This window comes from Pseudomonas sp. NPDC090208 (genome assembly GCF_044746785.1).
GTDB lineage: Bacteria > Pseudomonadota > Gammaproteobacteria > Pseudomonadales > Pseudomonadaceae > Aquipseudomonas.
Genome location: NZ_JBIVCU010000017.1, coordinates 56,740 through 113,611 on the forward strand (window position 1 = coordinate 56,740; position 56,872 = coordinate 113,611).

The window sequence follows — 56,872 nt, forward strand, 5'->3', positions numbered from 1 at the left end:
GATCCTGCGGAGTCATCATCTTGCGTTCACTTCTGATGCTGGCCAGCGCCGTGCTGGCCCTGCCACTGCATGCTGCACAATTGACCGTCGACCTTGGCGGCGGCTCGCGAACCTGGGACAGCGAGCAACTGCTCCACCATCCCGAGGCGCGGGAGATCGATATTCCTGACGACGTTTCCTACAAGCGCAGCATGCACTATCGCGCCGTGCCCATGAGTGTCTTGCTGCCGGGCGTCAGCGCCGATGCCCACCTGCAAGCCGTCGCCACCGATGGTTTTGCCGCCGAAATGCCCGCAGGCCCGTTGCTGCAGAAAACCGGCTCGCAAGCCTGGTTGGCGATCGAAGACCCGGCGCACCCGTGGCCGGGGCTGGCGAAGGACAAACCGAGCGCCGGGCCGTTCTATCTGGTCTGGACTCAACCGCAGGCAAGCAAGATCAGCCCCGAGCAATGGCCTTACGCGGTCGGCAGCATTCGCCTGCTGGCCTCGGTGGCCGAGCGTTTCCCGGCGCTGCTGCCTGATCCGAAACTGGCGGCTGACGATCCGGCGAACAAGGGTTTCGCGCTGTTCCAGAAAAACTGCCTGGCCTGCCATCGCCTCAACGGCGCAGGCGATGCCCAACTGGGTCCGGACCTGAACATTCCGCACAACCCGACCGAATATTTCGCCGGTGACTACCTGAAACTGTACATCCGCAACCCACAGAACCTGCGCCAGTGGCCCCAGGCGAAAATGCCGGCGATCACTCCGGAGGTGCTGTCGGATGAGGAATTGGGACAGGTAGTGGCGTATCTGAAACACATGGCGGGGCGCAAGGTCGCGCAATAAAGGCACCGTTACGGATTCATAACCACCTGTGGGAGCGAATTCATTCGCGATGCGGTGTTCCGCTCCCACAGGATCGTGCAACCACCACGTTAATACGACAGGCAAAAAACCGTGGGAGGGAGCTCTGCTCGCGATAGCGTCAGTCCAGACAATGCTGTACCGACTGACCCGCCGCCATCGCGAGCAGAGCGCCCTCCCACATTGTTCTGTGGTGACTTCAGCCCTGTTTTGTACCAGCGACATGGGTCAATCCCATGCCATTTACCGGAACGGCGATTACTGCTGGCGCTGCACCTGAATCACCGGTGCAGGCACGGCCACCGATGGCGATACCACCACCTTCGCGTGCATCTGCTCGCAACCGCCGCCACGGCGCATGCCGCGTACCGGACAGGCATCCAGGTAATCCAGGCCCACCGCCAGTTTCAGGTGCCGTTCGGGAATCGCCAGTTGGTTGGTCACGTCGAAGCTGTACCAGGCGTCGCCAACCCAGGCCTCAGCCCAAGCGTGACCTGCCAGGCGGTCGCTGCCTTCGCTGTACACATACCCCGACACGTAACGCGCCGGTACGCCCAGGCTGCGGGCGCAGGCGAGAAAAGCGTGGGTGTGGTCCTGGCAGACACCGGCCTTGTTGGCAAATGCCTGCGCGGCGCTGGTGTCGACGGCGGTGGCGCCCGGGGTGTAGGCGATGTGCTGGTTGAGCGCCTGCATCAGGTCGATCAGCCCGTTGCGGTCGGTGCGTTTGCCGGTTTCTTTCGCAGCGAAGGCGCGAATCGCCTCGTCGGCTTCGGTCAGACGGGTGAAACGCAGAAACGGCAGTGACGACTGGCTCTCATGCTCGGCTTCGCGTTTTTCGTCGATTTCGACCTGGCCACGGGCACCGATGACGATGGCCTCGTGGGGCTCGTCGAGGGTCAGCACATGGAGGATATTGCCGAACGGATCGACCTGCGCCCGCACTGGACGCGGTAACGCCAACTGCCAGCTGAGCACCTGCTGGCGCTCGCTGTCGTGTGGGGTCAGACGCAAATACTGGATGCTGGCGCGGACCTGATCGTCGTAGTGATAGGTGGTCTCGTGACTAATGGACAGTCTCATGCTGCCTCCAGATAAGAAGTGTGAATAACGTTACCCAGTTGGGCCAGCAGCGGAATGAATTCGTTCAACCATTCGTGCAGGCCTTCGCCGAGGATTTCGTCGATACCGGTGTAACGCAGACGCGCGTCCAGTTCGGCGGCCAGACGCTGCGCCGGACGACCGTTGGCACCGGGCAGGCTGGCGAGAATCTGATCCAGCTCTTCCAGACAGGCGCGCAGGGAACGCGGAATGTCGGCGCGCAACAGCAACAGCTCCGCCACTTGCCGCGCGCCCGGCGCATCCCGATACACCTCGGTGTAGGCCTCGAACGACGACAGCGCGCGGAGCAAGGCGCTCCACTGGTAGTAGCCGGCCGCCGAGTTGTCGGCGGCGGCATTGGCCGACGGCCCGCGCAGTTCGAGCATCTCGTACCGGGCGTCGAGCATGCGCAGGGTGTTGTCGGCGCGCTCGATGAAGGTGCCCAAGCGAATGAAGCGGAACGCATCGTTGCGCATGATGGTGCCGTAGGTGGCACCGCGGAACAGGTGCGAACGCTCCTTGACCCACTCGCAGAAACGGCTCATGCCATAACGGCTCAGGCCCTGTTCGGCGATGCCACGAATTTCCAGGTACGTGGCGTTGATGTTTTCCCACATGTCCGCAGTAATGCGCCCACGCACCGCATGGGCACTGGCCCGCGCCGCCGCCAGACAACTGAAAATGCTGGCCTGATTGGAGGCGTCCAGGGCGAAGAAATGCAGCAGGCGTTCGGCATGCAGTTCACCGTGGCGTTCCAGGTAGTCATCCAGGGTGCCGGTAATCAGCAGCGGCATGGCGATTTCATTGAGGCCGTCGCCACGACCGTCCTGCGGCATCAGCGACAGCGAGTAACTGACATCGAGCATCCGCGCGAGGTTTTCCGCGCGTTCCAGATACCGCGACATCCAATACAAATCCGAGGCAGTTCTACTTAGCATTGGCAGGCATCCTTAATCCTCGACCACCCAGGTGTCCTTGGTTCCGCCACCCTGCGACGAGTTGACCACCAGTGAGCCTTCACGCAGCGCAACGCGCGTGAGCCCGCCGGGAACGACGCGGGTTTCGCGGCCGGACAGAACGAACGGGCGCAGGTCGATGTGTCGCGGGGCGATGCCGTTCTCGACAAAGGTCGGACAGGTCGACAGGGACAGGGTCGGTTGAGCGATGTACGCGTGGGGCTTGGCTTTCAGGCGCTCGCGAAAGGCTTCGATCTCGGCGGCCGTGGCAGCCGGGCCGACCAGCATGCCGTAGCCGCCGGAGCCCTGGGTTTCCTTGACCACCAGTTCCGGCAGGTGGGCCAGCACGTGGGACAGTTCTTCCGGCTTGCGGCACTGCCAGGTCGGCACGTTTTTCAGGATCGGCTCCTCGTCGAGGTAGAAGCGGATCATGTCGGTGACGAACGGGTAGATCGACTTGTCGTCGGCCACGCCGGTGCCGATGGCGTTGGCCAGCACCACGTTGCCGGAGCGATAGGCCGACAGCAGGCCCGGCACGCCGAGCATCGATTCGGGGTTGAACGCCAGCGGATCGAGGAACGCGTCGTCGAGACGGCGATAAATCACGTCCACCGCTTTCGGCCCGTCGGTGGTGCGCATGAACACCCGGTCATCGCGGACGAACAGGTCGGCACCTTCCACCAGCTCGACGCCCATTTCCCGAGCCAGAAACGCGTGCTCGAAGAATGCGCTGTTGAAACGACCCGGCGTCAGCACCACCACGCTGGGGTTATCCAGCGGGCTCGAACTTTTCAGGGTGTCCAGCAGCAGATTGGGGTAGTGGTCGATGGGTGCAATGCGTTGCGCGGCGAACAGCTCTGGGAACAGGCGCATCATCATCTTGCGGTCTTCGAGCATGTAGCTCACGCCGCTCGGTGTGCGCAGGTTGTCTTCCAGCACGTAATAGGTGCCGTCACCGTCGCGCACCAGGTCAACCCCGGAAATGTGCGAGTACAGGTCACGGTGCAGGTTCAGCCCCTGCATCGCCAACTGGTACTGCTCGTTCGCCAGCACCTGTTCGGCAGGGATGATCCCGGCCTTGATGATGCGCTGATCGTGATAGAGGTCCGCAAGGAACATGTTCAGCGCCTTGACCCGCTGGATGCAGCCGCGTTCGACCACGCGCCATTCACTGGCGGGGATGCTGCGAGGAATCGTGTCGAAGGGGATCAGACGTTCGGTCCCCTGCTCGTCGCCGTACAGCGTGAAAGTGATCCCGGCGCGATGAAACAAAAGATCGGCCTCACGCCGACGCTGAGCGAGCAACTCAGGCGGCGCTTCGCCCAGCCAACGGGCGAATTCCCGATAATGCGGACGGACAGCGCCGCCTGCATCGTACATCTCGTCATAAAAGGTGCGGATCATGCCGTACTCCTTGTCACCATGGACACAGGGGCCTTCGCAAGGCCCGTGCCAGCGGCATAAACGCTTCAAAATCAACTGGTTGAATAAAAGCCCGACGCACCCCGCACCATTCCTGTGCAGGATCCGTCCTAACCAATTCTCCTACGCTTCATAGAGAAGCGTCCCACCACCGAAAAATCTATTACCAGCATAGCCAGAGTTGATTTCCCGACAGCACTTTGTTTGCAGATAATCGCGTCATCTTCGCAGGCAACTGCGCTTCTGCACCGATGCGGGTCGTTGGCCTGTATGGGTCGGTAAAAAATGAATTCCCTTTGACGCCGCTCTTGCTCGAGCGGCTTTTTTTTGCGCGCAAAGGGATGAGTCAAAAATGCGGATTGTGGGAGGGAGCCCTGCTCGCGAAAGCGCCGGGCCAGCCGCCATGGCAGCGTCTGGAATTAACTGTTCGCGAGCAGGGCTCCCTCCCACGGAAAGCGAACGGATCAGAAATATCGGTATGCCGCCAGGCCGGAACGGCGCTGGCGGCAGATTCGAAAGGGCGCTTGATCAGTTGTACCGCCGGATCTCGTGCTTGACGCCCCACCCTTCGACCTCACCGTCCAGACCCGATATGGCGGTCTGAAAGTCCTGCTCGAAATCTCCTATGCCGTCGTAGGTGGCGTACATCACTTTGCTCAGTTGCAGATGCCAGGCCCCGTCCTCACGGGCGTTGATCTGGGCATTGAGGGATTCACCGCGAAATTTGTCTGCCGCCTGGCGCGCCCGCTCCTCATCCGGAAAAACGGCGTAGAACTCGATGGGATGAATACGTGCGAAATCGAAACCGCTGTCCTTCATGCGGCGCAGCACGTGACTGCTGATGTCTTCTTGATAGGTCGTGCTCATGAAACATCCTCCTATGCAACATAGATAGAGTTTCAACGATCCCGAAATGCCCCCGGTACACCGGAGTAAAGCGACAGATCATCTGCCACCCGGGATTCAAGCATGTCGCTGACAAGACCGGTGTTGCAGTTACAGATCGGCGACCGGTTCACGAGCTGACTCGCACCGATACGCCACCGGCCTCGCTCGCAGAGTACGCCGATTGGCGGCGCGTTGCCAACCGGCGGCCCTGAACAGTGGCACGGCGCCGGTCACGACGCCTCGACGATGGAAATGATCTGCACCGCGTTCTGCTCCTTGAGCGTTCTGACAGTCGGCTCCTGTGTTCGACCTTCAAGGTCATTGAGGTCAAGGTCATTGGTGACCGGGAACAGGCGCGGACGCAGGCGCCGCGCAGCCTCCTCCTCACTGGGACGCTGCTCGGATTCAAGATCGAGGCTCTGCTGCACACCTTCCTTATCGAGAAACGAAATAGTCCAGACTTTCATCAATGTCTCCTCAGTCGGGGCCGGACACCGGCCTACTGATCTTGACCCTGCCCTGACCGCGACGTTCCACCCGCCTGTAGCCATGCCACAACCGGTCATTAACCGCTCAGGTGTACATAAACCGCTCTGCTTCGGGCCTTTGCGCGAGAACGCTATACAAAGGTGGAATAGCGATCAGCCAGTCGACTGCCGATACTGCGCGCCCTCGCAACGCTCGCTGCCGCGACCTGCGTGCGAGTTCGTGCAATCCATCCGCATCGGTTTTCGTCTCATCTGGAGCTTCACATGCTTATTCGCCCTACCCGGCAGCGCGCGCTGGCCGGCCTTGGCACGCTGTCACTCTGCGCCGGCCTCATCCCCACCGTACAGGCCGAAGGCTTTCTGGAGGACAGCAAGGCGAACCTTGAAGCGCGCACCGTCTACTTCAACCGCGACTTCCGCGATGGCAGCAGCTCCAACCCCCAAGGCGCGTCGAAACGCGAAGAAGCCGCCGAAGGCTTCATTCTCAATTTCCAGTCGGGTTACACCCAGGGGCCAGTCGGTTTCGGTATCGATGCCCTGGCGATGGCCGGCTTCCAGCTCGACTCCAGCCCGGACCGCAGCGGCAGTGGCCTGCTGCCATCCAGCGGCAGCAACCCGCGAGGCTCCAAGGATCAATACGCCAAGTTCGGTGCGGCGGCGAAAGTGCGCGTCTCGCAGACGGTGTTCAAGTATGGCGCGATGATGCCCGACCTGCCGCTGCTCAAGTACAACGATGGCCGTTTGCTGCCGACCATGTTCAACGGCGGCATGCTGACCTCCGAAGACCTGCCCGGCTTCAAGCTGATGGCCTCGCGGCTGGATCACTACACTGCCCGTGATTCCACCGACTCCCAGGACATCCGCCTGAACAGCAAGAACAAGCGCTACACCAGCGACATCACCGGCAATCACTTCGACATGTACGGCATCGACTACAAGGTCACGCCGAACATCACCGCGCAGTACCACTACGCGGCGCTGGAAAACGTCTATCACCAGCACTACGTCGGCCTGCTCGGCAGTCAGAAGATCGGCCCGGGTGTCGCTTCGACCGACGTGCATTTCATCAAGAGCCACGATGACGGTTCGGCCCGCGCGGGCGAGATCGACAACCAGGCGTTCAGCACGATGCTGGCCTACGCCCTCGCCGGACATAAGTTGACGGTCGGCTGGCAGACCATGATCGGCGACACGTCGATGCCGTACCTGGATGGCACCAACCCCAACCTGGTCAACTACATCCAGGTCAACGACTTCGCTGCGGCTCAAGAGCGTTCCTGGCAATTGCGCTACGACTATGACTTCAAGGCGATCGGCTTCAACGGCCTGAGCTTCATGACCCGCTACGTCAACGGCGACAACATCAAGGTGGCCGGCAGCGACAGCGAAGGCAAGGAATGGGAACGCGACACCGAACTCAAGTACGTGATGCAGACCGGCACCTTCAAGGATCTGAGCATCCGCCTGCGCAACGCGACCTTCCGCAGCAACTACGAGAAGTTCGCCCGCGACGTCGATGAGACCCGCTTGATCCTCAGCTACAACTTTTCGGTGTTGTGATCGAGGCAGAAACGACACGAAGGTCACCCAGTGGGAGCGAATTCATTCGCGAAAAGCGGTACAACCGATAGAGGTACATCGTCTGTACCACCGCATTGCGAATGAATTCGCTCCCACATGAAAGGTTCGTTGCTCATAAAACAAAAACGCCCCGATAGCGGGGCGTTTTTGTTGAAGCGGGCTTGTGACTACGGCTTGGCGTCTTTCACACCGGCCGTGTTGTCCAGCAAGCTCTTGGTCGCAGTCTGCAGGAAGCTGTCGAGCTTCTTGCGCAGTTCGGCGACGTCCGGTGCATCCGGCATCAACTCGGCGTGAGGCTTGGTGCCCAGCTCGTAGCTGTAGATCTTCGGCTCCATTTCCTTCGGCTCGATCAGGATGCGGTTACCGGTGACGATGGCCACGGTCTGCTCGCTGCCCGACGGTTTGATCACGCCAAAGCCCAGATCACCGGCCGGCAGGTTCAACAGGTCACGACCCCAGCACTGGTGCACGGTATCGCCACCCAGACGACCCATGATGGTCGGCACGATGTCGATCTGCGTACCGACAATGCTGCTGCGCTTGCCGAACTTGTCCTGCAGGCCCGGCGCGATCATCAGCATCGGCACGTTGAAGCGGCCCAGGTCCATCTCGGTGATCTGCTCGTTGTTGCCGAAACCGTGGTCGCCGACCACCACGAACAGGGTGTCCTTGTAGTAAGGCTCTTTCTTGGCCTTCTCGAAGAACTGGCCCAGCGCCCAGTCGGCGTAACGCATGGCGGTCAGGTGCTCATCCAGCGTGCCATGGCCGGTCACGCGCTCTACCGGCAGATTGGCCGGCAAGGCGTACGGCGTGTGGTTGGACAGCGTCTGCAGCAGCGCATAGAACGGCTTGCCCTTCTCTGCACGGGCTTTCAGCTCCTCGGCACCACGGTCGAACATGTCCTGGTCGGACACGCCCCAGGTCGGATCGGAGAACACCGGGTTGACGAAGTCGTTACGGCCGATGAAGTTGGTCATGCCCTGGTTGCTGAAGAAGCCCGACTGGTTGTCCCAGGCGAAGTCGCCGTTGTAGACATACACGTCGTCGTACTTGCGCGCACTCAGCAGTTGCGGCAGGCCGGACAGCTTGTGGCTGCCTTCCGGGGTCTGCATCAGGTACTCGAAGCCCGGCAGGTTCGGGAAGCACGCCATGGTGGCGAACATGCCCTGGTGAGTGTGGGTGCCGTTGGAGAAGAAGTGATCGAACAGCAGACCTTCTTCAGACAGCTTGTCGAAGTACGGGGTGATGTTGGACTCGTCACCCAGCGCACCGACCGAGTGACCGGCGAAGCTTTCCATCAGGATCACCACGACGTTCTTGATCGGCAGTGTGTTGGCCTGTGGCGGCGTGAACTCGCGGCGAATCGCCGCCTTGTCGGCATCGACCAGCTTGTCGTTGGTGGTCAGCAGCATGTCGCGCACGGTCTGCTGTGCCTCTGCCGGCGGCAGCGTGGCTTTCCAGATGTTGTCGCGGTCTTCGGACATGCGGCTCTTGGCGGCGGCGATCAGGGTCAGCGTACCGTTCAGGCCCAGGGTGTTGGCGAAGTTCGATTCGGTGGTGTAGGCATCACCCCAACGCAGCGGCGGGCCCTGACGCAGGGTGCCGCGCGCGGCAATCACCATCACCAGCAGGCAGACCACGAACACCGCGACGCGGGTGTACCACGGCGCGACGACACGGTTGCTGGCGCTGCCGATATTGAAACCGCCACGCGGACGGGTCAGACGGTCCACGCCCTTGAAGATCAGGCTCAGCAGCCAGGTCAGCAATGCCCAGGCCAGCAGGTAGCGCACCACCGGGTAGCCGTACCAGATCATGCTCAGTACGGTTTTCGGGTCTTCCTTGACGTACTGGAACACCAGACCGTTCAGGCGTTGGTGGAACTCGCGGTAGAAGTCCATCTCCATCAGGCCGAAGAAGGTGGTCAGGCTCGCCACCAGGGTCAGCCAGAAACGGAACAGCCCGCGCGCCGCCATCAAGCGGGCGCTGAACAACGCCAGAATCAGCGGGATGAGGATGTAGACAACCAGACGCAGGTCGAAACGCAGGCCGTTGCCGAACGCTTCGATAAAGGTCGAGGCCGGCGTGGCGCCGATCCCCTCGCGGTTGTAGACCAGCAGCGCAACGCGCAGCAGGGTGTACAGCACCATCAGCGCCAGCCCGCTCAACAGCGTATAAGCCAGGTGCGATCTGACGGTAGGTTGCGGCGCGCGCGCCGGGGCGTCCGTTTTGGCCATGTGTCGTAGGATCCGTTGGATTCAGGTTTAAAGTCGTAAAGCCTGTGCGCCCGATGACAGCAACCGCATCGGTCCGGGGCGCGGGGGGCAAATATTACGTGATCGCCTGCGGTTTACCACCGATGCGCCGCATTCTTCATCCGCGAGCACCGGCAAGGAATGACCGCCAGCGGGTCGGCAACGGTAAAACGCTGCGAATCTTCCCGAAGAAACGGTGAAAATTCCGTTGTTTTCCCGGTAATTCAACATTTCCTTACAAACGATCTGATGGTCAGTGCGTCTTGAAGGTCTGGGCGTAAAGGCCAACAGCGTAGTCGATGGCCTTGAACACGTGGGGAGCATGCCCCGCCAGCGCAGCATTGGCCTGAAGTGACGCATGCACCGCAGCAATGAGTTGCTCAAGCCTCGCGCGAGGCTGGCGAATATTGCAGTTGTCCGCCAGATCCAGAATACCCAGCCGCGAACCGAACAGACTTTTCGACCCTGCCAGCCGCAGGGCCAGCGAGTCCTCCTCTATATAGGCGGTGGTGTTGACGATGTCGTAAGCCGGCGCCAGCCGCGCATCCCGACCGGTCGGGTCACGGTAAAGCAGGCCAAAATTCTTCAGATGCGCATCGCCATTACCGAGCATGCAACTGAGCGCGACGATGTCGAAGAACTGCTCCAGCGAGGTCATCACCTGCTCCGGGGCACAGAACAAGCGTATGGCCTTGGCGATGTTTTCGTAGCTGGAATCGTATTTTTGCGCCGTTCCAAGGCCCATCAGCACTGCCATGTCTTCAAAACCGATGGGGCGCTGGTCTGCCTCACGGTCGAAACGGCGCATGACAAACAGCTGGCGGTTGTCGGAAAGGTAAAACTCCGGCACTGGCATGCCGGCCCTGCGCGCAGCATCCATGCAGACGAATTCGTTGATCGCCAGTCCCGGAAAATCCGCCCTGCCCGACTTCACGATCAGTTCCGGCATCAATAATGTCGCTTTCGGGTCTGCGGCCAATGTTTCGTCAGGCACGATGACCTTGGGTTGCACCCCGGAAATCCCGCTGCGCAGGATGTAGCTGTCGACCAGCTCGGCGAACAAGTCGTCGGCACCGTCCCAGCTGAGAATCTGCTTCAAGCTCTTGCCTTTGGCCTGATCCTGATTGCCAAGCAACTCGTCCAGTGCTGGCGAGCGCACGGCCACCCGGCCAATCGGCGAGCCGCTGCCGGTCAGCGCCATCAGCAGCATCGGGTTGAGCGGAGTGGTTTTCGCCAGCCGATTGCGTAATTGCTCCAGCACATAACCCTCGGGCATGTTCATCTGGAACAGCGGATGCAGGTCACGGGAAGTGAATGCGGCATCGCGCACCTCCATGGTCAGGCTGATTTGCGTCTGCGGGCCGGCATCCAACCCATAACGAAACAGGTAATCCCCCGCCTCGCTGGAGGAAAGTTCACCGCTCTCTCCTTCCGGCGTATGAATACGCACCCTATCCAGCGGCTTCATCGAAACACCTCACGCAACTCTTCAAATGAAGGTCGGCGAGCGGGCACGACGTGGATTTCCGCATCGAACGAGGCCAGGACCTTGGCATACGCCTGCATGGATACCGTGGGGCTGCCCTTTTCGATTTCAGCGACTTTCTGTCGGGTCAGCCCGCACTGAGCGGCCAGTTGCAACTGAGTCAGACCTCGGGTCTTGCGCATCTCGGCGATCTGTTTGCCCAGGCGCTCGATGAGCAGATGTGCGTCCATTTGTCATGCCTGCATAACATTTTTCAGTAAATGGAATGTATACGTGACACAAGCACAGCACAAGATAATGTTACACATACATAACTTAAGACCAATAAAGTCACGTATACGTAACATAAGATCGTTTATTCAATAGTGACGGACTGACTACGCACGTCACAAAAAAACGCCCGATTTGCAGCGAAGCAAATCGGGCGCCAGGGGGTTGCAGATGTGCGGGAGCGACTATATCCGTACGTTGCCCCGTGGACCGGCAATCGCCCAGATGATCAGGCCGAGGACCGGCAGCAACGCGATCAGCAGGACCCAGAGGATCTTCATGCCGATCTCCGCGCCGCTCTTCAATACGTTGATGATGGCCCAGATATCCAGGGCCAGAATGATCAGTCCAATCAGACCGTTGAAAGTGGAACCCATGGTGTCGCTCCTTATTGAGGGCTTGCCCAGTTAGGAGTGGCGCCGCGTGACGGGGGTTCCGTTGGTCGGGCCGGATATTTCAACGCCGGGGTCGAATCGTCAGCCCTGCGCCTTCAACGCTTCCAGCGCCGGCTCGATGAGAATGCCCAGCTCCACGCCCAGCGCCATTACCCGCTCGATATCCTTGCCGTAGACCAGCACCGTTTGCAATTCGTCATCCAGCGGTTCGCTGAGGTTCATCAGCACGTAGCCGCCCATTTCCTTGTTCATGCTGCTCAGCTGGATCTGGATACGGTTCAGCGCGGTCAGTGGCTCGGTTTTCGCCAGTTGCTTGGGTTTGATATTGAAGGCCACGCCCGGACCGAACGAGGCAATGATTTCGCCGAGCAGGTCCATGTAGGTGTCGGCCTGGAACATCACGGTTTCCGGCAGGCTGCCGATCACCACCCACTCGCCCAGCGGAATGGGGAAGGTGTCGTCGTAATTGATGTCGGGGTTGGCCGCCAGAAAGGCATCCGCGTCGGCATAGGCCTGGGCGGCTTCGTCGGCGATCTTTGCGATTTCCTCGTCGCCCATGCAGCCGGAACTGATGAGGGTGATGAATTCAGTGAGTGCAGCGTTCATGACGGGAAGATCCGGGTAACCAAAACAGGCGCGCAGGATAGCCGGAAATCCTTCGCGCCTCTATCGCTTCACACGTCTGCTGACCTCACACGCCCAACCGGGTCAACTGCTCGGCAGTTTCAGTGGCGCCCATGGTCTGCGCGGCCATCAACGGCGTCACGCCCTTGGCATCCTTGACGTGAGGATCGGCGCCCTGACTGATCAGGTAGTCGACAATGGCCGTGCGGTTGAACATCGCCGCCATCATCAGCGCGGTACGGCCATCGGCCGAGGCACCTTCGACGTCCGCGCCGCCTTCGACCAGGATCCGCACCACCTCCAGATCACCCTTGAAAGCCGCACCGGCGATGGGGCTCTGGCCGTTGTCGTTACGGATTTCCGGATCGGCCTTGTGCTTGAGCAGCACGCTCACCGCATCCTGATGGCCATGATAGGCGGCCAGCATCAGCAGGGTATCGCCCTTGTGGTTGCGCAGATTGGGCGTCAGACCGTTGGCCAGCAGCCGGTCCAGCATGTCGGCATCACCGGCACGGGCGCGGTCGAACACCTGCTCGGCGAACTCCAGGGCTTCTTCATCGGTCATGCGGGTGGCGGAACCGCTATTCGGTGCTTCGGACATGGCATCACTCCTGTGGCGCGGCGATCTTGCGCGCATGGTCGTATTTTTTGCGGAAACTCGCAGAGCCTCGGGCTCCGGTCAAGTTGCCTTGCGGTGACACAGCATGGCAGTCACAGGCGACGGGCGGCCAGCACAACCTTTTGATCAGGCCGATAGAAAATGCCGTTCATCGACCGCCTCGGAAAAATCAGGCAACAAATTGAAATGAAGCCCGGACACCGCTGTCTGACCTTTCAACAGCGCCCGATTGCTTGTGCTTCTCCCCTTCCCCTCCGGCAAAATGCAGGATGCCCGACAGGCATTCATGCAAAATGCACGACACCAGAAAAACAAAATAATTTTAACTATCTGATTTTAAAGGATTTATTTTTAATCTCGTGCTGGCATAGAGACTGCAACAGTCCCTCCACGCTTGTTATCTCATGAGCAATGGAGCCGCTAGACATGACCTTTATCCAAGAGAAATTCGCTTCCGTCTTTTCCGATTACGAAGTCATCACCCAGCCTCGTCCGGACGGTGGCGTGCTGCTGTCGTTGCGCAGCCGTGACGGTACGTTGACTCGTCGCTCCGTGTCGTATGCCCAATTGCACACGCCGGTTCAGCTGGAGTGGGTCATCAGCGCCATCCGCCGCGACCTGGCCGCGCAGGCCAGCGAACTGCCGGCGATTTCCATGCTGCAGAGTCAGCACCGCTTTGATTTGCCGACTTATCACACTCGGTAAATGCGTTTTGCAGGTTGAAGCATCCCTTTGCGGTCTTTCGATCGCGATTCAGATACCGCGACAGCTTTTATGCTGTCGCGGTTTTTTTTGATTGGGGGTTGGGATTGAGGGACAGATCCGTTGCTGCGGGGATGGCGGCTGGCGGTTCCGCTCTTACACCGCCTGATACGGCGGATAGTCCACATACCCTTCAGCCGCCCCACCGTAGTAGGTATCACGGTTCGGCGTGGTCAGCGGCCAGCCGTTTTTCAGGCGGGCCACCAGGTCGGGGTTGCTGATGAAGGGCTGGCCGAACGCAGCCAGGTCGATCAGACCGGCGTCCACCAGGTCCTGCGCGCGCTCCAGGGTCATGTCGCCTGCGAGGATCAGCGCGGTGTTGCCCAGTTGCGCCTTGCAGTGTTCCAGCAGTTCGCGCAGCGCCTGTTCCTGCGCCGCAGAACCCTGTTCGGCGAGGAAGAAGTGGGTCTGGTCCATGACATGCACATACGCGATGCCGCGCTGACCGAGCCCGGCGCACAGTGCCGAATAGGTTTCATCGATCTCGGGGTAGATCGGCATGTCGAACAGTTGTCCGTAAGGCGAAACCCGGATACCCACACGCTCGGCACCGATGCGCGCCACGACCGCGTCGACCACTTCAAAGACAAAGCGCAGACGGTCTTCCAGGTGCTTCGCCGAATAACGGTCAGTACGGTCGTTGACCAGCGGATTGAGGAATTGCTCGATCAGATAACCGTTGGCGCCGTGGATTTCCACGCCATCGAAACCGGCCGCAATGGCATTGGCTGCGGCCTGGGCGAAGTCTTCAACCACACGGGCCACTTCGTCGGTCTCCAGTGCTCGCGGCGTCGAGGTGGCGACGAAGCCTGGCTCACCGTCTTCCGTGTAACCGAAGGCAATCGCGCCTTGGGCCGGTTTGCCGGTGGAGCTGACCGGTGCTTTACCGCCTTCCTGAATCGAGGTGTGCGACACCCGGCCCACATGCCACAGTTGCGCGAACATCCGCCCGCCGACACTGCGTACCGAGTCGGTGACCAACTTCCAGCCCTTGATCTGCTCTGCCGTGAAGATGCCCGGGTTGAACAGGTAACCCTGGCCTTCGCGGGAAATCGGCGTGCCTTCCGAGACGATCAGGCCAGCGGTGCCACGCTGGGTGTAATGCAGGGCGATCTGCTCGGTGGCAATGTCCTGCGGCGCGCGGGAGCGGGTCATCGGCGCCATGACGAAGCGGTTGTTCAGGGTCAGGCCCTTGAGGGCATAGGGTGCAAACAGATCGATCATCAACATTCTCCAACAAGGCTAAACGGGCGACTGCATGAGCCGCTCGACAATGGCCATAGGTTATTGGAGAATTTTCGTAACATTTAAGCCATTCACTACGAGCTGATGTGAATTCAAGTCAGCAATGAGCCCGCCATGAGCGCTTCCGACACCCTCAAAGGCATCGATGTCTTTGTCAGCGTGGTTCACATGGGCAGCTTTTCCGCTGCCGCCCAACGTCTTGGCCTGACCAACTCGGCCGTGAGCAAAAGCATTGCGCGGCTGGAACAGCGCCTGGCTATCCGCCTGTTCAACCGCACTACGCGGCGGCTGTCGTTGACCGACGCCGGCACGCAGTACTACCGCACCTGCTCGGAAGTGCTGGGCTCGCTGGAAGAAGCCGAGCAAGCGCTGCGCACGGAAAACAGCGAGCCCCAAGGCCGCGTGCGTGTCGATCTGCCCGCCTCGTTCGGCCGCCTGCATGTGCTGCCGCTGATGCTCGAATTCCTGCGCGACCATCCGTTGCTGCTGCCTCACGTCACATTCTCCGACCGTTTCATCGACCCGGTGGAACAAGGCATCGACATCCTCGTGCGGATCGGCACGCCAGATGCCTGGCCCGCCCTGCTCGGCCACCGTTTTCTTGGTGCTCAGCGCCTGGTGTTCTGCGCCAGCCCCACTTATCTCGCCGCCCACGGCGTACCGGCTTCCGCCCACGAACTCAATGACCACGCCTGCGTGCTCTACGGCCACGATAACGGCAACGTCACCCCATGGTTTCTTGCTGGCGAACAAGGCAATGTCGACCGCCACACCATGCCCGGCCGCATCGCCATCGGCGACGGTGAAGGCCAGCTCATGGCCGCCCTCGCCGGCCTCGGCATCACCCAACTGCCGACCTGGCTGGTCGATCAGCACCTGCAGAGCGGCGCGTTGGTGGAAGTCCTGCCTCACCTGGCGGTAGACAGCCTGCCGATCAATCTGGTCTGGCTGAAAAGCCGCCAGGGATTACCGAAAGTGAAAGCCTTGCTGGAGGTTTTGGGAGCGTGTCTGACACCGGCGGGGCGGACGCTGTGCGAGCAGCACCGCAATGAGCCACATGATCGCGGCAATCACGAGCGGTAGTCGTCGCAGGCCATTATTCCGCTATGATTCAGCGTCCCCGCCTCGGCTGATGCCTCCATGCTTCTGATTGTTGCGAAACTCAAGCGAACACTCTCCGCGCGCCAGTTCAGCCAACTGCTTGATCGCTACGATCTAGGCAAGAAACGCAGCACGCAACTCCTGAAGAAAACCGGGGTTTCTGTCGATGGTACGGTGGTGATTCGCCCGCCGTTCTACTTCGAGCGAGGCAACCTGACGCTGGGGCGCGGCGTGTTCATCAACAGCGGCTGCGTGCTCCTCGATCAAGCGCCGATCGTCATTGGCGACGACGTGATGCTCGGCCCGCAGGTACGGCTCTGCACCACCACCCACGACACCCGCCCCGACCAGCGCAAGACCGGCCACCGCCACGCACCGATCAGCATCGGCCATAACGCCTGGCTCGGCGCCGGAGTCGTGGTGCTGCCTGGCGTGACCATCGGCGCCAACAGCGTCATCGCCGCCAACAGCGTGGTGACTCAGGATGTGCCTGAAAACGCCATGTATGCGGGCGCGCCTGCGCGGTTCAAGAAGTGGTTGGTGGAGCCGGTGCAGTCATCCTCTAATCCGCTTGTTGCCGCTGCTCTACCCGGCGTCTCGGATGTTCTTTAGGCTTGGACAGATGGGAAGGACATAGAACAAGAAGCACTCTCTGGATCATCAAACGATGAAGGAGTGAAATACCGTCTTAAGAGGAGGGAGATCGAAGAGCTAAGGTGGTGCCCCCACCAGCCACACCCCGGCACACAATGTCCCCGCTATGGCTGCTCCCTTCCGGGCCTGACCAGGTTGACGGGTAATCGTTGCGGGGGGACCGATGGGGTCACCATAACGCATGCCACCGGGTTGCCCGGCGAGCGGGGGCCATTGTACCGGTCTGGCGCGAAGATACAACCTCTTGTTTCAGTTAAAAAATCCGACGGCAGGCGGGGCTTGTTACAGAGCCCTGCCCTGTCCGGCTGTCAGCGTCCCAGGGCGCGCAGCTGTTTGACCTTGCTGGTGTGCTCGCCGCCGATCCAGTGCTCCAGCGCGCTGGCGCTCATTGGGCGAGCGACGAGGTAGCCCTGCACTTCGTGGCAGCCAAGCTGGCAGAGGATTTCGTAGACGTCTTCGGTTTCCGCACCTTCGGCCACCACGCGATAGCCGAGACGACGGGCAAGGTCGACGATGGCCTCGACCAGACGGCGGTCCTTTTCGTTGGCGTCGAGGTTTTCCACCAGCGATTTGTCCAGCTTGACGGTGGTAGCCGGCAACTGGCGCAGGTAGGTCCAGTTGCTGTAGCCGGTGCCGAAGTCGTCGATGGCGATGTCGATATTCAGCGCGCGCAGACGCTCCAGTTGCTGGCGGGTGACGCTGGGGTTGTCGCACAGGGCGCTTTCGGTGAATTCCAGTTCGAAGCGGCCCGGGTCGAGGCCGCTGATCGCCAGTTGCTGAAACAGCGCGTCGCTGAACAGGGTGTTGGCCAGGTCCAGCGCCGAAACGTTCATCGCCACTTTGAAGGCGTAACCCTGCTTCTGCCAGCGCACCGCCTGGGCGATGGATTCGCGTAGCACCCACAGGCTCAGAGAGCGGATCAACGCGGTTTTTTCGGCCAGCGGGATGAATTCCGCCGGGCTGATCGGGCCGAGCACGGGGTGTTGCCAGCGCAGCAGCGCTTCGACGGTGACCACCCGGCCGGTAGCCACTTCCAGCCGTGGCTGAAACGCCAGCGACAGCTGATCGGGGCTGCGCACCGCGTCGGCCAGCGAGGCCAACAGCAGGAATGCCCGCTGCTGGGCGAAGTCCAGATGCGGCTCGTACCAGCGCCAGCCGGTGGCCTTGCCGCGGGCCTCGTCAGCGGCGCTGACCACCAGACGAATCCAGTCGCGCTCGTCGCTGCGTCCCAGGCCCAGCGGCAGCACGCCGATGCCGACGTCCATCTGGATCGGAATGTTGCGGCATACCAATGGCCGCTGAAAGTGCTGGATCAGGTGACTGAACAGACGCTCAGCCTGCTCCGGCCCGGTATGGCGAGTGAGCATGGCGATGCGCGTGGGGCTGATCTTGTACAGCGCGGTGTCGGCGGGCAGTACTTCGCGGCAACTGTCGACCATGCAGCGCAGCAAGTCTTGGGCGAAGCTGTAGCCGAGCGCCTTGATGATGCTGTCGAGAAAGGCCGGGTTGACCATATCCAGCGCCACCAGCGCGTGATCATGGCGGTCGGCCAGGGCGAGGATGTCCTCCTCCAGGCGCAGGCGGTTGAACAGGCCGGTGGGTTGGTCGACATAGCTGGCCTTGCGCAGGTTGTTGAGGCGCTTCATGACCAGTTGGCCGTACATTTCCAGCATGGTCACGTCACGGGTCGCCAGCGGTCCGCGCGGCTTGTTGTCGATGATGCACAGGGTGCCGAGGGCCAGACCGTCGGCAGTCACCAGCGGCACGCCGGCGTAGAAGCGGATGTGCGGATCGCCGACCACCAGCGGGTTGTCCTTGAATCGCGCATCGAGCTGCGCGTCGGCCACCTGGAACACTTCGTGAGCGAGGATCGAGTAGGCGCAGAAAGAGACTTCCCGTGGTGTTTCCCGCTCATCGAGGCCGGTGCCGGCGCGAAACCATTGGCGGTGTTCGCTGACGATGGAGACCAGCGCGATGGGCACATCGAAATACATCGCCACCATGTCAACGATGTGATCGAGCACGTCGTCGGCGGTGGAGTCGAGAAGGCCCATGTGGGTGATGCGGGAAAGCCGGGAAGCCTCGTTCAGCGGTACAGGCGCACTATTGGCCATCTATGAAATCCCTGTTCAACTGCTGAATGCCAGTAGTATCAAAACGATATTGACAGGCAAGTTAGCACTAGATTCCACCCCGTGCAGACGCTCGCGGACCGGCGGCGACGACCGGTTTGCACAGGTTCAGAAACAGGCCATGGGCGTGTGCGTTGTGGTAATGCGGGTGGTGTTGCCATGTTATGGATCCCGCAGCCACCACACACTCGTGGGAGGGAGCTCTGCTCGCGATGGCGTCAATCCGGACAATGATGTGTCGTCTGATCCACCGCTATCGCGAGCAGGGCTCCCTCCCACGGCCTGCGGCCAGAATCAAAAGCGATGGTGTTCGCTAAACCCGTAGCAGTCCGGCTTGCCGGCGGAGGCATTTTCAGGATCGTTACCGCCGGCAAGCCGGACTGCTACGACTCGGCGAGTACCCTCTGCGTTTGCTTCTGGCTAAAGGCCGTGGGAGCCGGCCTGCTGGCGAAGGCGGTGTGTCAGGCAAATCGCTTTCATCCGGATGCGGCCCAGCCCCTCGCGCCCTCGGATCCCACGAGGCTATGTGTTTTTCCAGCAAATTTCACTGACTTGCCCAGATCCACCAGACACCACACTTCTGTGGGAGGGAGCCCTGCTCGCGATGGCGTCAGCCCGGACAATGATGTGTCGTCTGATCCACCGCTATCGCGAGCAGAGCTCCCTCCCACGGCCTGCGGCCAGAATCAAAAGCGATGGTGTTCGCTAAACCCGTAGCAGTCCGGCTTGCCGGCGGAGGCGTTTTCAGGATCGTTACCGCCGGCAAGCCGGACTGCTACGAAGACAGCGCCAGGCTGACGCGACCGTGGACCGCAGGACAGTTCATCCAAGTCAGGAAACCTGCAGCACCTCGTCCGCCTTGCCTCCGGCGCTCTGGATGACCAGATGGATGAAATGCAGTTTGGCGATCACCGCTGGAGGCAGTACGAACGGGTAGAAATCCGGCTGGCCCATGGCGCGCGACAGTTCGTTGAGCATACCGGCCAGTTCGATCCAGGCGTTGACGAAGGCGAGGAACGCCGGCCCACCGGGATGCTGCGGATCGTAGAGGGTCTGCAGTTCGAACGGCTGGTAGTCGAGGTCCATGTCGCGGGCGCTCATGCCCAAGCTCAGCGCGGTGTCGACGGCGTCCATCATGTGCAGGTAATGGGCCCAGGTTTCCGCCCAGTCTTCCCACGGATGCATGGTGGCGTAGGCACTGACGTAACGTTGCTGCCAGTCCGCCGGGGCGCCGTGTTGATAGTGTTGGTCGAGGGCTTCGGCGTAGCTGGCGCGCTCGTCGCCGAACAGGTGGCGGAAACCGTCCTGCCAATAGGTGTCGGCGATCAGACGGTCCCAGTAGTAATGGCCGACCTCATGACGGAAATGGCCGAGCAGCGTGCGGTAGGGTTCGTGCATCTGCACGCGCACTTTCTCACGGTGGGCGTCGTCGGCTTCTTCGACGTTGAGAGTGATCAGGCCGTTGGCGTGGCCGGTGGTGGGCAGCTTGCCTTCCAGGTCGACGCCGAGGAATTCAAAGGCCAGTCCGCGCTGTTCGTCGAAGCCTTTCGGGATGACCTGCAGGCCGAGGGTGATCAGTTGCGCGATCAACCGGCGCTTGGCGGTTTCGATCTTGCGCCAGCGCTCGGGGTTCTCCGGCACCGACAGGTCGGGGATGGTTTTGTTGAGGCTGCAAGCGACGCAGAAATCGCCGGCATTGAGCGCGGGAAACAGCCAGTTGCAGGCAGCGGGTGTGTCGAGGTTGGCGCAGCGGCGGTAGAGGCCGGCTTCCGGTTCGTCGCTCAGCCGCCAAGTATCCACGCTGGGGCCGGGCTCCAGCGCGGCCACCCTGCCCTGCTCCGGCAGATAGCCCAGCGCCGCAGAGCACGCCAGGCACTGGCTGTTGCGAAAGAACACCGATTGCCCGCAACGGCATTGCCAGACCTTGCTGCGCTTGCTCTCGCCCACAAAGGGCGCCGCGATCCGTGTGCTGAGTTGCTCAAAGAACTGAAACATGGCGATCTCCCTGGGGTTGTCAGCACTAGATCGTAGGCGGGGGTGGCGGTTCCGTGAGATCGCTGCGTGCCGCCTGATCCGACGTTTTCGCGGGCAAGCCACGCTCCCACAGGTTTGTGTCGGGCTGAAACATCGACTTGAACATCGTAGGAGCGCGCTCGCCCGCGAGGGCGTCAGACCGGACAACACCTTGTAGGAGTGAGCTTGCTCGCGATGGCGATGTATCAGGCGCCCGCTGCGGTGCTGCCAGGTTGCAATCGCGAGCGAGCTCACTCCTACAGGAGCAACTCAATCCAGCGGGATGTCATAAGCCTTGAGGAACGCCACAAACGCTTCTTCATCGAGCACTTTGAGTCCCAGCTCGTTGGCCTTGGCCAGTTTGGAACCTGCGCCCGGCCCGGCCACCACGGTGTGGGTCTTGGCCGAGACGGAACCGGCCACCTTGGCGCCAAGGCTTTCCAGTTTTTCCTTGGCAATGTCGCGGCTCATCAGTTCCAGCGAGCCGGTCAGCACCCAGGTCTGCCCGGTCAGCGGCAAGCCTTCGACGACCTTTTTCTCGCTCTGCCAGTGCATGCCGAAATCCTTGAGCTGTTGCTCGATGGCCAGGGCACGGGTGGCGTTGTCAGGCACATCGAAGAACGCGCGCACGGCCTGGGCCTGTTTTTCCGGCAAGGTCTGACGCATGTCCAGCCAGTCGGCCTTGACCACCCCTTCCAGGGTGCCGAACTTGTCCGCCAGTTTTTGCGCGCCACCTGGCCCGACCGAGGGAATGTTCAGCTTGTCGAGCATGCCACCCAGAGTCACGCTGGCGGCGAACTCGGCACCCAGATCACCGGTGTCCTGCAACACCATGCCGCACTCGCCCAACAGTGCGCCGATGACCTTCTGGTTGTGTTCATCCTCGAAAAAGCTGTGAATCTCGTGGGCCACTTCCAGACCGATGTCCGGCAGGTAGGTCAGCACTTCCGGCAGGGCCACTTTCACCTTGTCCAGCGAACCCAGCGAACGGGCCAGCACCTTGGCGGTTTCCTCGCCGACATCGGGAATGCCCAGCGCATAGACGAAACGGGCCAGCCTCGGTTGCTTGCTGTCGGCGATCGCCCTGAGCAATTTCTTGCTGGAGATGTCGGCGAAGCCTTCCAGATCGATGATCTGTTCGTATTCGAGCTTGTACAGGTCAGCCGGCGAGCCGATGAGCTTTTCGTCCACCAACTGTTCGATGGTTTTGTCGCCCAGGCCTTCGATATCCATGGCCCGGCGCGAGACGTAGTGGATGATCGCCTGCTTGAGCTGCGCGCCACAGGCCAGTCGGCCGACGCAGCGATACACCGCGCCTTCGCTGACGGTTTCCCTGCCTTTGCTGCGCTTGATCAGTTGCGTGCGCTCGACCTGCGAGCCGCACACCGGGCAGGTCTGCGGAATTTCGACCGCTCGGGCGTTTTCCGGGCGGCGCTCCAGCACCACCTGCACGACCTGCGGGATCACGTCACCGGCGCGGCGAATGATCACCGTGTCGCCGACCATCAAGCCCAGACGCGCCACTTCATCCATGTTGTGCAGGGTGGCATTGGCCACGGTAACGCCGGCGACTTTGACCGGTTTCAGCCGCGCCACCGGGGTGACGGCGCCGGTACGGCCAACCTGGAATTCCACGTCCAGCAGCTCGGTCAGTTCTTCCATGGCCGGAAATTTGTGGGCGATGGCCCAGCGCGGTTCGCGGGCGCGGAAACCTAGCTCGCGCTGCGAAGCGATGCTGTTGACCTTGAACACCACACCGTCGATTTCATACGGCAGCGACAGGCGCCGCTCGCCGATGTCGCGGTAGTAGTCGAGGCACTCCTCGATACCCTTGGCCACCTTCAGCTCGCGGCTGATCGGCATGCCCCAGGCCTTGAGTTGTTGCAGGTTGCCGATGTGGGTGTCGGCGATGTCGTGGGACACCTGGCCGATGCCGTAGCAGCAGAACTCCAGCGGCCGGTTGGCGGTGATCTTCGAGTCCAGCTGGCGCAGGCTGCCGGCGGCGGCGTTGCGCGGGTTGGCGAAAGTCTTGCCGCCGACTTCCAGCTGGCTGGCGTTGAGGCGTTCGAAACCGGCCTTGGACATGAACACTTCGCCGCGCACTTCCAGCGTCTGCGGCCAGCCTTCGCCGTGCAGCTTGAGTGGAATGTTGCGCACGGTACGCACGTTGACGCTGATGTCCTCGCCGGTGGTGCCATCACCCCGTGTGGCACCGCGTACCAGCGCGCCGTTCTCGTACAGCAGGCTCACGGCCAGGCCGTCGAGTTTGGGTTCGCAGCTGTATTCGACATGCACGGCATCACCGAACAGGTCGCCCGTGGGCAGCTCCAGGCTGTCGGTCACGCGGCGGTCGAAGTCGCGCATGTCGACTTCTTCGAAGGCGTTGCCGAGGCTGAGCATCGGGATTTCATGGCGCACCTGGGTGAACGCTGTCAGCGCCGCGCTGCCGACACGCTGGGTCGGCGAGTCGGCGGTGACCAGTTCCGGGTGTTCCGCTTCAAGGGCCTTGAGTTCATGGAACAGGCGATCGTATTCGACGTCCGGAATGCTCGGCTCGTCGAGCACGTGGTAGCGGTAGTTGTGAAGATCCAGCTCTGCGCGCAGTTCCAGGATTCGGGTTTCGGCGGCGTTCATAGGGTTTTCTCTTGAAAGCAAAAGAGCAGCCGAGGCTGCTCAATTCATGTTGCGTATCGGCATATCGACTGGCGCGCTACACCGTCATGTGGGAGCGAATTCATTCGCGAGAGGCCATACCAGCCAATACATCTGCCTGACCTGACCGCCCTATCGCGAATGAATTCGCTCCCACAAGAGGCCCTGTCAGCCTGTCAACGACGCTGAGTCAGGGCGCGGCGTTCGAATTCGACGATGCGCTGGCGGTAATGCTCGATGGTCTGCGCGGTCATGACGCTGCGCTGATCGTCCTTCAGCTCGCCGTTCAGCTCGTGGGCCAGCTTGCGGGCTGCCGCCACCATCACGTCGAAAGCCTGCTTCGGATGACGCGGGCCCGGCAGGCCGAGGAAGAAGCTCACGGCACGGGTGCTGAAATGGTCGATATCGTCCAGATCGAATACGCCCGGCTTGACCGCATTGGCCATCGAGAACAGCACTTCGCCGTTGCCGGCCATGCTTTCGTGACGGTGGAAGATGTCCATTTCGCCGAAGCGCAGACCGCTCTCCAGGATGTTCTGCAGCAGGGCCGGGCCCTTGAAGCCGCTCTCATCACGGGAAATCACGCTGATCACCAGCACTTCTTCGACCGGGGCCAGATCCTTGTCATCGGCAACGCGCGGAGCAGCCTTGTCGTCCGGGAAATCGTCGTCACGGGCACTGAACAGGCTCGGGCTGTCGACTTCCAGGTTAAGGTCGCCCTGCTGTGGCTCGTCCTTGCGCTTGCCGCGCTTGCTTTCACGCTCGGGGCGCTCAGGCCGCTCGCGCGCCGCGCTCATGGTCGGCAGATCGTGCTCGTCGAGTTGCGGTTCTTTCTGGGTTTCGAGGACGCGTGCAGGGCCCAGCACCTCGGCGGACGAGCCTTCTTCGTCGTCCGGCAGGTTGGAGAAACTGCGGTCCAGCCTGAATTTCAGCTTGCCTTTGCCGCCGCGCATCCGGCGCCAGCCGTCAAAAAGAATACCGGCAATGACAATAATGCCGATGACGATCAGCCACTCTCGCAGACCGATTTCCATGTAATCCCGTGCCTCTAATGAAAATTCTGAATAGTAAGGGCGTAAACCCCTTTAAAACGTGGAGCCAACTCTATGTTCTGAATGGCCTTTTACCCACGTACAAATGAAAAAGTGGACATTAAGCTAGCACGACCAAAGGTAACTTTACACCGTCTGTTACATCTGCCATGTCGCGGGCTTCTGTCCCTGCGCGGCAGTTATTCCTGCACCGAGCCAGCATTACGCCACTTTTCCCTCATCAATCGTCTGACCGCCTCGCGGCCCGCTACGCATCCACCAGCGCCATCGCCTCCTCTACGTCCACCGCCACGAGGCGCGAACACCCCGGCTCATGCATGGTGACGCCCATCAACTGGTCAGCCATTTCCATGGCGATCTTGTTGTGGGTGATGTAGATGAATTGCACGGTTTGCGACATCTCCTTGACCAGTCGGGCATAGCGGCCCACGTTGGCGTCGTCCAGTGGCGCATCGACCTCGTCGAGCATGCAGAACGGCGCCGGGTTGAGTTTGAAAATGGCGAATACCAGTGCCAGCGCGGTCAGGGCTTTCTCGCCGCCGGACAGCAAATGAATCGTGCTGTTCTTCTTGCCGGGAGGACGCGCCATGATCGTCACCCCTGTATCGAGTAAATCTTCGCCCGTCAGTTCCAGATAAGCGCTGCCACCACCGAAAACTTTTGGAAAAAGTGCCTGAATTCCACTGTTTATCTGATCAAAGGTCTCTTTGAAGCGATTGCGGGTTTCCTTGTCGATCTTGCGGATGACGTTTTCCAGAGTCTCCAGCGCTTCCACCAGATCGGCGTCCTGCGCATCCAGATAACGCTTGCGCTCGGACTGCTGCTGGTACTCGTCGATGGCTGCGAGGTTGATCGCACCCAGACGCTGAATCCGCGCGGCGATGCGCTCCAGTTCTTCTTCCGCTTCTTTCTCGTTGGCTTCCGGCGTCAACGTCGCCAGCACGCCATTTAAATCGTAGCCGTCTTCGTGCAATTGCTCCTGCAAGGTCTTGCGCCTGACGGTCAGCGATTGCCATTCCAGCCGTTGCTGCTCCAGTTGCCCACGCAGCAGTTGCGATTGCTGCTCGGCTTGGGTGCGGCGCTTCTCGGCTTCGCGCAATTCACGGTCGGCGTCTTCCAGCGCGTTTTTCGCGATGCGCATTTCGTCGTCGACGACCATGCGCTTTTCCAGCAGCTCTTCGAGTTTCAGGCGCAGCTCTTCCAGCGGTGCCGCGCCCTCCTCCAGATTGAGGCTCAACTGCTCGCGCTTTTCGGTCAGGCGCTCGGACTGCATTTCCAGCCGCTCCAGCGCCTGGCGAGTGGAATCGTGTTGGGCACGCAGCGAACTCAGGCGCACGGCCAACTGGTTGGCGTGGTCTTTATGCTGGCGAGCTTCCTGACGCACCCGGTCCAGGCGTTCGCGCAGGCTGTCGCGCTGGGCCAGCAGCAATTCACGCTGCTCGGTGTCGAGGGCCATGCTGTCGAGGGCCTCCTGCAATTGCAGGCGCGATTCACCGAGACTTTCCTGCTCGATGGCACGCTGCTCGCCGAGCTCGGCCAGCTCTTCGTCCAGACGAGTGCGGCGCAGGGTCAACTGCTCGACCTTGGCCTTGGCCGCCGACAGCTGCGCTTTCAATTCACTTTGCTGGCGAGCTTCGTCCTGCAGACGCCGACGCAGTTGCTCACGACTGTCTTCCTGCACGCGCTGTTGTTCGCGCAGTCTCAGCAGTTGTTCTTCCAGCGTGGCGAGGGTCGCCTCACGCTCGTCGCGCTCGGCTTCCAGCCGCTGCAATTCCTGCCCACGGGCCAGCACGCCGCTTTCCGCTTCGCTGGCCCGGCGTACACGCAGGAAATCGCGGCCGACCCAATAACCGTCGCGGCTGATCAGGCTCTGCCCGGCGCTCAACTGTTTGCGCAGCGCCAGAGCGTCGTCGAGGGTTTCTACGGGTTTGACCTGACCCAGCCAGTGGGCCAGATCGACGCGACTGTCGACCTTGTCCAGCAGGCTGCCGGGCAGGCGTGCGCTGTCGGCGGACGGATTGACCAGACGCAGATCGCCCTGATTGAAACCGGCCAGATCCAGCCCGGCAAAATCGTCGACCAGTACCGCATGCAGATCGGCGCCCAGCACGGTTTCCACCGCCAGCTCCCAACCGGCTTCGACACGCAAGCCTTCGGCCAGACGCGGACGCTCGTTGAGCTGATGGGCGCGCAGCCACTCGGCAGTGCCAGTACCCGGATCGAGGGCCGCCTGTTGCAAGGCTTCCAGCGAAGCGATACGACCGTTCAGACGTTGCAGATCGCCCTGGGCCTGTTGCTGAGACTGGGTGGCCTGTTGCAGTTCGAGGCGCAACTGCTCCAGACGCTCGATGAGTTGCTCTTCTTCGGCGCCCAGTTCTTCAAAGGCCATTTCCCGGGCCGCGAGGTCTTCGCTGAGTTCGAGAATCGCCGCGTCTTCAGGGTCGGCCGCCAGCAACTGGCGCTCTTCGCTCAGACGGCGCTGGCGCTCGGCCAGCCGCTCCATGCTGGTTTCCAGTTGCTGGATGCGCGACTGCTGCACCTCGGCCTGACGCCGAGGCTCGGCAGAAGACTGGTTGAAGGCGTCCCACTTTTCCTGCCAGCCGTGCATCGCGGCTTCGGATTCTTCCAGGCCGGCAGCGGATTCTTCCGATGCGGCCAGGGTCATTTCCTGTTCCGGTTCGAGCATTTCCAGCTCTTCACCGAGGGTCGCCAGCAAGGTGCGGTCGTGGCCCAGATGGGATTCGGTTTCCTGCCGCGCGCGCTCGGCTTCGCGCAGGTCGTCCTGCAACTGACGCAGGCGCTGCTGGCCGTGCTGGATGCTTTGCTCGACCCGGGCGATGTCGCCGCCCACGGAATAGAAGCGCCCCTGCACCACATTGAAGCGCTCGGACAGGTCGTGATGACCGTCACGCAGGCGCTCGATCGCGGCATCGGCGCTGCGTTGATCGGCCACCAGCGCTTCAAAGCTGACTTCCTGGTTGCCGATGACCGATTCGCGCTGGGCCACCTGCTCGTTCAGCGCCTGCCAGCGCAGGGCCGACAGTTGCGCCTTGAGCTGGCGCTCTTCCGCTTTGTATTCCTGATACTTCTCGGCAGCCTGGGCCTGACGGTGCAAACGCTCCAACTGGCGATCCAGTTCTTCGCGCAGGTCAGTCAGACGGGCGAGGTTTTCGTGGGTACGGCGGATGCGATTCTCGGTTTCCCGACGGCGCTCCTTGTACTTGGAAATACCGGCAGCTTCTTCGATGAAGTTGCGCAGATCCTCGGGCTTGGCCTCGATCAGCTTGGAGATCATGCCCTGCTCGATGATCGAGTAGCTGCGCGGGCCCAGGCCGGTGCCGAGGAAGATGTCGGTGATGTCACGCCGACGGCATTTGGTGCCGTTCAGGTAGTAGCTGTTCTGACTGTCGCGGGTCACCTTGCGGCGAATGGAAATTTCCGCGTAGGCGGCGTACTCGCCGACCAGGGTGTTGTCCGAGTTGTCGAAGACCAGCTCGATGCTGGCCTGGCTCACCGGCTTGCGGCTGGTGGAGCCGTTGAAAATGACGTCGGTCATCGACTCGCCGCGCAGGTTCTTCGCCGAGCTTTCGCCCATGACCCAGCGCACCGCGTCGATGATGTTGGATTTGCCGCATCCGTTGGGGCCGACCACGGCCGCCATGTTGCTGGGGAAGTTCACCGTCGTCGGATCGACGAACGATTTGAACCCGGCCAGCCTGATGCATTTGAGGCGCATGGATCAGTCGGCCGCCATGGCAGACAGGATCGACTGGCAGCTGCGCGCGGCGTAGCTGGTCAGGACGTCGCGGATACGCACCAGATCACGGGCGATCACCGCTTCGAGTAACTGGCCGAACAGCGTCAGGTATTCGCTCATCTCGGCCTGACGCTGCTCCAGCGCCAGATAGTAGAAGCGGCTCATGGACGGCTGCAGGTTCTCGACGGTTTCTTCCAGGTACGGGTTGTTGGCGAACGGATACGTCGCCCGCATCACGTTGAAGCTGTCCTCGACGAAGCTCTTCACATCGTTACGCTCGCAACTGGCGATCAGACGCTGCTGGATTTGCAGGAAGGGCGCCAGGTCCGTCTGTTCCTGCCAGCTTTTTGCCACGGCCAGGCCCAGCAGGATGTACAGCTCGCTCATCAGCGCGCACAGGCTTTCGACGTTGTGCCGTGTCAGTACCGACACCTGCGCGCCACGGCGCGGCAGGATCGCGATCAGGTGTCGGCGTTCGAGAATCAGCAGGGCTTCACGCACTGAGCCACGACTGACATTGAGGGCCTGGGTGACCTTCTGTTCCTGAATCCGCTCCCCCGGCTTGAGCTCGCCACGGATGATCCGTTCGGCGAGGTGATGAGCGATCTGCTCAGCGAGGCTGTCCGGTGCCTTGAACGTCATTTCTTTCCTTTAAATCGATAGCTGCACACAAGCGGCGCAGTGTATCGCACTGGATACCTGTGGCGCAGGGCCACATGCGCGGAATCTGGCATGAAATAAGCAGAAAACAACGAAACTTTGAGCACGGCCACAGCGTTTCATTGCAACAAGGGGTTGCCGTTAATCGGCAAGTCGCTGAAAAGTCGACTTTCTTGACTTCATAGTCAGAATTTTATTGACCCAATAGTCAGAACTGATAAATTCATCGACACGTTCAATTACAAATCCTTCACGACCCCTTTTCATTACAAGAACAAACGAGGCATCACCCGTGATCCAGTTTTTACTCAATACCGAGCTGAAAACCGAGCATGCGCTGGACCCCAACATGACCGTGCTCAATTACCTGCGCGAGCACGTGCACAAGTCAGGGACCAAGGAAGGCTGCGCCAGCGGCGACTGCGGTGCCTGCACCGTGGTGGTCGGTGAACTGACCCAGGACGCCGATGGCCAGGAGCGCTTGAGCTATCGCAGCCTCAACTCGTGCCTGACCTTCGTGGCATCGCTGCACGGCAAGCAGTTGATCAGCGTCGAAGACCTCAAACATCAGGGCGAACTGCACAGCGTGCAAAAGGCCATGGTCGACTGCCATGGCTCGCAATGCGGCTTCTGCACACCGGGGTTCGTGATGTCGCTGTTCGCGCTGCAGAAGAACAGCGATGACGCCAGCGATGCCGACGAACGCCACGCCCAAGCCCACGTAGCGTTGGCCGGCAACCTCTGCCGCTGCACCGGCTACCGACCGATCCTCGCCGCCGCCGAACAATGCTGCAGTCAGCGTCAACCCGACCAGTTCGATGACCGTCAGGCGCAGACCATCGCCCGCCTGAAAGCCATCGCGCCGAAGGAAACCGCCGAACTCAACAGCGGCGACAAACGCTGCCTGGTGCCGCTGACCGTGGCCGATCTGGCCGACCTCTACGACGCCTATCCGCAGGCCCGCCTGCTGGCCGGCGGTACCGATCTGGCGCTGGAAGTCACTCAGTTCCATCGCCCGCTGCCGGTGATGATCTACGTCGGCAACGTCGCCGAAATGAAGAAGATCGAACACTTCGACGACCGCCTCGAAATCGGCGCCGCCACTGCGCTGACCGATTGCTACGACGTGCTGAGTCGCGAATACCCGGATTTCGGCGAGCTGCTGCACCGCTTCGCCTCGTTGCAGATCCGCAACCAGGGCACCCTCGGCGGCAACATCGGCAACGCCTCGCCCATCGGTGACTCGCCGCCCCTGCTGATCGCCCTAGGCGCGAAGATCGTCCTGCGCAAAGGCAACAAGACTCGCACGCTGGCGCTGGAGGATTACTTCATCGATTACCGGGTTACCGCCCGCGAGGAAAGCGAATTCATCGAGAAGATCATCGTGCCCAAGGCCAACGCCAAACAGGCGTTCCGCGCCTACAAGGTGTCGAAGCGTCTGGACGACGATATCTCGGCGGTCTGCGCAGCATTTCGCGTGCAGGTCGAAAACGGCGCCATCGTCGATGCCCGTGCAGCCTTCGGCGGCATGGCGGCGATTCCGAAACGTGCCGCAAACTGCGAACAGGCACTGATCGGCCAGCCATGGACCTCAGCCACGGTCGAGCGTGCCTGTGCCGCCCTGGAACAGGATTTCACCCCGCTGTCGGACTTCCGCGCCACCAAGGAATACCGCCTGCTCAGCGCACAGAACCTGCTGCGCAAATACTTCATCGAACTGCAAACGCCACACATCGAAACGCGGGTGACCGACTATGTCTAATCATGCCCCCCAGAAAACTCAGGAAGAGCTGGTCGCCCTGTTTCAGCAAGGCTTGAGCACCGGCGTCGGCCGCAGCGTCAAGCATGAAAGCGCCGACAAACATGTGTCCGGCGAAGCGATCTATATCGATGACCGGCTGGAGTTTCCCAACCAGTTGCACGTGTATGCGCGGATGTCCGACCGGGCCCATGCGCGCATCGTTCGCGTCGACACCTCGCCGTGCTACGCCTTTGAAGGCGTGCGCATTGCCATCACCCACGAAGACATTCCGGGCCTGAAAGACATCGGCCCGCTGCTGCCGGGCGACCCGCTGCTGGCCATCGACAAGGTCGAGTTCGTCGGCCAGCCGGTGATTGCCGTGGCCGCCCGCGACCTGGAAACCGCGCGCAAGGCGGCCATGGCGGCAATCATCGAATACGAAGACCTGGAGCCGGTGCTCGACGTGGTCGAGGCCTATCGCAACAAGCATTTCGTGCTGGACAGCCACACCCACAAACGCGGCGACTCGGCCACGGCGCTGGAGGCGGCAGCGAACCGCATCCAGGGCACGCTGCACATCGGCGGTCAGGAACACTTCTATCTGGAAACCCAGATTTCTTCGGTGATGCCCACCGAAGACGGCGGCATGATCGTCTACTGCTCGACCCAGAACCCCACCGAGGTGCAGAAGCTGGTCTCGGAAGTGCTCGACGTGCCGATGAACAAGGTGGTAGTCGACATGCGCCGCATGGGCGGCGGCTTCGGCGGCAAGGAAACCCAGGCCGCTAGCCCCGCCTGCCTGTGCGCGGTGATCGCCCGACTGACCGGCCAGCCGACCAAGATGCGTCTGCCGCGCATGGAAGACATGATCATGACCGGCAAGCGTCACCCCTTCTATGTCGAGTACGACGTCGGCTTCGACAATGACGGTCGCCTACACGGCATTCAGCTGGAACTGGCCGGCAACTGCGGCTGCTCGCCGGACCTGTCAGCGTCCATCGTCGACCGCGCCATGTTCCACGCCGACAACTCGTATTACCTGGGCGACGCCACGGTCAACGGCCACCGCTGCAAGACCAACACCGCGTCGAACACCGCTTATCGCGGCTTTGGCGGCCCGCAGGGCATGGTCGCCATCGAAGAAGTGATGGACGCCATTGCCCGCCATCTGGGCAAGGACCCACTTGCAGTGCGCAAGGCCAACTACTACGGCAAGACCGAGCGCAACGTCACTCACTATTACCAGGAGGTCGAACACAACCTGCTGGAAGAGATGACCGCCGAACTTGAAGAAAGCAGCCAGTACGCCGAGCGGCGCAAGGCGATCAAGGCCTACAACGCCCACAGCCCGATCCTGAAGAAAGGTCTGGCGCTGACCCCGGTGAAATTCGGCATTTCCTTCACCGCCAGCTTCCTCAACCAGGCCGGCGCGCTGATCCATATCTACACCGACGGCAGCATCCACCTGAACCACGGTGGCACCGAAATGGGCCAAGGCCTGAACACCAAGGTGGCGCAGGTGGTGGCCGAGGTCTTCCAGGTCGACATCAGCCGCGTGCAGATCACCGCGACCAACACCGACAAGGTGCCGAACACCTCGCCGACTGCGGCCTCCAGTGGCGCCGACCTGAACGGCAAGGCCGCGCAGAACGCCGCGGAAACCATCAAGCAGCGTCTGGTCGAGTTCGCCGCGAAGCACTACAAGTGCGCGGAGTCCGAGGTCGAATTCCGCAACGGCCATGTGCGAGTCGGCGAGCAGGTGATCAGCTTCGACACCCTGGCGCAGCAGGCGTGGATGGGCCAGGTGTCGCTGTCCAGCACCGGCTATTACAAGACGCCGAAGATCTATTACGACCGCAGTCAGGCACGGGGTCGGCCGTTCTATTACTTCGCCTTTGGCGCGGCTTGCACGGAAGTGATCGTCGATACCCTGACCGGCGAATACAAGATGCTGCGCACCGACATCCTCCACGATGTCGGCGCCTCGCTGAACCCGGCCATCGACATCGGTCAGGTCGAGGGCGGCTACATCCAAGGCATGGGCTGGCTGACCACCGAAGAGCTGGTGTGGAACGCCAAGGGCAAGCTGATGACCAACGGCCCGGCCGGCTACAAGATCCCGGCGGTGGCAGACATGCCGGCGGACCTGCGGGTGAAGCTGGTGGAGAACCGCAAGAACCCGGAAGACACCGTGTTCCATTCCAAGGCCGTGGGTGAACCGCCATTCATGCTCGGTATCGCGGCGTGGTGCGCGATCAAGGATGCGGTAGCGAGCCTGGGTGACTACCGGCACCAGCCGAAGATCGACGCCCCGGCGACACCGGAGCGGGTGCTATGGGGTTGCGAGCAGATGCGCAAGTTGAAGGCGGCGAGTTCAGAGGCGGTCGGTGTGGCCCATGAGCTGACGGTTTCGCCGGTTTGATCGGCGGCGTTTGAACGGACGTCATCGCGGATAAATCCGCTCCCACAGAGACAGGCGAACATCCTGTGGGAGCGAATTCATTCGCGATGAGGCCGGAACAGGCAACAGGGATTTTGATTGCACGACGCAATCAGGAGAAATGACATGAACAACTGGATCAGCGCCCTCGCCGAGTTGCAGCAACAGGGTGAAGCCTGCGTACTGGTGACCATCATCGAAGAGCGCGGCTCGACCCCGCGCAATGCCGGCTCGAAAATGGTGGTCAGCGCCGAGCGGATCTTCGATACCATCGGCGGCGGCCATCTGGAATACAAGGCGATGGAGATTGCCCGCGAGATGCTCGCCAGCGGCAGCCAGCAGACCCGTCTGGAGCGCTTCAGCCTCGGCGCCAGCCTCGGTCAGTGCTGCGGCGGCGTCAACGTGCTGCTGTTCGAACCCATGGGCCAGCCCCAGGCGCAGATTGCCGTATTCGGCGCCGGCCATGTCGGCCGTGCGCTGGTGCCGCTGCTGGCCAGCCTGCCCTGCCGGGTACGCTGGATCGACTCGCGGGAAGCGGAGTTCCCCGCGCACCTGCCCGAAGGCGTGAGCAAGATCGTCAACGAGGAAGTCATCGATGAAGTGGATAACCTGCCCGCCGGCAGTTACTGCATCGTCATGACCCACAATCACCAGCTGGACCTGGAACTGACCGCCGCCATCCTCAAGCGCGGCGACTTCACCTGGTTCGGCCTGATCGGCTCGAAAACCAAACGCGCCAAGTTTGAACACCGCCTGCGAGATCGCGGCTTCGACCCGGCGCTGGTCCAGCGCATGCGCTGCCCGATGGGCCTCTCCGAGGTCAAGGGCAAGCTGCCGATGGAGATCGCCGTCTCGGTCGCCGCCGAAGTGATCGCCACCTACAACGCCAATTTCGGCGAACAGGGTTCGACCTCCGAACCCGTCGCCCGACTGCTGCCGGCCTCGCGCCGCAGCGAGTCACTTCAAATTCGTGAAGCTTGAAAACGAGACAATTCCGACATGACGACTGACAAGAAAGCCTACCGTGCCGCCATCATTCACAGCCTCGCCGACCCGGCCGAGGTGCCAGTGGAGGACTCGTACGCGTATTTCGAAGACGGCCTGCTGGTGGTCGAAAACGGCCTGATCACCGCCGTCGGCCATGCCCGCGATCTGCTGGGCACGCTCGCCGCCGACGTCGAAGTGGTGAGCTATCAGGATGCGCTGATCACTGCCGGCTTTATTGACACCCATATCCACCTGCCACAGACCGGCATGATCGGTTCCTACGGCGAGCAACTGCTGGACTGGCTCGACACCTACGTTTTCCCCTGCGAAAAACAGTTCGCCGACCCGGCGCACTCCGCCGAAGTCGCCGACATTTTTCTCAAGGAATTGCTGCGCAACGGCACCACCAGCGCGCTGGTGTTTGGCAGTCGGCACAAGGAATCGGTGGACGCACTGTTCAGCGCCGCCGAAAAGCGCAACCTGCGCCTGATCGCCGGCAAGGTGATGATGGACCGCAACGCGCCGGATTATCTGGTCGACACCGCCGAATCCAGCTACGTCGACAGCAAGGCGCTGATCGAGCGCTGGCACGGCAAGGGTCGCCTGCACTACGCAGTGACGCCACGCTTCGCGCCGACCAGCACGCCGCAGCAGTTGAGCCTGGCCGGGCAGTTGCTCGGCGAATACCCGGATCTGTACATGCAGACCCACATCAGCGAAAACCTCAAGGAAGTCGAGTGGGTCAAGGCGCTGTTCCCGGAGCGCAAGAACTACCTGGACGTGTACGACCACTTCCAGTTGCTCGGCGAGCGCTCGGTGTTCGCCCACGGCGTGCATTTGTGTGATGAAGAATGTCAGCGCCTGGCGGAAACCGGCTCGGCCATCGCTTTCTGCCCGACGTCGAACCTGTTCCTCGGCAGCGGCCTGTTCAATCTGCCGAAAGCCGAGCAGTTCAAGGTCAACGTGGGCTTGGGCACAGACGTCGGTGCCGGCACCAGCTTCTCGATCCTGCAGACGCTGAACGAGGCGTACAAGGTCATGCAGTTGCAGGGCGCCAAACTCAGCCCGTTCAAATCGCTGTACCTGGCCACCCTCGGCGGTGCACGCGCGCTGCGCCTGGAAGACAAGATCGGCAACCTGCAGGCCGGCAGCGAGGCGGATTTCGTGGTGCTGGACTACAACGCCACCCCGCTGCTGTCGTACCGCATGCAGCAGGCGACCAGCATTGAAGAGCAGTTGTTCGTATTGATGACGCTGGGGGATGACAGGACGGTCAGCGAGACCTATGCGGCGGGGGAATTGGTGCATAAGCGTTGAGGGTGATACAGGTCTGATGCAAAACCCTGTGGGAGCGGGGTTGCCCGCGATGGCGTCCGCGAGAACGCCACCGCTTGCAAGCCGGACAGCTACAAGTCAGCAGCCCCCCCCTTGTAGGAGTGAGCTTGCTCGCGATGGCACCCGTTCAGTCAGCGCTGTGTTGATGGATAGATTGCCTCGCGAGCAAGCTCACTCCTACAAGGTTTTGCGTCAAACGACGCTGTTACGCCCCGGCTTTTTCTTGGTCAGCATCAGGTGCGAGAACACCGCGTGCAGATCGTCCGACGCACTCTCCTCGTCGAGGTTGAGCTTGCTGTCGATGTGGTCCATGTGATGCATCATCAGGTTCACCGCCAGGGTCGCGTCGCGGGCTTCGATGGCGTCGATCAACTGGGTGTGTTCATCGTAGGAACAGTGCGAGCGGTTGCCGCTTTCGTACTGGGCGATGATCAGCGAGGTCTGCGAGACCAGGCTGCGCTGGAAGCTGATCAGCGGGGCATTCTTCGCCGCTTCGGCCAGTTTCAGGTGGAATTCACCGGACAGCCGGATACCCGCGCCACGATCCCCTCTGGAAAAACTGTCGCGCTCGTCGCTGACCATCTTGCGCAGTTCGTTGAGCTGCTCGCTGGTGGCGTGCTGCACGGCCAGTTCAGTGATGGCCTTTTCCACCATGCGCCGGGCGAAAAACACCTGACGGGCTTCCTCCACGCTCGGACTGGCGACCACCGCGCCACGGTTCGGCCGCAGCAGCACCACACCTTCGTGGGCCAGACGGGAAAGCGCGCGACGGATGATGGTGCGGCTGACCCCGAAGATTTCGCCGAGGGCTTCTTCACTCAGCTTGGTGCCGGGCGCCAGCCGCTGTTCGAGGATCGCCTCGAAAATATGGGCGTAGACGATGTCGTCCTGGGTTCCGCTACGGCCAGCCTTGGCGGCACGCGGTTGTTTCTTGAGGGGTTGCAACTGATCGTTCATGGGCACTCGTGAGAACTGAATCCGGCGCGGTGGCCTTGCCGTGATCACTGGTGGTGAAACCGCTGTGGGTAAACCAATAGCAGATAAAACCGCCCAGTCACAGAAAAAGTAATGGCGCATTGTACACAGTGCGCCAAGTCTGCACAGGCCCCTGCTCTACGGTGCGTTATGCACACAATCTCAAAAATCCTCAGCACAAAACAGAAAACATTATTTGCATTATTTGTATACAAAAGCATAATTCGCTCGTGCACTTCCTGACCTTTCAGTCAACAAATTGAGCGATCAGGTCGCCCCGCTACAAGGAGCAGTTACCGGCTCTGAAAAAAACAACAAAAACGTCCCGAGGATTTCACTGTGGAAAGTCGCAAAACCGAAGCCGCGTCGCTGGATGCCACTCAGGCCGAAGCCGTTTGTCTCAAAAGCATGCCGCCGCGCACCGGCCTGCTCGAACGTCTTTTCAAGCTGAGCCAGCACGGCACGACCGTCAGAACCGAGCTGCTGGCGGGCCTGACGACCTTCATCACCATGGCCTACATCATTTTCGTCAACCCCAACATCATGGCCGACGCCGGTATCGATCACGGCGCCGCCTTCGTCGCCACCTGCATCGCCGCCGCGCTGGGTTGCCTGCTGATGGGCCTGTACGCCAACTGGCCGGTCGGCCTGGCGCCGGGCATGGGCCTGAACGCGTTCTTCACCTACACCGTGGTCGGCACCATGGGCTACAGCTGGCAGACCGCGCTGGGGGCGGTGTTCATTTCCGGGGTGATCTTCATGATCCTGACCCTGTCGCGGATCCGCGAATGGCTGCTCAACAGCATTCCGGTGAGCCTGCGTTTTGCCATGGGCGCCGGGGTCGGCCTGTTTCTCGGCCTGATCGGTTTGAAGACCGCCGGTATCGTGGTCGACAGCCCGGCCACGCTGATCAAGCTCGGTTCGCTGCGTGAACCCGGTCCGCTGCTGGCCGCCGTGTGCTTCCTGATGATCGCCGTGCTCAGCTACCACCGCGTGTTCGGCGCGATTCTGATCAGCATCATCACCGTGACCCTGGCCGGCTGGGGTCTGGGCCTGGTGCATTACAACGGCATCTTCTCCACCCCGCCGAGCCTGGCGCCGACCTGGATGGCGATGGACCTGGCCGGCGTGCTCAACGTCAGCATGATCAGCGTGGTGCTGGCGTTCCTCTTCGTACACATGTTCGACACCGCCGGCACGCTCATGGGTGTGGCACAGCGCGCCGGACTGGTGCACGACGACGGCCGTATCGAGAACCTGTCCCGTGCGCTGAAGGCCGACAGTGCCTCCAGCGTGTTCGGTGCGATGGTCGGTGTGCCGCCAGTCACCAGTTACGTGGAGAGCGCGTCGGGCGTGGCCGCTGGCGGTCGGACTGGTCTGACCGCGATCACCGTCGGCGTGCTGTTCGTGGCGGCTATGTTCTTCGCCCCGCTGGCTGGCATGATTCCCGCTTATGCCACCGCAGGCGCCTTGATTTACGTGGCGATGCTGATGATGGGCGGCATGGCCCACATCGACTGGGAGGAAGCCACCGACAGCATTCCGGCGATCGTCACGGCGATCATGATGCCGCTGACTTTTTCGGTTGCCGATGGCATCGCGCTGGGTTTCATCACCTACGTGACGCTGAAGGCCGGCACCGGTCGGCACAAGGAAGTGTCCGCCAGCCTGTGGGTGCTGTGCGCAATCTTCATTGCCAAGTTTGTGTTTTTGTAAGAGCAGTGCGCTCACCGCAATAACGCAAGGTTGACATCGGCCCTTGTGGGAGGGAGCTCTGCTCGCGAAGGCGTCGGATCAGACAGCACATCAGCGTCTGACCCGGCCTCTTCGCGAGCAGAGCTTCCTCCCACATGGGCCTGTGTCGTTTTTGATATCCGTTTCAGGCATTACCCCTCACACAGGAGCAAACATCGTGACTCTGGAAACCTGGCTGTTGTTCAGCGGCGCTGCACTGGTGGTGATTCTGATCCCCGGCCCGCTGTCGCTGTTGATGATCGGCAACAGCCTCAATTACGGCCTGCTGCGTTCGTACCCGGCGTTTCTCGGCGGCGTCTGTGCGTCGATCTGCCTGTTGAGTGCGTCGGCGCTGGGCCTGGGGGCGTTGCTGATGGCGTCGGAACAGTTGTTCAGCGTACTGAAGATCGCTGGTGGCCTGTATCTGTTCTATCTGGCCTGGCAGAGCTGGAAGCAGTCGCGCCAGCCCATTCAGGGTGCTCATGTGCCAGAAGCCATTGCCCATCCGGGTTTCGCTGCGCTGTTCTGGCGCGCCTTCGTGCTCGGCGGCAGCAACCCCAAGGACATTCTGTTTTTTGCGGCGTTTCTGCCGCAGTTTCTCAAGGCCGATCAGCCGTTTCTCGGTCAGTTGCTGACCATGATCGTGACCTGGACCCTGCTGGACCTCGCCTGCAAGTTGTTCTACGGCCTCAGCGCCCAGGGCGCGGCGCGTTATCTGCGCACCGGCAAGGGCCAGAGCTGGTTCAACCGCGTCAGTGCCGGGTTGTTCGGCACGGCGGGGACGGCGGCGTTGCTGAGCCGGTAAGGCTGCAGCGTGCCCTGTAGGAGCTGGCTTGCCCTGCGACCGGCTGCGAAGCAGTCGTAAATCCGGTGAACGCGGTGTGACAGATACAACGCATACGCAGGTTTTACGACGGGCTCCCCGCCGGTCGCAGGGCAAGCCAGCTCCTACAGGTATTGTTGTTTTCCGCAGACGAAAAAAAGCCCGCAGTGTGGGGCGGGCAAGAGGAACAGCGGGGCAATCAGAGTGATGCGCAGCGAACTAGCTACCGCGATAGGTGGAATAGCTATACGGCGAAATCAGCAGCGGCACATGGTAGTGATCCTGATTGCCATCGATGCCGAAGCGCAGCACCACTTCGTCAAGGAACGCCTGATCGCCCAGTTTCACGCCCTTGGCGCGGTAGTAGTCGCCGGCGCCGAACTGCAGTTGATAGACCCCGGAACGGTAGTCATCACCCTGCAGCAGTGGCGCGTCGCAGCGGCCGTCGCTGTTGGTCAGGGCTTCGGCGATCTTTTCCAGACGCTCACCCTCGACCCGGTACAGGGCAATGCGGATGGCGCTGCCGGGGCAGCCGTGTGCGGCGTCCAGCACGTGTGTGGTCAGTCGTCCCATGCGAGTCGGTGCCTCATTTGATGATTGGAAATCCGTTTTCGCCCTTTATTGGTGCTCTGAAAAAGGCGAACGCTGCTGAATTAAGACACTTTTCAAAAAAATTGTACACAATAAAAACAACTTTTTCTGCGCCCTTGCCGACCCGTGGCGAGGAAGCCCTGAAATGACGGGCATACAGGAAAATACTGACGTCCTTGAAAATATCCTGACCAATCAGGCAAGTTTCTTGCACAGACATACGGTAGGAGAAAACGTGAAAAACAGGCTTACAAATCGCAAATAAAGTTGTATACAATCTATCCATCGCGCAGTGACGCCCCTGGATCGGATGCGCTATCCAGCGACGGCCACCGCTACAGACAACAGGTAGAGAAGGAAGATTGCAGTGAGCGCCGACTATCCACGCGACCTGATCGGTTACGGCAGTAACCCGCCCCATCCACACTGGCCCGGCAATGCCCGTATCGCGCTGTCGTTCGTACTCAATTACGAGGAAGGCGGCGAGCGCAACATCCTGCACGGTGACAAGGAGTCCGAAGCCTTTCTGTCCGAGATGGTCGCTGCCCAGCCGCTGCAGGGCCAGCGCAACATGAGCATGGAGTCGCTCTACGAATACGGCAGCCGCGCAGGCGTATGGCGCATTCTCAAGCTGTTCAAGCAATTCGACATCCCGCTGACCATCTTCGCCGTGGCCATGGCCGCCCAGCGTCACCCGGACGTGATCCGCGCGATGGTCGACGCCGGCCACGAGATCTGCAGCCACGGCTACCGCTGGATCGACTACCAGAACATGGACGAGGCCCAGGAGCGCGAGCACATGCTCGAAGCCATCCGCATCCTCACCGAAATCACCGGCGAACGTCCGCTGGGCTGGTACACCGGCCGCACCGGTCCGAACACCCGGCGTCTGGTGATGGAAGAAGGCGGTTTCCTCTACGACTGCGACACCTACGACGACGACCTGCCCTACTGGGAACCGAACAACCCGACCGGCAAGCCGCATCTGGTGATCCCTTACACCCTGGACACCAACGACATGCGCTTCACTCAGGTGCAGGGCTTCAACAAGGGCGACGACTTCTTCGACTACCTGAAAGACGCCTTCGACGTGCTCTACGCCGAAGGTGCCGAAGCGCCGAAAATGCTCTCCATCGGCCTGCACTGCCGACTGATCGGCCGCCCTGCCCGCCTGGCGTCGCTGCAGCGTTTCCTCGAATACGTCAAAGGCCATGAGCAGGTGTGGTTCGCCCGCCGCGTCGAGATCGCCCGCCACTGGCACGACGTGCACCCCTGCCCTTCTCATTCAAAGCAAGGAGGCGCCAAATGAGCCGCTTCCAGACCCTGACCCCGTCCTCTCTGAGCCGCGAAGCCTTCGTCGAAGCCTTCGCCGACATCTACGAGCATTCGCCGTGGGTCGCTGAAAAAGCCTTCGACCTGGGCCATGGCAGTGATGTCGACGACATCGAGACCCTGCATGCCCGTATGAGCGACATCCTGTTGAGCGCCGACCACGCCACGCAACTGGCGCTGATCAACGCTCACCCGGATCTTGCCGGCAAAGCCGCCGTGCAAGGCCAACTGACCGAAGCCAGCACCCACGAACAGGCTGGCGCCGGTATCCACCAATGCACGGCTGAAGAGTTTGCACGCTTCACCGAGCTGAACGACGCCTACAAGGCCAAGTTCAAGTTCCCCTTCATCATGGCGGTGAAAGGCAGCAACCGGCATCAGATCCTCGCGGCCTTCGAGACGCGCATTCACAACCCGGTCGACACCGAGTTCGCCTGCGCTCTGGCCGAGATCAACAAGATCGCGATGTTCCGTTTGCAGACCCTCTGACCGACCTTCTCCCACGCCATCAATCAAAGGCAGACAAAAAGAATGAAAGCTTACGCCGTACCCTTCGAGAAATTCGTCAACCTGGCCGATGCCCGTCTGGGCACCAAGATCATTTCCGTCACCGACGACTGGTTCGCCGACGCCAACCGCCTGTTCCAGCCGACTCCGGCGGTGTGGAAAGAAGGCGTGTTCGACGACAACGGCAAATGGATGGACGGCTGGGAATCGCGCCGCAAGCGTTTCGAAGGTTATGACAGCGCCGTGATCCGCCTGGGCGTGCCCGGCTCGATCAAGGGCGTGGACATCGACACCTCGTACTTCACCGGTAACTACCCGCCATCAGCCTCGCTGGAAGCCTGCTTCCTGGCCTCGGGCGAGCCGGACGAGAACACCGTGTGGACCGAAGTGCTGCCAGCCGTGGAACTGAAAGGCGACAGCCACCACTACCACGAAATCGCCGACACCCAGGCTTACAGCCACCTGCGCTTCAACATCTACCCGGACGGCGGCGTCGCGCGTCTGCGTGTGTACGGCGTGCCGTTCCGCGACTGGTCGGCGGTGGGTGACAACGAACAGGTCGATCTGGCCGCCGCCCTCAACGGTGGCCGCGCGCTGGCCTGCTCCGACGAGCACTTCGGCCGCATGAGCAACATCCTCAACCCGGGCCGTGGCGTGAACATGGGCGACGGCTGGGAAACCGCGCGTCGCCGTACGCCGGGCAACGACTGGGTGATCGTGGCGCTGGGCCATGCCGGTGAAGTCGAGCAGATCGTCGTCGACACCCTGCACTTCAAAGGCAACTACCCGGACAGCTGCTCGATCCAGGGCGCCTTCGTCAAAGGCGGTACCGACAGCCAGATCGAAACCCAGAGCCTGTTCTGGCGCGAACTGCTGCCGAGCCAGAAGCTGCAGATGCACGCCGAGCACAGCTTCGTCGAGCAGATCAACAAACTCGGCCCGATCACCCACATCCGCCTGAACGTGTTCCCGGACGGTGGCGTGAGCCGCTTGCGCGTACTGGGTAAGGTCGCGAAATAACACAGCGCCGTTCCCGCACCCGCGCGGGAACGGACAACACACAAACCTGTAGGAGTGAGCTTGCTCGCGATGACGTTGGATCAGCCAGCACAGGCGTCACCGACATAACGCAATCGCGAGCAAGCTCACTCCTACAAGTGATTCGTCAATCAAGAGAACAGAAGAACCCGCATGCGCACACTGATTATCGAGCCGTTGACCAAAGAAGCCTTCGCCCCTTTCGGTGATGTCATCGAAACCGATGGCAGCGATCATTTCATGATCAACAACGGCTCGACCATGCGCTTCCACCGTCTGGCCGATGTCGAAACGGCGACGCCGGAAGACAAGGCGATCATCAGCATTTTCCGCGCCGAGGCGCAGGACATGCCGTTGACGGTGAGCATGCTGGAGCGCCATCCGCTGGGCAGCCAGGCTTTCATTCCGCTGCTCGGCAACCCTTTTCTGGTCGTGGTCGCGCCACTTGGCGATGTACCTGAACCGGAGCTGACCCGTGCCTTCATCACCAATGGCAGGCAGGGTATCAATTACCATCGCGGCGTCTGGCACCACCCGGTGCTGACGATCGAAAAGCGGGATGACTTCCTGGTGGTTGATCGCAGTGGCAGTGGCAATAACTGCGATGAGCATTTCTTCGAAGAGAGTCAGAAGATGATTCTCGATCCCCACTAATAAGAAGGGCCTAAACGTCCGCCAGTGACGTCAGGCAAACGGTAATGACTGTGACTGCACATCTGATGGAATGGCTGAATCTGGGCGTGCGCTGGATTCACATGATCGTCGGGATCGCCTGGATCGGCGCATCCTTTTACTTCGTCTGGCTGGAGAACAACCTCAACCGCGCCAATCCCCGTCAGGGCCTGTCGGGTGACCTGTGGGCGATTCACGGGGGCGGTATCTACCACCTGGAAAAATACAAGCTGGCCCCGCCGACCATGCCGGAGAACCTGCACTGGTTCAAATGGGAAGCCTACTGGACCTGGATGTCGGGCATCGTGCTGCTGTGCATCGTGTTCTACTCCAACCCCACGCTGTACCTGCTTGCCCCCGGCAGCACGCTGAGCGGCGGCGAAGGCATCGCCATCGGTGTCGGCGCGCTGATCGCCAGCTGGTTCATCTATGACCTGCTGTGCGATTCGCCACTGGGCAAACGCCCCGGCCTGCTGGGTCTGGTGCTGTTCGTGCTGGTGATCGGCGCCTGCTACGGCTTCAGCCAGGTGTTCAGCGGTCGCGGCGCGTATCTGCACACCGGCGCGATCATCGGCACCATCATGGTCGGCAACGTGTTCCGCATCATCATGCCGGCGCAGCGCGCGCTGGTGGCGGCCATCGCCGAGAACCGCGAGCCGGATCCGACCCTGCCGGCCAAAGGCCTGCTGCGTTCGCGCCACAACAACTACTTCACCCTGCCGGTGCTGTTCATCATGATCAGCAACCACTTCCCGAGCACCTACGGCAGCCAGTACAACTGGCTGATCCTGGCCGGGATCGCAGTGGTGGCCGTGGTCGTGCGTCACTACTTCAACACCCGTCACAACAGCCACAAGTTCGCCTGGGCCCTGCCCGTCGGCGCACTGGGCATGATCTGCCTGGCCTATGTCACCGGCCCTGCGCAGATGTCGAAGAGCCCGGACGTTGCAGCGAAGATCGAATACCAGCCACTGCCGGCCACGGCGATCGGCGGTCATCGCGCCGACGAACCCAAGCCTGAAGTCGCCCCTGCCCCGGCAGCCGCACCGGCTCAGGCCAGCGTCGACGACGGTGTGGATTTCGACAAGGTCCACAGCGTGATCCAGGAACGCTGCGCGGTCTGCCATTCTGCCAAACCGACCAGCCCGCTGTTCAGCAGCGCACCGGCCGGGATCATGTTCGACACCCCGCAGCAGATCCAGCAACTGGCCCCGCGCATCCAGGCCCAGGCCGTGACCGCGCAGATCATGCCGCTGGGCAACATCACCCAGATGACCCAGCAGGAACGTGATTTGCTGGGGCAGTGGATCGACAAGGGGGCGCAGACGAACTGATTAAACGGGGTATCGCTGATGCCCCTGATCAACTCAACTCCTGTGGGAGCCGGCTTGCTGGCGAAAGAGGTGTGTCAGTCGACAAACATGTGTCAGATACATCGCATTCGCCAGCAAGCCGGCTCCCACAGTAGATCGCATCACGACCGCTTCCGATCCAGATGTTTCACCGCCCAACCGCAACGGGCGTACCCAAAAAACAAGAACAAAATCCGAGGTGTTGCATGTCCGAGTCAACTCACGCGCGCATCCCTGCTGCGCCACCACGACAGCCACTGCCGTTGATGCAACTGATTCTGGTGGGCGTGCAACACGTCCTTTTGATGTACGGCGGTGCCGTCGCGGTGCCGCTGATCATCGGCCAGGCCGCCGGCCTTTCCCGTGAAGAAATCGCTTTCCTGATCAACGCTGACCTGCTGGTCGCCGGCATCGCCACCGTGGTGCAGTCATTCGGCATCGGCCCTCTGGGCATCCGCATGCCGATCATGATGGGCGCCAGCTTCGCCGCGGTCGGCAGCATGGTGGCCATGGCCGGCATGCCCGGCGTCGGCCTGCCGGGGATCTTCGGTGCGACCATTGCTGCCGGTTTCTTCGGCATGCTGATCGCGCCGTTCATGTCGAAGATCGTGCGCTTCTTCCCGCCGCTGGTGACCGGCACGGTGATCACCTCCATCGGTCTGTCGCTGTTCCCCGTCGCGGTGAACTGGGCCGGTGGCGGCAGCAAGGCGGTCAGCTTCGGTGACCCGCTGTATCTGGGCGTCGCCGCCCTGGTGCTGCTGACCATCCTGCTGATCAACCGCTTCATGCGCGGCTTCTGGGTCAACATTTCGGTGCTGATCGGCATGGGCCTGGGCTACATCCTTTCCGGTTTCATCGGCATGGTCGACCTCAGCGGTCTGGCCCAGGCCGACTGGATCAAGGTGGTCACCCCGCTGCACTTCGGCATGCCGACCTTCAGCCTCGCGCCGATCCTGTCGATGTGCCTGGTGGTGGTGATCATCTTCGTCGAGTCCACCGGCATGTTCCTCGCCCTGGGCAAGATCACCGACCGCGAAGTCACCCCCGGCATGCTCCGTCGCGGCCTGCTGTGCGACGCCGCCGCGTCGTTCCTCGCCGGTTTCCTCAACACCTTCACCCACTCCTCCTTCGCCCAGAACATCGGTCTGGTGCAGATGACCGGCGTGCGTTGCCGTTCGGTGACCATGGTCGCCGGCGGTTTCCTGGTCCTGCTCAGCCTGCTGCCCAAGGCGGCGTATCTGGTGGCATCGATTCCACCGGCGGTACTCGGCGGCGCGGCCATCGCCATGTTCGGCATGGTCGCCGCCACCGGGATCAAGATCCTTCAGGAAGCCGATATCGCCGACCGTCGCAACCAGTTGCTGGTCGCGGTGAGCACCGGCATGGGCCTGATTCCCGTGGTGCGGCCGGAGTTCTTCAGCCAGTTGCCACACTGGATGGGGCCGATCACCCACAGCGGCATCGCCATGGCGACCCTCAGCGCCGTGCTGCTGAACCTGCTGTTCAACGTCCTCGGCGGCGCCGAACGGGCGGCCATGGCAGGGCCTTTGCACTCGCACTGACCGCGCAGCGGTCGTTCTGCCCCGTTTTTGCCTCATGTGCTCCGTCGCAGAGCACTTGAGGCCGGCCGCGCGAGTCAGTATCCTCCGCCGCCGCTCGAAATCAGGGTCGAATGACCGCCCGCTAACAATCTGACTGACCGGACAGCTAATACGCTGACCGGAGCATCATCGAAATGGCATGGAAAATCCCGGAATCGACTGCTTTTTACAGCAGCCGACGAGACTTTTTTGTCTTTTTTCAGGGTGTTGGCTCAGCGCTTGCTATTCAGTCAAAGCTGACCAATCAGACAAGTTAGTAACAACAGAAAAAGACGCCGCCAACAGAGCGTCACCGACCGGCAACCACGATTTTTATTCAAGGGAGTAATGCATGAACCGTACGTTTTCCAGCCTGATGGCCGCAGGTAGCCTGCTTGCCGCCGCTCCGGCGATGTCTGGCGACCTGCTGCAATGGCAAAGCAACAGCCTGACGTATCTTTACGGCAAGAACTTCGCGGTGAATCCGGAGATTCAACAGACCTTCACCTTCGAACATGCCGACGGCTGGAAATACGGCGACAACTTCATCTTCGTCGACAACATCTTCTACAACGGCAAGAAAGATCCGGGCGTGGGCAATAACACCCTGTACGGTGAAATTTCTCCGCGCCTGTCGGCCGGCAAGATTTTCGACAGGAAGTTCGAACTGGGCCCGATCAAGGACGTGCTGCTGGCGACCACTTACGAGTTCGGAGAAGGCGATGTCGAGTCGTTCCTGATCGGCCCGGGCTTCGACCTGGACATCCCCGGTTTCGACTACTTCCAGCTGAACTTCTACAAGCGCTACAACGACAACCACCGCGCTGGTTACGGCGCCTGGCAGATCACCCCGGTATGGTCCTACACGATTCCGGTGGGCAAGTCCGACATCCTGATCGACGGTTTCATGGACTGGGTCGTGGACAACAAGCAGTCGCGCACCAAGGGTGACTACCACTCCAACCTGCACTTCAACCCACAGATCAAGTACGACCTGGGCAAGGCGATGAACCTGGCGGACAAGACCCTGTACGTCGGTATCGAATATGACTACTGGACCAACAAGTACGGGATCAACGACACCCGTTACTTCGATACCGACCAGAACACCGCCAGCTTCCTGTTGAAAGTGTTCTTCTAAGCGACACCCATCAGTGTGGAAGCGGGCTTGCCCGCGAAGCGGCCGGTTCAGACACCCCGTGTTGTCTGACCGGGCGCCTTCGCGGGCAAGCCACGCTCCCACCGGTTCATTTGCTACTGCGCAAATCGCGGCGCACGATTCCCACGCTCACCAGCGGAACCGCCGCACCCACCACCGTCAGACTCAGCACGATATATTCCAGCCCGAACAGCAGCAGCGCGCCGCCGACCATGACGGTCGCCAGGCTCGGCACGCCCAGGGCCACGATCAGCAACGCATGGGTGCCCAGACGGCGGGCGAAGGGTATGCGTGAGCTGAACACGCAGACCAGCCACAGGTACAGCCAGGCAACAATCGTCAGCAGGTAAATTCCCAGGTGAAGCAAGTCACCCGACATGCCATATCCGTGCATGGGTTCTATCTCCATCGAAGCGTGATCGTGTCTAATCGGCGAGTCGCCTCGCCCTATCGCCGGGCGAAATTTTACACCGGCAATCCCGCCTGTGCCTCCCTTTGATCGAGCGAACCCGCAATGAACGCAGCTTTTCTATCGTCCTGGACCTTCTGGGCCGTCCTGTCCGCCATCTTCGCCGCGCTGACGGCGATTCTCGCCAAGGTCGGCATCAGCGGCATCAACTCCGACTTCGCCACGCTGCTGCGGACTGTGGTGGTGCTGGTCAGCCTGGCGCTGATTCTCTACGCCACCGGCCAATATCAGTCGCTGGGCTCGATTTCCCCGCGCAGCTACCTGTTTCTGACGCTTTCCGGACTTGCCACCGGCGCCTCGTGGATCTGCTACTTCCGCGCCCTGCAGCTGGGTCAGGCGTCGTTGGTGGCACCGGTGGACAAACTCAGCGTGGTGCTGGTCGCCGTGCTCGGGGTGACATTGCTGGGCGAAAAACTCGACCTGCGGCAATGGGCCGGCATCTGCCTGATCACCTGCGGCGTCGTGCTGCTGGCCTGGCGACGCTAAGGTTTTCATGAGGTTTTCATATTCACTCGACCTGTTTTTAACGCGCGTACCGGGATCATGGGCCATCGTCTGACTTTTTTGCAGACGAATCATTCAGCTGTCTGACCTATTCCGGTACCCACAATGAATAAACTTCCGCAGATCACCCTGGCGTTCTGGGTCATGAAAATCTGTGCCACGACACTGGGCGAGACAGCAGGCGACCTGCTGTCGATGACCCTGGATGTCGGCTATCTGATGAGCTCGCTGATCCTGATCAGCCTGTTCGTCGTCACCCTGATCACCCAGTTGAGCAGCAAACGCTACAACCCGGCGCTGTACTGGCTGGTGATTCTCTCGACCAGCACCGCCGGCACCACCATGTCCGATTTCATGGACCGTACGCTGGGTCTGGGCTATGCCGCAGGTTCGGCCATCCTGATCGCGATCCTGTTGGCGATCTTCACGGTCTGGTACCTGAGCGAGAAATCCCTGTCGGTGAGCCGCGTGACCACGCTCAAGGCCGAGCTGTTCTACTGGTTCGCGATCCTGTTCTCCAACACCTTGGGCACCGCATTGGGCGACTTCCTCGCCGACGACTCGGGGCTGGGATTCATGGGCGGTGCGCTGCTGATCGGCTCGGCCATCGCCGTCGTTGCGCTGCTGCACTACACCACGCGGTTGTCGTCGGTGGCGTTGTTCTGGATCGCCTTCGTCCTGACCCGCCCGTTTGGCGCGACCCTGGGCGACGTGCTGACCAAATCCCACGAGAAAGGCGGCCTGGACTTCGGCACGGTGGGCTCGTCGCTGGTGTTGTTGAGCATTCTGCTGGTGCTGGTAGGTACCGCCACCTTCTACAACCGCAAGCCGGCGGTGGCCTATGAACGAGTGGAAAATAGCTGAGCCTCTGTCCCCATAGGAGCCGGCTTGCTGGCGAACAGCAGCGTGTCATTCAACATCAGGCCGCCTGACACGACGCCTTCGCCAGCAAGCCGGCTCCCCCAGAAACAAGCGTCCCGCCCTGCCGCTAACGCCCTTCCCACGGCAATGGCTTGCCCGCTCGCACATTGGCGTTGAGCGAGCGCAGCAGCTCCAGCGGGTCGCAGTCGGTCAAGGCATGACTCTGTTCATCCACCCAGGTCATGACCTGCTGCCGGTCCAGGCTGGGTCGGCGATGCAGGATTTCCACCAGTTGCCGCTCACAATGCTGGGCATAGGCGACGACACTGGAAAACAAAGGGCTGTTCATACCGACGACCTCTTGCCAGATACCTTGTTAGCCCTTGAAAAGGCGCCAGATTTTTCCCGCTCCCGTGACCACCAGCAACACGATAGCACCGGCGACCACCCCTGCCACCGCGTTGAGCAAGGTCGGTATCACCAGCGACAGTCCACCGGCCGACGCTGCCGTGACCTCGGTGAGGTGCTCGATGCCATGATGCAACGCCGGCACGCCGTGGGTGAGAATGCCACCGCCGACCAGAAACATCGCCGCCGTGCCGATTACCGACAGGCCTTTCATCATGTACGGCGCCGCACTCAACACGCCGCGGCCGAAGGCCCGCTGGGCATCGCGCAAGCCGCCCTCGCCCTTCAGCTCACTGAGGTACAGACCGCCGTCGTCGAGTTTGACGATGGCACCGACCAGGCCATACACACCGATGGTCATGACGATCGCGATCCCCGACAGCACGATGACCTGCTGCAGCAACGTAGCCTCGGCGACGGTGCCCAAAGTGATGGCGATGATCTCCGCCGAAAGAATGAAATCGGTGCGCACCGCGCCCTTGATCTTGTCCTTCTCGAACGCCACCAGATCGGTCGCCGGGTTCGCCACCGCTTCGCTCAGCTGTGCGTGCTCGGCCTGATCCTCTGCGGCACTGTGCAAAAACGAGTGCGCCAGTTTCTCGAAACCCTCAAAACACAGGTAGGCGCCGCCAACCATCAACAGCGGCGTCACCGCCCACGGAATGAACGCGCTGATCGCCAGGGCCGCCGGCACCAGAATCAGCTTGTTGATGAACGAGCCCTTGGCCACCGCCCACACCACCGGCAACTCGCGCTCGGCACGCACGCCAGACACCTGCTGGGCATTGAGCGCCAGATCGTCGCCCAGCACCCCGGCGGTTTTCTTCGCCGCCATTTTGGTCATCAGCGCCACGTCGTCGAGAACCGTGGCGATATCGTCGATCAACACCAACAAGCTGCTTCCTGCCATCACTGACATTCCTTATCCGGACAATGGCCCTGAGCATACCCCGCAGCACCGCTGCGGTCTGCTCCCGGCGCAATCTTGAGCCCTGCGCGAGGCCGGTGCTAACATTCGCCACCGCCGAGCCGGCAAGGACATTCCGCTTTATGAGCAGCATCCGCGAGCGCAACAAAGAACTGATCCTGCGCGCAGCCAGTGAAGAATTCGCCGACAAAGGCTTCGCCGCCAGCAAGACCAGCGACATCGCCGCCAAGGCCGGCGTGCCCAAGCCCAACGTCTACTACTACTTCAAATCCAAGGAAAACCTCTACCGCGAGGTGCTCGAAAGCATCATCGAGCCGATCCTGCAGGCGTCGACGCCCTTCAACCGCGACGGCGTGCCGGCCGAGGTGCTGAGCGGCTACATCCGCTCGAAGATCCGCATTTCCCGCGATCTGCCGTTCGCCTCCAAGGTGTTCGCCAGCGAGATCATGCACGGCGCGCCGCACCTGACGCCCGAGCAGGTCGAGCAGCTCAACGCCCAGGCGCGACACAACATCGACTGCATCCAGGGCTGGATCGAAGACGGTCTGATCGCCCCGCTCGACCCCAATCACCTGATGTTCAGCATCTGGGCGGCGACCCAGACCTACGCCGACTTCGACTGGCAGATTTCCACGGTCACCGGCAAGGCCAAGCTGGACGACGCCGACTACGAGGCGGCCGCCCAGACCATCATTCGTCTGGTGTTGAAGGGCTGCGAACCCGAGCGCTGACGCTTACCCGGCCTTGCTCGACTGCAGGGCCTTCTCCACACCATCGAGCAGTTGCCCGAAACTCCACGGTTTGCGGATGAACGTAACCGGGTGCTGCACGCCGGAGCTTTCCGGGGTTTCGTGACCGGACATGATCAGGATCGGAATCTTCGGCCACTTGTTGCCGGACAGGTTGGCCAGATCGGCACCGTTCAAAGTGCCCGGCATGAGGATATCGGTCAGCAACAGCGACACCCTGTCGGCGTGCTCGTCGAGAAACCTGGCGGCTTCATCGGCGTTTTCCAGCGCCCAGGTGGTGAACCCTTCGTCGCCAAGAATCTCGCACACGAATTCGCGAATGATCGATTCGTCCTCGACCACCAGAATCAGCCCCTTGCTCTGCCCGTTTGCTGCCATTTGCACTGCATCCACGGTTGAAATTCCCATGCCAGTCCCGAACGGCCCTGTTCCGGACTCGGGTTCTTGTTCGTACTGTGAGCGGCGCGCGCGCTGGAAATTCCATTTTGCGATGACATTTGGTCGAAACGGTTGTAACAGGCGGGGTGTGCAGCCGCCAAACCTGTAGGAGCCGGCTTGCTGGCGAAGGCGGTGGGTCAGTCAACATCGCGGGTTCATATCTGTCGCATTCGCCAGCAAGCCGGCTCCTACAGGTGATGCTGTGCAGCCAGACACTTTTTCGCAGGCATTAAAAAACCCGCCGAAGCGGGTTCACACAAGACCGTCCAACTTCCTGTCGGCCGCCAATGCCTGGCAACGGTCGATCGTCCCTGATCCTGCAGCGTCCTTTGCTGCAGTTGATGGGTTCAATGTACTGCTGATTTGGGATCCAATATAGAGCGAAGGTCTCCAGTTCTTGTAAGCCTTTGGCTATAGATACGAAAGGTCTGACAGCGTCTAAGGCTCTATCCCAAGGCAATTCGGCCTTTCGCTACGGCTAGATGGCGAATTATTCGCTCCATGCTCAGGTTTGGCGCTGACACGCCGAAATCCTTAATGGGCGGCGGAATCCGTAGGGTGCTGCCACGCAGACCGGTCAACGAACCGGTCTGGCGGGATAACAAGAACAATGAACGGAGTGACGGTCATGAATATGCGCAACCTCACGATCAGCCGGCGTCTGTGGCTGATCCTCATCGTCGCTGTGTTGATGTTGTTCACGCTGGCTGCGGCCATGCTCAAACAGATCCATGACGACCTCTACGACGCCAAGGCGCAAAAGACCATGCATGTGGTGCAGACCGCCAGCGGCCTGCTCGACTACTACCAGGGTCTTGAAAGCGCCGGCACCCTGACCCGCGAACAGGCCCAGCAACAGGCGATGAAAGCCATCAGCGGGCTGCGCTACAACCAGACCGACTATTTCTGGATCAACGACCTGCACCCGGTGATGATCATGCACCCGGCCAATCCCAAGCTGGTCGGCCAGGACCTTTCCGGCATCAAGGACCCCGACGGTTTTCAGGTCTTCAATGAAATGGTCACCCTGGCCAAGGCCAAGGGCGCCGGCATGGTCAATTACCGCTGGCCGAAACCGGGCGCCAGCGAGCCGGTGCAGAAGATTTCCTACATCTCGCTGTTCACCCCGTGGGGCTGGATCATCGGCTCCGGGGTGTACGTCGATGACGTCGAAAGCGAATTCCACAGCCAGGTGATCAAGGCGCTGTCGATCAGCACCGGCATCATCCTGATCATGGCCGTGCTGCTGATCCTCATCGCCCGCAGCATCTCCGGCCCGTTGCGTACCACCGTGGAAGCCATGGCCAGCATCGCCAGCGGCGAGAGCGACCTGACCCGCAGCCTGGAAACCCATGGCAACGACGAAATCACCCAACTGGCCCGGCACTTCAACGCCTTCACCGCCAAACTGCGGCGGGTGGTCAGCGAGTTGCAACAGTCGGCCGTCGGCCTGGGGCAGGCCTCGCTGGATCTGGGCAGCAACGCGCAGCAGGCGCAGGAGCGCAGCCAGCAGCAGTCCATGCAGATGGAACAGGTCGCCACCGCTGTCAACGAAGTGACTTACGGCGTGCAGGACGTAGCGAAAAACGCCGAACACGCCGCCAGCGAAATGCGCAACGCCGAATCTCAGGCGCAACAGGGTCAGGCCAACATCGACAGCAGCCTGCGGCAGATCGGCCACCTGTCCGGCACCATCGATCAGGCGGTCGAGGTCATTCGCACCCTGTCCAGCGAAAGCACGCAGATCGGTGGCGTGCTGGAAGTGATCAGCTCGATTGCCGAACAGACCAACCTGCTGGCGCTGAACGCTGCCATCGAAGCGGCCCGGGCCGGTGATCAGGGCCGTGGTTTTGCGGTGGTCGCCGACGAGGTACGCCTGCTGGCCCAGCGCACGCAGAAGTCGACAGCGGAAATCCAGAGCATGATCGAGCGCCTGCAAAGCCACTCCGACGCCGCCGTGAAAGTGATCGGCGACAGCAGCCGCTCGTCGCAACTGACCATCGAACAGGCCAACCTCGCCGGCCAGAGCCTGACCTCGATCAGCCAGGCGCTGCGCAACCTCAACGGCCTCAATGCGTCGATTGCCAGCGCCACCCTGCAACAGTCACATGTGGTGGAAGACATCAACCAGAACGTCACCCAGGCAGCGCAACTGTCGCAAAGCACCGCCATCGCCGCCGAACAATCCAGCGCCGCCAGCGTGCAACTCAAGGGCTTGAGCGAGCAGTTGAACGGGTTGTTGCGGCAGTTCAGGGTGTAAATACCTTTGCGTTCCGCTCCCTGCCCTATCCGGTAGCCCGCTTCAGTGCGGGCAGCCTTCCTGTCGACATCCCACGTACGCCTTTCACTGGCCGCATAGCGGCGGCACAGGGTTATTGGCGAAGTGCTTCACACTGAGCGCAAATTTGTTGAGATATCCATTTGGAAGGCGCACATGACTTTACGAAGTATTCCTACAAAAGATTTTTTTACAGACTACAGACCAACTGCATTTAGCTGCTTTTTTGAAATACCCAGAATCACATTAGGCAATATGAATACACAAAACGAAGCAATTTAAAAAATAAAGTTACACAAAAGCTGTAACATAGCGCATAAAAGCCAATAAAAAGCCCGCACACCTTCAATTTGAATTCATATCAGCTTACATTTTAATATTTGATCAGCGTACCGACGACGCTTAATTTCCAGCGCACCCAGAGGGCAAAAACTCCCACTCAACAGGAGCGCGCTATGAACTTCACCGAAAAAGACATCACGATCATCGAGAACGCGACGAGCGCCAGCGAGCTACAAGGAATTCTCAAGAACCTAAAGTCCAGCATCTGGCGTTATGGATGGCCCATCAATGACGCGTATTTTTCCAGACCTTGCTGGCACAGCTTCATTGCCGGATCAGGCAGACCTGACAAAAAAAGTTGTGAGCCTGAACTTGCACTTGATATCAAATGGCAAGACCTTTCACATTTCTGGGAACGCATCAAGTCTTCGAGCATCCCGAACGCGACATTGCTCGGGGTGTATGCGAACGGCCAGACGTTTGGCCAGGACTCCCCTATCCATCGAGACAATCGACCCCGAGAACAAGGCACCACCGTAATACTATTTTGCAATGAGCACTGGGCCACTTGTTGGGGCGGAGAACTCATCTTTTACGACCAGCACAAGCAAGACATTATCGCAACCGTGATGCCCAAGCCCGGGCGAGCAGTACTGTTCAATGGGCATATTCCACATAGTGCGAGGTCGCCCTCAGCGCTGTGCGATCAACTTCGAATGACCATTGCGTTCAAGACATTAACCTCATGAGGCCGGAGCATCCTCCAAAACCCGCCTCGAAAATCGAAGAACCTTATAAAACTCATTTACAGGGAGCCACAATTTCCATCGCGCTTGGACTTATGTTCTGGGGACTGTTCCACCTTACGGAGAAGAACGAGGATCCCTCTCCGGCATCTGGAGAAGAGCGCCTGCAAATTGGGCGTGTTTCTTCTGAAGGCTACTCTCGCAAGGCTGACCGCTCAATATTGATTTATAGAGTGAAAGTGCCCTCCAAAAACCCTAAAGTTCGATCGACTGAACAGACAATCTATGCCGAAATTAACAGTTGCAACAAACCCCGCCTTGATATAGGCGACACCGTATCTCTTACCGTTATCACCACCCAAGAGCGAACAATAGTAACTTCAGCCCATACACTGGACGGTTGCGTGCTACAAGACGCAGCCCTGTTGAAGCAGATGTCGGCATCCAAAAAGTTAGAAAAAAACATGATTCTTCTGCCTTTCGTTGCAGGCGCTCTGTTTTTCAGTATTACAACGGTTTTTTTCTGGATACGCCGTAAAAAACCTCACTCTCAATGACTATTAGAGAAACATATAATGAGTAAAAAAATAGAAATATTTGCAGCCCACATCGGAAAAGGCTCAGCCGCCACCGCACTCGCAGACCAGTTCAAGACGAATGAGAAAGGCTTTCATCTCATAAACCAATGCGCCCAAACCGTAGCAACCGTTACAAGCATCTTTTCTATTACAGCGGTCACCCCAGGGTTTATGCCCTTTGTTAGCGGGACTGCACATGTATTTGCCGGCACCGCAACGTTCCTCAAAATTATTGCAGAATCCAAGACAGAAGAAGGATTTGACCCAGGCGATTTACTGACACTGACAGGCAATGTCGCTGGCGTAATAGGTAGTGTGGTTCTTTTAGGCGGAATAACGGCAGGCGCAACACCTTTAGCGCTTGCAGCCATCCTGATCGGCGGGCTTTCGGTATTGAATTCGGAAGTCGCCAAAAAATTTTTTAAAAATGTAATCGTCCCCTTCTGGGAAAAAAAACTTCAAAGACACCCCCGATGCGAGCTACACAGATCACTGGATAGCCCCCGACCTCAAGCTGGCCTCGCTTGCAGAAATTCAGGCTTCGTATGAAAACAAGATCGGCATGGTCATCTGGGATCCAGCGACAGATGAGGTAACGGTTGACAGCGTACCTTGGGAGAAACGAGAGAACCCAGGTAACGAGGAGCCCACTGCACAAGATGCAACCCCCATCGGCGTTCTGCCACTGACAGCCCCGACCTGCCCGCTCCCACCACCTCCAACTCCTGAACCTGAACCTGAGCCTGAGCCTGAACCTGAACCTGAACCTGAACCTGAACCTGAAGGCGAGGGAGGGTCTATTGCCAGCCAGCCTTTACCATCAATGCCTATCGTTACCACACCCGCCCCCCCAGGTGCAGAGCTGGAAATCAGCATTATTGAACTTAACGGCGCCCCTGAGAAAACCCCCGAGAAAATCACAGTTGATTTTCCACCTATTGCTGAACCTGAACCGCCGCAGGATCAATATGGCTGCTGTACAGGAACGCAGGACAGCTATAGCTAAACACTTACGCTAGCCCCTTCCGATCTTGTTATGCCAATGCGGCTTGGCCCACGCCGTAGTGAACGAAATATCATGCCCGTGCCTAAGGGTAACGGGGCCTAGCATGGCTCAATCAATCCAATATCCCGACATAACCCGGCGGATTCTTCACGCGCTCAAGCCCGGCTCGAATGGCCGGGAACTGGCTCGAGTCAAAATCGGCTCAATCGCCAGTGCCACCCTGCAACAGTCCCATGTGGTGGAAGACCTCAACCAGAACGTCACCCAGGCCGCGCAACTCAAGGGCCTGAGCGAACAGTTGAACGGGTTGTTGCGGCAATTTCGGGTGTAAATCCCCCTTGTAGGAGCTGGTTCGTCCTGCGACCGGCTGCGCAGCAGTCGTACATCCATGCGCATTGGGAGTG

The 56,872-nt window shown here is 60.7% G+C and carries 52 protein-coding genes and 1 other RNA gene; 28 read left to right on the forward strand and 25 right to left on the reverse strand.

Annotated features, from left to right (window positions below):
- Positions 1-20: 20 nt before the first annotated feature.
- Positions 21-827 carry a c-type cytochrome gene (locus tag ACIPL0_RS24290; protein WP_400599523.1) on the forward strand — a complete coding sequence of 269 codons (807 nt, stop codon included), beginning with the start codon at positions 21-23 and terminating at the stop codon, positions 825-827.
- Positions 828-1,103: 276 nt separating this feature from the next.
- Here the strand turns inward: ACIPL0_RS24290 and ACIPL0_RS24295 are convergent, their stop codons facing one another.
- The 5 genes from ACIPL0_RS24295 to ACIPL0_RS24315 form a co-directional block, all read right to left on the reverse strand.
- The gene (locus tag ACIPL0_RS24295; RefSeq protein WP_400599524.1) at positions 1,104-1,925 is read right to left on the reverse strand and encodes a transglutaminase N-terminal domain-containing protein; all 822 of its coding nucleotides are present in this window, start codon (positions 1,923-1,925) and stop codon (positions 1,104-1,106) included.
- The gene (locus ACIPL0_RS24300; RefSeq protein WP_400599525.1) at positions 1,922-2,881 is read right to left on the reverse strand and encodes an alpha-E domain-containing protein; all 960 of its coding nucleotides are present in this window, start codon (positions 2,879-2,881) and stop codon (positions 1,922-1,924) included. Before ACIPL0_RS24300 ends, ACIPL0_RS24295 begins: the two co-directional genes overlap by 4 nt.
- A 12-nt stretch (positions 2,882-2,893) precedes the next feature.
- Positions 2,894-4,303, reverse strand: coding sequence for a circularly permuted type 2 ATP-grasp protein (locus ACIPL0_RS24305; RefSeq protein WP_400599526.1), 1,410 nt, complete (start codon positions 4,301-4,303; stop codon positions 2,894-2,896).
- A 546-nt stretch (positions 4,304-4,849) separates the two neighbouring features.
- Positions 4,850-5,188, reverse strand: coding sequence for a ribonuclease E inhibitor RraB (locus ACIPL0_RS24310; RefSeq protein WP_400599527.1), 339 nt, complete (start codon positions 5,186-5,188; stop codon positions 4,850-4,852).
- A 251-nt stretch (positions 5,189-5,439) separates the two neighbouring features.
- A complete protein-coding gene (locus ACIPL0_RS24315; protein ID WP_400599528.1) occupies positions 5,440-5,676 on the reverse strand; it encodes a hypothetical protein in 237 nt (78 codons plus the stop codon).
- A 285-nt stretch (positions 5,677-5,961) separates the two neighbouring features.
- Between ACIPL0_RS24315 and ACIPL0_RS24320 the strand changes: the two genes are divergently transcribed.
- Positions 5,962-7,257, forward strand: a complete 1,296-nt coding sequence (locus ACIPL0_RS24320) for an OprD family porin (protein ID WP_400599529.1) — start codon at positions 5,962-5,964, stop codon at positions 7,255-7,257.
- 188 nt (positions 7,258-7,445) lie between these two features.
- Here ACIPL0_RS24320 and ACIPL0_RS24325 read toward each other — a convergent pair whose 3' ends face one another.
- The 6 genes from ACIPL0_RS24325 to ACIPL0_RS24350 form a co-directional block, all read right to left on the reverse strand.
- Positions 7,446-9,515, reverse strand: a complete 2,070-nt coding sequence (locus ACIPL0_RS24325) for an LTA synthase family protein (protein WP_400599530.1) — start codon at positions 9,513-9,515, stop codon at positions 7,446-7,448.
- 271 nt (positions 9,516-9,786) lie between these two features.
- The gene (locus ACIPL0_RS24330; protein WP_400599531.1) at positions 9,787-11,001 is read right to left on the reverse strand and encodes a type II toxin-antitoxin system HipA family toxin; all 1,215 of its coding nucleotides are present in this window, start codon (positions 10,999-11,001) and stop codon (positions 9,787-9,789) included.
- Entirely contained in the window at positions 10,998-11,249 is a 252-nt protein-coding gene (locus ACIPL0_RS24335) for a helix-turn-helix domain-containing protein (protein WP_400599533.1), read from the reverse strand. Before ACIPL0_RS24335 ends, ACIPL0_RS24330 begins: the two co-directional genes overlap by 4 nt.
- 225 nt (positions 11,250-11,474) lie before the next feature.
- Positions 11,475-11,666, reverse strand: coding sequence for a PLDc N-terminal domain-containing protein (locus ACIPL0_RS24340; protein ID WP_400599534.1), 192 nt, complete (start codon positions 11,664-11,666; stop codon positions 11,475-11,477).
- Between the two features lie 99 nt (positions 11,667-11,765).
- Positions 11,766-12,290, reverse strand: a complete 525-nt coding sequence (locus ACIPL0_RS24345; protein WP_400599535.1) for a hypothetical protein — start codon at positions 12,288-12,290, stop codon at positions 11,766-11,768.
- A gap of 85 nt (positions 12,291-12,375) precedes the next feature.
- The gene (locus ACIPL0_RS24350; protein ID WP_400599536.1) at positions 12,376-12,909 is read right to left on the reverse strand and encodes an ankyrin repeat domain-containing protein; all 534 of its coding nucleotides are present in this window, start codon (positions 12,907-12,909) and stop codon (positions 12,376-12,378) included.
- 159 nt (positions 12,910-13,068) lie between these two features.
- Here ACIPL0_RS24350 and ACIPL0_RS24355 point away from each other — a divergent pair, with 159 nt between their 5' ends.
- Together ACIPL0_RS24355 and ACIPL0_RS24360 are read left to right on the forward strand one after the other, a co-directional pair.
- Positions 13,069-13,335 carry a hypothetical protein gene (locus ACIPL0_RS24355; RefSeq protein WP_400599538.1) on the forward strand — a complete coding sequence of 89 codons (267 nt, stop codon included), beginning with the start codon at positions 13,069-13,071 and terminating at the stop codon, positions 13,333-13,335.
- An 18-nt stretch (positions 13,336-13,353) separates the two neighbouring features.
- Positions 13,354-13,632 carry a DUF3509 domain-containing protein gene (locus tag ACIPL0_RS24360; protein WP_400599539.1) on the forward strand — a complete coding sequence of 93 codons (279 nt, stop codon included), beginning with the start codon at positions 13,354-13,356 and terminating at the stop codon, positions 13,630-13,632.
- 153 nt (positions 13,633-13,785) lie between these two features.
- Here ACIPL0_RS24360 and ACIPL0_RS24365 read toward each other — a convergent pair whose 3' ends face one another.
- Positions 13,786-14,913 (reverse strand): alkene reductase, encoded by a 1,128-nt coding sequence (locus ACIPL0_RS24365; protein WP_400599540.1) that lies wholly within the window; start codon positions 14,911-14,913, stop codon positions 13,786-13,788.
- 135 nt (positions 14,914-15,048) lie between these two features.
- On the opposite strand from ACIPL0_RS24365, the gene ACIPL0_RS24370 reads away from it, so the two are divergent.
- Together ACIPL0_RS24370 and ACIPL0_RS24375 are read left to right on the forward strand one after the other, a co-directional pair.
- Complete coding sequence (locus ACIPL0_RS24370) at positions 15,049-16,017, forward strand: LysR substrate-binding domain-containing protein (RefSeq protein WP_400599541.1); 969 nt, start codon at positions 15,049-15,051, stop codon at positions 16,015-16,017.
- Positions 16,018-16,074: 57 nt separating this feature from the next.
- Positions 16,075-16,647, forward strand: coding sequence for a sugar O-acetyltransferase (locus ACIPL0_RS24375; protein ID WP_400599542.1), 573 nt, complete (start codon positions 16,075-16,077; stop codon positions 16,645-16,647).
- A gap of 111 nt (positions 16,648-16,758) precedes the next feature.
- Here ACIPL0_RS24375 and ffs read toward each other — a convergent pair.
- The 7 genes from ffs to ACIPL0_RS24410 form a co-directional block, all read right to left on the reverse strand.
- Positions 16,759-16,855, reverse strand: an RNA gene (ffs, locus tag ACIPL0_RS24380) — signal recognition particle sRNA small type.
- A 142-nt stretch (positions 16,856-16,997) separates the two neighbouring features.
- Positions 16,998-18,803, reverse strand: a complete 1,806-nt coding sequence (locus tag ACIPL0_RS24385) for a putative bifunctional diguanylate cyclase/phosphodiesterase (protein ID WP_400599543.1) — start codon at positions 18,801-18,803, stop codon at positions 16,998-17,000.
- A gap of 849 nt (positions 18,804-19,652) precedes the next feature.
- The gene (locus ACIPL0_RS24390) at positions 19,653-20,816 is read right to left on the reverse strand and encodes a putative zinc-binding metallopeptidase (RefSeq protein WP_400599544.1); all 1,164 of its coding nucleotides are present in this window, start codon (positions 20,814-20,816) and stop codon (positions 19,653-19,655) included.
- 288 nt (positions 20,817-21,104) lie between these two features.
- A complete protein-coding gene (ligA, locus tag ACIPL0_RS24395; protein ID WP_400599545.1) occupies positions 21,105-23,468 on the reverse strand; it encodes an NAD-dependent DNA ligase LigA in 2,364 nt (787 codons plus the stop codon).
- A 194-nt stretch (positions 23,469-23,662) separates the two neighbouring features.
- Complete coding sequence (gene zipA / locus ACIPL0_RS24400) at positions 23,663-24,520, reverse strand: cell division protein ZipA (protein WP_400599547.1); 858 nt, start codon at positions 24,518-24,520, stop codon at positions 23,663-23,665.
- A gap of 265 nt (positions 24,521-24,785) precedes the next feature.
- Positions 24,786-28,274: a chromosome segregation protein SMC gene (smc, locus tag ACIPL0_RS24405; protein WP_400599548.1), complete on the reverse strand. Its 3,489-nt coding sequence runs from the start codon at positions 28,272-28,274 to the stop codon at positions 24,786-24,788.
- Between the two features lie 3 nt (positions 28,275-28,277).
- Positions 28,278-28,937 (reverse strand): GntR family transcriptional regulator, encoded by a 660-nt coding sequence (locus ACIPL0_RS24410; RefSeq protein WP_400599549.1) that lies wholly within the window; start codon positions 28,935-28,937, stop codon positions 28,278-28,280.
- Between the two features lie 310 nt (positions 28,938-29,247).
- On the opposite strand from ACIPL0_RS24410, the gene xdhA reads away from it, so the two are divergent.
- From xdhA to guaD, 4 genes are all read left to right on the forward strand, one after another.
- Positions 29,248-30,717 carry a xanthine dehydrogenase small subunit gene (gene xdhA, locus ACIPL0_RS24415; RefSeq protein WP_400599550.1) on the forward strand — a complete coding sequence of 490 codons (1,470 nt, stop codon included), beginning with the start codon at positions 29,248-29,250 and terminating at the stop codon, positions 30,715-30,717.
- Positions 30,710-33,118 carry a xanthine dehydrogenase molybdopterin binding subunit gene (xdhB, locus tag ACIPL0_RS24420; protein WP_400599551.1) on the forward strand — a complete coding sequence of 803 codons (2,409 nt, stop codon included), beginning with the start codon at positions 30,710-30,712 and terminating at the stop codon, positions 33,116-33,118. Before xdhA ends, xdhB begins: the two co-directional genes overlap by 8 nt.
- Before the next feature lie 144 nt (positions 33,119-33,262).
- Positions 33,263-34,117, forward strand: coding sequence for a xanthine dehydrogenase accessory protein XdhC (gene xdhC, locus ACIPL0_RS24425; protein ID WP_400599552.1), 855 nt, complete (start codon positions 33,263-33,265; stop codon positions 34,115-34,117).
- Positions 34,118-34,135: 18 nt separating this feature from the next.
- Entirely contained in the window at positions 34,136-35,440 is a 1,305-nt protein-coding gene (gene guaD / locus ACIPL0_RS24430; protein ID WP_400599553.1) for a guanine deaminase, read from the forward strand.
- 210 nt (positions 35,441-35,650) lie between these two features.
- On the opposite strand, the gene ACIPL0_RS24435 is transcribed toward guaD, so the two are convergent.
- On the reverse strand, positions 35,651-36,415 hold the full coding sequence (locus ACIPL0_RS24435) for a GntR family transcriptional regulator (protein WP_400599554.1): 765 nt from the start codon (positions 36,413-36,415) through the stop codon (positions 35,651-35,653).
- A 426-nt stretch (positions 36,416-36,841) separates the two neighbouring features.
- On the opposite strand from ACIPL0_RS24435, the gene ACIPL0_RS24440 reads away from it, so the two are divergent.
- Together ACIPL0_RS24440 and ACIPL0_RS24445 are read left to right on the forward strand one after the other, a co-directional pair.
- Complete coding sequence (locus ACIPL0_RS24440) at positions 36,842-38,149, forward strand: NCS2 family permease (protein WP_400599611.1); 1,308 nt, start codon at positions 36,842-36,844, stop codon at positions 38,147-38,149.
- A gap of 196 nt (positions 38,150-38,345) precedes the next feature.
- Positions 38,346-38,972 carry a LysE family translocator gene (locus ACIPL0_RS24445; RefSeq protein ID WP_400599555.1) on the forward strand — a complete coding sequence of 209 codons (627 nt, stop codon included), beginning with the start codon at positions 38,346-38,348 and terminating at the stop codon, positions 38,970-38,972.
- Between the two features lie 237 nt (positions 38,973-39,209).
- On the opposite strand, the gene uraH is transcribed toward ACIPL0_RS24445, so the two are convergent.
- On the reverse strand, positions 39,210-39,563 hold the full coding sequence (gene uraH / locus ACIPL0_RS24450; protein ID WP_400599556.1) for a hydroxyisourate hydrolase: 354 nt from the start codon (positions 39,561-39,563) through the stop codon (positions 39,210-39,212).
- Between the two features lie 385 nt (positions 39,564-39,948).
- Between uraH and puuE the strand changes: the two genes are divergently transcribed.
- From puuE to ACIPL0_RS24485, 7 genes are all read left to right on the forward strand, one after another.
- Positions 39,949-40,890, forward strand: coding sequence for an allantoinase PuuE (puuE, locus tag ACIPL0_RS24455; protein WP_400599557.1), 942 nt, complete (start codon positions 39,949-39,951; stop codon positions 40,888-40,890).
- Entirely contained in the window at positions 40,887-41,402 is a 516-nt protein-coding gene (uraD, locus tag ACIPL0_RS24460) for a 2-oxo-4-hydroxy-4-carboxy-5-ureidoimidazoline decarboxylase (RefSeq protein WP_400599558.1), read from the forward strand. The genes puuE and uraD overlap by 4 nt, the downstream gene beginning before the upstream one ends.
- Positions 41,403-41,444: 42 nt before the next feature.
- On the forward strand, positions 41,445-42,440 hold the full coding sequence (alc, locus tag ACIPL0_RS24465) for an allantoicase (RefSeq protein ID WP_400599559.1): 996 nt from the start codon (positions 41,445-41,447) through the stop codon (positions 42,438-42,440).
- Positions 42,441-42,611: 171 nt separating this feature from the next.
- Positions 42,612-43,112, forward strand: coding sequence for an ureidoglycolate lyase (locus ACIPL0_RS24470; RefSeq protein ID WP_400599560.1), 501 nt, complete (start codon positions 42,612-42,614; stop codon positions 43,110-43,112).
- Between the two features lie 50 nt (positions 43,113-43,162).
- Positions 43,163-44,464 carry a urate hydroxylase PuuD gene (locus ACIPL0_RS24475; RefSeq protein ID WP_400599612.1) on the forward strand — a complete coding sequence of 434 codons (1,302 nt, stop codon included), beginning with the start codon at positions 43,163-43,165 and terminating at the stop codon, positions 44,462-44,464.
- Between the two features lie 224 nt (positions 44,465-44,688).
- Positions 44,689-46,044: a nucleobase:cation symporter-2 family protein gene (locus tag ACIPL0_RS24480; RefSeq protein ID WP_400599561.1), complete on the forward strand. Its 1,356-nt coding sequence runs from the start codon at positions 44,689-44,691 to the stop codon at positions 46,042-46,044.
- Between the two features lie 370 nt (positions 46,045-46,414).
- The gene (locus ACIPL0_RS24485; RefSeq protein WP_400599562.1) at positions 46,415-47,203 is read left to right on the forward strand and encodes an outer membrane protein OmpK; all 789 of its coding nucleotides are present in this window, start codon (positions 46,415-46,417) and stop codon (positions 47,201-47,203) included.
- A 106-nt stretch (positions 47,204-47,309) separates the two neighbouring features.
- On the opposite strand, the gene ACIPL0_RS24490 is transcribed toward ACIPL0_RS24485, so the two are convergent.
- Positions 47,310-47,600, reverse strand: a complete 291-nt coding sequence (locus ACIPL0_RS24490) for a hypothetical protein (protein WP_400599563.1) — start codon at positions 47,598-47,600, stop codon at positions 47,310-47,312.
- A 135-nt stretch (positions 47,601-47,735) separates the two neighbouring features.
- On the opposite strand from ACIPL0_RS24490, the gene ACIPL0_RS24495 reads away from it, so the two are divergent.
- Complete coding sequence (locus ACIPL0_RS24495; protein ID WP_400599564.1) at positions 47,736-48,176, forward strand: EamA family transporter; 441 nt, start codon at positions 47,736-47,738, stop codon at positions 48,174-48,176.
- 123 nt (positions 48,177-48,299) lie between these two features.
- Complete coding sequence (locus tag ACIPL0_RS24500) at positions 48,300-49,058, forward strand: hypothetical protein (RefSeq protein ID WP_400599565.1); 759 nt, start codon at positions 48,300-48,302, stop codon at positions 49,056-49,058.
- 124 nt (positions 49,059-49,182) lie between these two features.
- Here ACIPL0_RS24500 and ACIPL0_RS24505 read toward each other — a convergent pair whose 3' ends face one another.
- Both ACIPL0_RS24505 and ACIPL0_RS24510 read right to left on the reverse strand, forming a co-directional pair.
- Entirely contained in the window at positions 49,183-49,404 is a 222-nt protein-coding gene (locus tag ACIPL0_RS24505; protein ID WP_400599566.1) for a hypothetical protein, read from the reverse strand.
- A 27-nt stretch (positions 49,405-49,431) separates the two neighbouring features.
- Entirely contained in the window at positions 49,432-50,373 is a 942-nt protein-coding gene (locus ACIPL0_RS24510; RefSeq protein ID WP_400599567.1) for a DUF808 domain-containing protein, read from the reverse strand.
- A 140-nt stretch (positions 50,374-50,513) separates the two neighbouring features.
- Between ACIPL0_RS24510 and ACIPL0_RS24515 the strand changes: the two genes are divergently transcribed.
- Positions 50,514-51,122, forward strand: a complete 609-nt coding sequence (locus ACIPL0_RS24515; RefSeq protein ID WP_400599568.1) for a TetR/AcrR family transcriptional regulator — start codon at positions 50,514-50,516, stop codon at positions 51,120-51,122.
- Between the two features lie 3 nt (positions 51,123-51,125).
- On the opposite strand, the gene ACIPL0_RS24520 is transcribed toward ACIPL0_RS24515, so the two are convergent.
- Positions 51,126-51,548, reverse strand: a complete 423-nt coding sequence (locus ACIPL0_RS24520) for a response regulator (RefSeq protein ID WP_400599569.1) — start codon at positions 51,546-51,548, stop codon at positions 51,126-51,128.
- Positions 51,549-52,206: 658 nt separating this feature from the next.
- Here ACIPL0_RS24520 and ACIPL0_RS24525 point away from each other — a divergent pair.
- The 6 genes from ACIPL0_RS24525 (at position 52,207) to ACIPL0_RS24550 (ending at position 56,799) form a co-directional block, all read left to right on the forward strand.
- Positions 52,207-53,838 carry a methyl-accepting chemotaxis protein gene (locus ACIPL0_RS24525; protein ID WP_400599570.1) on the forward strand — a complete coding sequence of 544 codons (1,632 nt, stop codon included), beginning with the start codon at positions 52,207-52,209 and terminating at the stop codon, positions 53,836-53,838.
- Between the two features lie 473 nt (positions 53,839-54,311).
- Positions 54,312-54,887, forward strand: a complete 576-nt coding sequence (locus tag ACIPL0_RS24530; protein ID WP_400599571.1) for a 2OG-Fe(II) oxygenase — start codon at positions 54,312-54,314, stop codon at positions 54,885-54,887.
- Positions 54,884-55,441, forward strand: a complete 558-nt coding sequence (locus ACIPL0_RS24535) for a hypothetical protein (RefSeq protein ID WP_400599572.1) — start codon at positions 54,884-54,886, stop codon at positions 55,439-55,441. The genes ACIPL0_RS24530 and ACIPL0_RS24535 overlap by 4 nt, the downstream gene beginning before the upstream one ends.
- 18 nt (positions 55,442-55,459) lie before the next feature.
- Positions 55,460-56,011 carry a hypothetical protein gene (locus tag ACIPL0_RS24540; protein ID WP_400599573.1) on the forward strand — a complete coding sequence of 184 codons (552 nt, stop codon included), beginning with the start codon at positions 55,460-55,462 and terminating at the stop codon, positions 56,009-56,011.
- A gap of 13 nt (positions 56,012-56,024) precedes the next feature.
- The gene (locus ACIPL0_RS24545; RefSeq protein ID WP_400599574.1) at positions 56,025-56,468 is read left to right on the forward strand and encodes a hypothetical protein; all 444 of its coding nucleotides are present in this window, start codon (positions 56,025-56,027) and stop codon (positions 56,466-56,468) included.
- A gap of 103 nt (positions 56,469-56,571) precedes the next feature.
- Complete coding sequence (locus ACIPL0_RS24550) at positions 56,572-56,799, forward strand: hypothetical protein (protein ID WP_400599614.1); 228 nt, start codon at positions 56,572-56,574, stop codon at positions 56,797-56,799.
- The last annotated feature ends 73 nt before the right edge of the window (positions 56,800-56,872 follow it).

Excerpts from the sequence above, each read along its gene's own strand:
- ACIPL0_RS24505 (WP_400599566.1), bottom strand. The coding sequence starts at position 49,404 with ATGAACAGCCCTTTGTTTTCCAGTGTCGTCGCCTATGCCCAGCATTGT.
- ACIPL0_RS24435 (WP_400599554.1), bottom strand. The coding sequence starts at position 36,415 with ATGAACGATCAGTTGCAACCCCTCAAGAAACAACCGCGTGCCGCCAAG.
- alc (WP_400599559.1), top strand. The coding sequence starts at position 41,445 with ATGAAAGCTTACGCCGTACCCTTCGAGAAATTCGTCAACCTGGCCGAT.
- ACIPL0_RS24355 (WP_400599538.1), top strand. The coding sequence starts at position 13,069 with ATGCCGTTCATCGACCGCCTCGGAAAAATCAGGCAACAAATTGAAATG.
- ACIPL0_RS24325 (WP_400599530.1), bottom strand. The coding sequence starts at position 9,515 with ATGGCCAAAACGGACGCCCCGGCGCGCGCGCCGCAACCTACCGTCAGA.
- xdhB (WP_400599551.1), top strand. The coding sequence starts at position 30,710 with ATGTCTAATCATGCCCCCCAGAAAACTCAGGAAGAGCTGGTCGCCCTG.
- ACIPL0_RS24540 (WP_400599573.1), top strand. The coding sequence starts at position 55,460 with ATGAGTAAAAAAATAGAAATATTTGCAGCCCACATCGGAAAAGGCTCA.
- ACIPL0_RS24360 (WP_400599539.1), top strand. The coding sequence starts at position 13,354 with ATGACCTTTATCCAAGAGAAATTCGCTTCCGTCTTTTCCGATTACGAA.
- zipA (WP_400599547.1), bottom strand. The coding sequence starts at position 24,520 with ATGGAAATCGGTCTGCGAGAGTGGCTGATCGTCATCGGCATTATTGTC.
- ACIPL0_RS24550 (WP_400599614.1), top strand. The coding sequence starts at position 56,572 with ATGGCTCAATCAATCCAATATCCCGACATAACCCGGCGGATTCTTCAC.
- ACIPL0_RS24520 (WP_400599569.1), bottom strand. The coding sequence starts at position 51,548 with ATGGGAATTTCAACCGTGGATGCAGTGCAAATGGCAGCAAACGGGCAG.
- ACIPL0_RS24320 (WP_400599529.1), top strand. The coding sequence starts at position 5,962 with ATGCTTATTCGCCCTACCCGGCAGCGCGCGCTGGCCGGCCTTGGCACG.
- ACIPL0_RS24365 (WP_400599540.1), bottom strand. The coding sequence starts at position 14,913 with ATGATCGATCTGTTTGCACCCTATGCCCTCAAGGGCCTGACCCTGAAC.
- ACIPL0_RS24335 (WP_400599533.1), bottom strand. The coding sequence starts at position 11,249 with ATGGACGCACATCTGCTCATCGAGCGCCTGGGCAAACAGATCGCCGAG.
- ACIPL0_RS24495 (WP_400599564.1), top strand. The coding sequence starts at position 47,736 with ATGAACGCAGCTTTTCTATCGTCCTGGACCTTCTGGGCCGTCCTGTCC.
- ACIPL0_RS24515 (WP_400599568.1), top strand. The coding sequence starts at position 50,514 with ATGAGCAGCATCCGCGAGCGCAACAAAGAACTGATCCTGCGCGCAGCC.
- guaD (WP_400599553.1), top strand. The coding sequence starts at position 34,136 with ATGACGACTGACAAGAAAGCCTACCGTGCCGCCATCATTCACAGCCTC.
- ACIPL0_RS24480 (WP_400599561.1), top strand. The coding sequence starts at position 44,689 with ATGTCCGAGTCAACTCACGCGCGCATCCCTGCTGCGCCACCACGACAG.
- smc (WP_400599548.1), bottom strand. The coding sequence starts at position 28,274 with ATGCGCCTCAAATGCATCAGGCTGGCCGGGTTCAAATCGTTCGTCGAT.
- uraH (WP_400599556.1), bottom strand. The coding sequence starts at position 39,563 with ATGGGACGACTGACCACACACGTGCTGGACGCCGCACACGGCTGCCCC.
- ACIPL0_RS24345 (WP_400599535.1), bottom strand. The coding sequence starts at position 12,290 with ATGAACGCTGCACTCACTGAATTCATCACCCTCATCAGTTCCGGCTGC.
- ACIPL0_RS24545 (WP_400599574.1), top strand. The coding sequence starts at position 56,025 with ATGGTCATCTGGGATCCAGCGACAGATGAGGTAACGGTTGACAGCGTA.
- ACIPL0_RS24470 (WP_400599560.1), top strand. The coding sequence starts at position 42,612 with ATGCGCACACTGATTATCGAGCCGTTGACCAAAGAAGCCTTCGCCCCT.
- ACIPL0_RS24370 (WP_400599541.1), top strand. The coding sequence starts at position 15,049 with ATGAGCGCTTCCGACACCCTCAAAGGCATCGATGTCTTTGTCAGCGTG.
- ACIPL0_RS24350 (WP_400599536.1), bottom strand. The coding sequence starts at position 12,909 with ATGTCCGAAGCACCGAATAGCGGTTCCGCCACCCGCATGACCGATGAA.
- ACIPL0_RS24310 (WP_400599527.1), bottom strand. The coding sequence starts at position 5,188 with ATGAGCACGACCTATCAAGAAGACATCAGCAGTCACGTGCTGCGCCGC.
- ACIPL0_RS24390 (WP_400599544.1), bottom strand. The coding sequence starts at position 20,816 with ATGTTTCAGTTCTTTGAGCAACTCAGCACACGGATCGCGGCGCCCTTT.
- ACIPL0_RS24300 (WP_400599525.1), bottom strand. The coding sequence starts at position 2,881 with ATGCTAAGTAGAACTGCCTCGGATTTGTATTGGATGTCGCGGTATCTG.
- ACIPL0_RS24510 (WP_400599567.1), bottom strand. The coding sequence starts at position 50,373 with ATGGCAGGAAGCAGCTTGTTGGTGTTGATCGACGATATCGCCACGGTT.
- ACIPL0_RS24440 (WP_400599611.1), top strand. The coding sequence starts at position 36,842 with ATGCCGCCGCGCACCGGCCTGCTCGAACGTCTTTTCAAGCTGAGCCAG.
- ACIPL0_RS24525 (WP_400599570.1), top strand. The coding sequence starts at position 52,207 with ATGAATATGCGCAACCTCACGATCAGCCGGCGTCTGTGGCTGATCCTC.
- ACIPL0_RS24315 (WP_400599528.1), bottom strand. The coding sequence starts at position 5,676 with ATGAAAGTCTGGACTATTTCGTTTCTCGATAAGGAAGGTGTGCAGCAG.
- ACIPL0_RS24330 (WP_400599531.1), bottom strand. The coding sequence starts at position 11,001 with ATGAAGCCGCTGGATAGGGTGCGTATTCATACGCCGGAAGGAGAGAGC.
- ACIPL0_RS24535 (WP_400599572.1), top strand. The coding sequence starts at position 54,884 with ATGAGGCCGGAGCATCCTCCAAAACCCGCCTCGAAAATCGAAGAACCT.
- ACIPL0_RS24500 (WP_400599565.1), top strand. The coding sequence starts at position 48,300 with ATGAATAAACTTCCGCAGATCACCCTGGCGTTCTGGGTCATGAAAATC.
- ACIPL0_RS24490 (WP_400599563.1), bottom strand. The coding sequence starts at position 47,600 with ATGTCGGGTGACTTGCTTCACCTGGGAATTTACCTGCTGACGATTGTT.
- ACIPL0_RS24530 (WP_400599571.1), top strand. The coding sequence starts at position 54,312 with ATGAACTTCACCGAAAAAGACATCACGATCATCGAGAACGCGACGAGC.
- ACIPL0_RS24295 (WP_400599524.1), bottom strand. The coding sequence starts at position 1,925 with ATGAGACTGTCCATTAGTCACGAGACCACCTATCACTACGACGATCAG.
- ACIPL0_RS24410 (WP_400599549.1), bottom strand. The coding sequence starts at position 28,937 with ATGACGTTCAAGGCACCGGACAGCCTCGCTGAGCAGATCGCTCATCAC.
- xdhC (WP_400599552.1), top strand. The coding sequence starts at position 33,263 with ATGAACAACTGGATCAGCGCCCTCGCCGAGTTGCAGCAACAGGGTGAA.
- ACIPL0_RS24375 (WP_400599542.1), top strand. The coding sequence starts at position 16,075 with ATGCTTCTGATTGTTGCGAAACTCAAGCGAACACTCTCCGCGCGCCAG.
- uraD (WP_400599558.1), top strand. The coding sequence starts at position 40,887 with ATGAGCCGCTTCCAGACCCTGACCCCGTCCTCTCTGAGCCGCGAAGCC.
- ACIPL0_RS24305 (WP_400599526.1), bottom strand. The coding sequence starts at position 4,303 with ATGATCCGCACCTTTTATGACGAGATGTACGATGCAGGCGGCGCTGTC.
- ACIPL0_RS24385 (WP_400599543.1), bottom strand. The coding sequence starts at position 18,803 with ATGGCCAATAGTGCGCCTGTACCGCTGAACGAGGCTTCCCGGCTTTCC.
- ACIPL0_RS24485 (WP_400599562.1), top strand. The coding sequence starts at position 46,415 with ATGAACCGTACGTTTTCCAGCCTGATGGCCGCAGGTAGCCTGCTTGCC.
- ligA (WP_400599545.1), bottom strand. The coding sequence starts at position 23,468 with ATGAACGCCGCCGAAACCCGAATCCTGGAACTGCGCGCAGAGCTGGAT.
- ACIPL0_RS24340 (WP_400599534.1), bottom strand. The coding sequence starts at position 11,666 with ATGGGTTCCACTTTCAACGGTCTGATTGGACTGATCATTCTGGCCCTG.